We start from the raw sequence: 54651 nt of genomic DNA on the forward strand, positions 1-54651 counted from the left end.
AGCCCGGACCAAAAGCAGCGCGTGCGCCCGGTCGAAGCTTGACTTGAGCCAAGCGCAGCGCATCGTCTTTCGCCCATCCGGTGCCCGCTGCGCCAAGCCCTGAACGGGCCTGCGTCGTGCGACGGCACCCTCAACTGGCGGATCTGAGCGGCATGCGCCCGAACCTTCCCCTCGCCGTCCTGGCGCTCGGCCTCGTCACGGCCTCGTCCGTGCTGCCGGCGCACGCTCGCTCCGGCCGCGAGGAAATCTCGCCGGCCGAGGAGCAGACCTTCCCCTACGACGCCGACATTCCCGGCTGCCAGGACGCCGACGTTCTGGAGAAGGTCTCGACCCAGTTCGCCGAGAAGGAGGCGAAGTTCTGGAACTCGTCGCTGACGATCGTCTCCTACGAGCGGATCGAGCGCACGGCGTGGCGCCCCTACGGCGTCGACTTCATCCCGCGCCGCTTCTGCTCGGCCCTCGCCACCACGTCGGACGGGGTGCGGCGCAAGGTCGATTACTCGGTGCGCGAGAGCCTCGGCATCATCGGCTCGACCTGGGGCGTTGATTTCTGCGTCCACGGCCTCGACCGCAACAACGCCTACGCCTACGCCACCGCCTGCCGGATGGCGCGGCCCTGATCGGGGCGGGAAACTGGCAGCAGGGCGCGGATGCAAGCTTGACTTGCAGGCCGCGCCCGGCATCGTCCTGAGGCGTCCTGCCGCCCCCGAGTCCCGTCCATGCCCCGCCTCCGCCCCCTCGTCGCCCTGGCCCTCGGGCTGACCCTGGCCTCCGGTGCGGGCGCGCAGGATTTCGGCGGGTTCCGCCGCGGCGGAGAGCCCGGCAGTTTCGACTTCTACGTGCTGTCGCTGTCGTGGTCGCCGACCTACTGCGATGGCGAGGGTGCGCGCCGCGACCGGAACGGGCAATGCGCCCCGGGCCGCGGACTCGGCTTCGTGGTGCACGGGCTGTGGCCGCAATACGAGCGCGGCTTTCCCTCGAACTGCTCGGCGGTGGAGCGCCCGTTAACCCGCAACGCGGTCGAGGCTGCGGGCGAGATCATGCCGAGCGAGGGGCTGGCCCGCCACGAGTGGCGCACCCACGGCACCTGCTCCGGCCTCGATCCCCTCGCCTACTTCAAGGCGGTGAAGACGGCGCGCGAGGCGGTGACGATCCCCGAAGCCTTCGCGAAGCCGGATGCGAGCCTGCGCGCCGCCCCGATCGAGATCGCCCGCCAGTTCGTGATGGCCAACAAGGGCCTGCGCCCGGACATGATGTCGGTGACCTGCCGCCGCGGACAGTTGCAGGAGGTGCGGATCTGCTTCTCGAAGGATCTGCGCGGCTTCACCCCCTGCCCCGAGGTGGCGCGCCAGAACTGCCGGGCCGGCGAGGTGTCGGTCGACGCGGCGCGGTGACGCGAGCACGGCTTTCCTGATAAGCGCAGGCCTCACTCAGTGGGGACCATACCCTGAACTACCGTCACGCCTTCCACGCCGGCAATTTCGCGGATGTGCTCAAGCACCTCGTGCTGACCCGCGTGCTCGTCCATCTCCGGGCCAAGGACAAACCGTTCCGCGCCATCGACACCCATGCGGGCCTCGGCGTCTACGACCTTGAGGCGGACGAGGCCGGGCGCACGGGCGAGTGGCACGATGGCTTCGGCCGGCTCGACGTGCCGTTCGCGCCCGAGGTCGAGGCCCTGCTCGCGCCCTACCGCGAGGCGGTTGCGGCGGTGCGGGCGCGGTTTGGTGCCACCACCTATCCCGGTTCGCCCGCGATCATCCGCGAAGCCCTGCGGGCCGGCGACAAGGGCGTCTTCGTGGAGTTGCATCCGGCCGACGCGCAGACGCTGGCCCAGCGCTACGCCAGCGATTCCCGCACGAAGGTGATGCATCTCGACGGCTGGACCGCGCTCAACGCCCTGATCCCGCCGCCGGAGCGCCGCGGCCTCGTGCTGATCGATCCGCCCTACGAGGAGCGCGGCGAGATCGACCGTTTGGGCGCTCACTTGCTGAAGGCCGTGCGGAAATGGCCGACCGGGATCTATCTCGGCTGGTATCCGATCAAGGACGTGTCCGGGGTCGATCGCATGGCGGCGGCACTCGATGCGGGTCTGGAGCGGCCCGCATTGCGCCTCGATCTGATGATCGAACGGCCCGACGATCCGACACGCCTGACCGGCACCGGCCTCGTGGTCATCAACCCGCCCTGGACCCTGGCGGCGGAAGCGGAATTGTTCATGCCAGCTCTGGCCGAGCGGCTGGCCCGCAGCGGCTACGGTGCCTTCCGCAGCGAGCGGCTCGGGCCGGCGGAGTAGAACACCCGCCCCGCCCTCAATGCAGTGTCCCCTCCCCCGGCTCGGGCTCGGCACCCGGTTCGGGGATCGCCTCGGCAAAGGGGAATTCCAGGACGACCTCCCCGGCCTCGTCGGTGACGACGAGGATTGCTGTGACCAGACGCGGATCGCTGCCCTCTTCCTCCAGGCTGGCGCGGATCGTCGCCCGCGCCACACGCCAGGCCTGATCGGGATCGCGCAGCTCCACGCCCTCGTCGTCGGTGAGGGCGTCGGCGCCGATGCGGGTGTGGAAGAAGTAGCGTGGCACCGGGGAGGACAGCCTTACTTTGCGGAGCCCTGCTGTGGGCTCTGACCGCCGGACTTGTCCTTTTTGTTAGCCTCGTGGTGGCCGATGGCGCAACCGGCAGCGGCACCGGCCTTGCCGTGGCCGGCCATGCTGCCCGCCGCGCCGCCGACGACGGCGCCCTTGAGGCAGCCCTTGGCCTCGACCGGGCCGGCCAGAGCGGCCGCGCCGAGAGCGAGGGCGGCAGCGGTCAGAATCGGATGTTTCATCACGTGAGCCTCTGGTTGGCGCATCGTCCCGGCGCGATCATCGCAGGCCGATGCGAAGCGGGTGAGACGCCAACCGGCCGCGACCGCATCCGTTCCGCGGGCCGGTCAGGCCGCGATCCGGCCCTCGAGCGGGAACACCTTAGCCGGGTTCATCAGCCAGGCCGGATCGAACACGTTGCGCACGCGCATCTGCTGTTCGAGGTCGTCCTGCGTGTACTGGAAGCGCATCAGCTCGCGCTTCTCGATCCCGACGCCGTGCTCGCCGGTGAGGCAGCCGCCAACCTCGACGCAGAGCTTGAGGATCGCGTCGCCCGCGGCCTCGGCCTTCTGCAACTCGCCGGGCTTGTTGATGTCGAACAGGATCAGCGGGTGCAGGTTGCCGTCGCCGGCATGGAACACGTTGGCGACGCGAAGCCCCTGCTCGGCGCAGATCGCCTCGATCCGCTCCAGCACATGGCCGAGCTGGCCGGTTGGGATCGTGCCATCCATGCAGATGTAGTCGGAGATGCGCCCGGTGGCGCCGAAGGCGGATTTCCGGCCCTTCCAGATCGCGGCGGATTCGGCTTCCGATTTCGAGACGCGGATGCTGGTCGGGTTGAACCCGGCGGCGATCGCCTCGATGCGCGCCAGCATGTCCGTGCATTCCTCGTCCGAGCCTTCGACCTCGATGATCAGCATCGCGGCGGCGTCGCGCGGGTAGCCGGCCTTAGCGAAGTCGTCGGTGATCAGGATCGCCTCGCGGTCCATGTACTCGATGGCGACGGGGATGATGCCCGCCGCGATGATCGCCGCGGTGCAGGCGCCGGCATCCTCGACCGAGGAGAAGCCGACCAGGGCCGGGCGCGCGCCTTCCGCGGCGCGCAGGATGCGAACGGTGGCCTCGGTGACGATGCCGAGCTGGCCTTCCGAGCCGCAGATCAGGCCGAGCAGGTCGTAGCCGCCGGAATCGAGATGCTCGCCGCCGAGCTCGACCACGGTGCCGTCGTTGGTCACGAGCGTCACGCCCATGAGGTTGTTGGTGGTCACGCCGTATTTCAGGCAATGCGCGCCGCCGGAATTCATGGCGATGTTGCCGGCGATGGTGCAGGCGAGCTGGCTCGACGGGTCGGGGGCGTAGAAGAAGCCCTCATGCGCCACCGCCCCGGAGATCGCGAGGTTGGTGATGCCGGCCTCGACCCAGGCGATACGATTGGCGAAATCGAGATCGAGGATGCGCGTCATCTTGCCCACCCCGAGGATGATCGCATCCTCCTGGGCGATGGCACCGCCGGCCAGCGACGTGCCGGCGCCGCGCGGCACCACCCGTACGCCGTTGGCGTGGCAGAAGGCCATCACCGCCGAGACCTCGCGGGTCGTGGAGGGCAGCACCACGGCGAGCGGCATTTTGCGGTAGGCGGTGAGCCCGTCGGTCTCGAAGGCGCGGCGCTCGTCCTCCGTCGTCACCAGAGACTCCGGCGCCACCAGCGCGGACAGCCCCTCGATGATCGCCTCGCGGCGGGCGACGACATCTGCATCCGGCGCGGGGAAGGCGATCGACATGGCCGGCATCTCCTCCAGAGATTTGTTTTTTACGTCTTCGTTCCGGCGATCCACAGCGCCGTGCAGGGCCTTCAGCCCCGCTTCAGCCGCCGCAGTTCAGGTTCAGCCCGGACGACGTCGGACGCGCATTCTAACGGAAAGTCTCCCGAGACGCACGGCGGTTCCCACCGACCCATGCAGCCACCGAAAGGACCGGAAGCGTCTTCGTGAAGTCACCTCGGCTGGACGCGTGCCCGGCATAGTCTATATCTGTTCTAAGGCTAAAAGCTCTGCCATAAGCAGGCCGGCTTCGGCCGTTCAAGGAGGAAAACAACGATGCGTCATCTCATCCTCGGCGCCGCCCTCGCGCTGCTTCTGCCTGTCGCCGCCCATGCCGAGGGCGATGCCGCCGCCGGCGAGAAGGCGTTCGCGCCCTGCAAGGCCTGCCACAATTTCGAGAAGAACGGCGTCGGCCCGACCCTGAAGGGTGTCGTCGGCGCGAAGGCCGGTGAGGGTGCCGACGGCTACGCCTTCTCCGACGCGCTGAAGAAGTCCGGCCTCACCTGGGACGAAGCCAACCTCAAGGAGTGGCTTGCCGATCCGAAGAAGAAGGTGCCCGGCACCAAGATGGTCTTCCCCGGCATCAAGGACCCGAAGAAGGTCGACGACATCATCGCCTACCTCAAGACGAAGTCCTGAGGCTCCGCGCCTCCGAAATTCGATCGGACCAAACAGGAAAGCCGCCCCTCGGGGCGGCTTTCTTCGTTTCAAATCCCTGAGTGACCGGCGGGTGCGTCAGCGAGACGCGTTCGCCGCCGGCAATTCGGTGCTGCCGGCACGAGCATGCAGCTCGTCGCGCATGGAAGCGAGGTTGTCGAGGAGCGCGCGCCGCTCATCGAGGGTCATCCCGGTCATGCCGCCCACCGTGTGCGGCAGGCAGTCCATCTTGCCCTTGAGCCCACGCCCCTTGTCCGTGAGGAAGATGCTGACCTGGCGCTCGTCCGGCCGGTCGCGGGCGCGGCGGACATGGCCCGAGGCCTCCAGGCGCTTGAGCAGCGGCGTGAGCGTGCCGGAATCGAGGAAAAGGCGGCTGCCGATCTCCTTGACCGAGAGCCCCTCCTCCTCCCACAGCACCAGCAGCACGAGATATTGCGGGTAAGTCAGCTCGTGATGGGCCAAGAGGCTGCGATAGGCGCGACCGAAGGCATGCGCCGCCGCGTAGACGGCAAAGCAGAGTTGGCTGTCCAGGGATTGCGGGTCATCGCGGCCCGTTTGACTCATGACACTCTTCCTCGGTGCGCCCACGGCGCACTGGCGTTTCAAACCCGCAGACAGGTTCGGCACCGACGGATATGGGGACGGCGAGCCGCCTCCGCGAATCATTGGGCCGCCCCGCGATCCGCCGCCGCCATCGGATGAGAGGCCTGCGTGAAAAGGCAGCAGCCCCTTGGGCCCCTGCGCTCTCGCGCGATCCGCGTCCCGGCCAATGGCAGCCGCGCGGTGGAATCCCTGCGACAGACCTAAGACTCAGACCCTAAAGAAAAATCGTCGTGGGTACAATCGAACCACGCGCATGGCTTTCACGGTCACCCGCATGGACGCGGCGCTCGCGAAAGCCGCTGCGGCGGAAATAATCCGCCCGTTCCTCGAAGAACGACCCACGCGTCCGTGGGCCGAAGCGGGATCGGGTGAACCGGCGGCCAGGGGCGGCGATCCTTCGGGCGGTCGGCCCCACGCGCCTGCAATCGCTGTGGACGGCCAAGACGGCACCGGCGCTCGGGGCAGCGGAGCGGAGGCGTTCAGCCCCTGCCTCTTCAGTTCTGCCCTTAGCTCTTGCCCTTCCCCGGCTCCTCTCCCGTCGGCTCGGCCGGGCTGTCGATGGTGCAGGACACTGCCTGCACCGCCGCATCGGCTACCGCGCGCTCGCTCGGCAGCGCGGCGATCACGCGGACCACCGCGAAGCCGCGCCGGGCGGGGGCAACGATGCGCACGTCGCGCGTCACCTCGCCGGCCACGTCGTTGGCCAGTGCCTCGTCGAACTGGGCGCGGGTCATCACCACGAGATCGAGCCCGCCGCGCACCGCCGCCTGATCGGTCACCGCGTAGAAGGCGCCCCGGCGGCTGTGCATCGAGACCGACAGCATCAGCGAGCCGGCCTGGGCCGAGACCCGCATCGGCCCGTCGTCGAGGTCGTAGGAGCACACGCCGACCGAGACCGCCGGATCGGGATTGGGCAGCCATTCGCCGTTCGCCGCGGGCGCGCCCGCAAGGCCGTGGATGCGCAAGGGGTGGTCGAGCGTCTCGCTCGCCCGGGCGCGCGTGAAGGCATCGCCCTCCGAGAAACGCGGAATCGCCAGAACCGTGGCGATGTGGACGATGCCGGCGATGACGAGGCCGCAGGCAGTGGCGAGCCAGAAGGCGCTGCGGCTCATGACCCGCACCCCGTGCGCTCGATCACCGGCAGGGTATCCCGGTCGAGCGAGCCGACGCTCGCGGCCACCGGCGTGTCGTAGAGGCGCAGCGCCAGCCGCACCGGCCCCCTCGGCCGCGGCATCGGCAGCCAGTTTCCGGGCTGGACCTCGGGGCTCAGCAGGATCGCGAAGCGGCCGTCGGTCTCGCGCAGGATCTCGGTCGAGGTAAAGCCCGTCCGCACCGGCTCCTGACCCGGCGCCAGCGCGCCACGGCCGGTCACGGTGAGGGTCCAGGCGCGGGCCGGAGGCGTCACGCCCGCAAGGCGATAGCTGCAGGCGGCGTCCAGCGTCCGCCCGTCATCGTCGCTGGCAGCGGTCAGCAGCATGCCCTCCCCGACCGCGAGGGGAATGTCGCTGCGCCGGGCGTTGACGGCGCGCGCATAGGGGTCGGAATCGAGCGAGCCCGCCCGCGGCCACGCCGTCCAGCTTCCGATCGCCGTCCCGCCGAAGGGATAGCCGCCGCTGGTGGCGTAATCGGCACTGGCGAGGCCCAGGAGACCGCCGAGGGTGAGCGCGTAGACGAACAGCCCGACGCGCGAGCTGCGCGAGGCGGCGCCCCGCGCGAGGCGACCCAGGTGCTTGGGTAGCCGCTTGGGCCGCCGCGTGGATAGTTGTTTGGGCAAGCGCCCGGACGGCTCGGCGCCCGCATCCTCACGCAGAGATGTTCCGGCCGCCGGGCCGACTCCACTCGACAGGGCCATGGGGTCGGCCTCAGGGCGTCCCGAAGCCGCCGGAGGCGCGCGCGCCCTCGGCGACATCGACGGGCACGAGGCCGGGCGCCCGCATCCGATCGGGGGCGACGGCGCCGGAGCGCGCCGGATCGCTCTTGCCGGGCTCGCTTTTGGCGGCGGAGCGGTTGGTCTCGACGTTGCGGAACAGGCCGTTGAGGCCTGACAATACCTCGAAGGAACGGCGCGAGAGCCGGCCGCCGGTGCTGGCGGCGGCCGCCGCGCCGTCGGCCTGCGCCTGGGCGGCCTGCGGCGCGCTCCGGCGATCGTTCAGGCCGGGCATCGGCTTCAATTCGATGCCCTGATGGGCAGGGGCCATGATCTCGTGCCACGTCATCGCGGGGAGCGAACCGCCGGTCATCTTGTTGGTCGGGCTGTGGTCGTCGTTACCGTACCAGACGGCGCCGACATAGTTGCCGGTGTAGCCGACGAACCACGCGTCGCGGTAGCCATTGGTCGTGCCGGTCTTGCCCGCGACCTTCACGCCCTCGATCTGGGCCTTTCGCGCGGTGCCCTCCTCGACGACCTTGTTGAGCATGTAGTTCATGTCGGCCGTCACCTGGGACGACAGCACCTGCACCGGCTTCTCGTCGGCGTGGCGGTAGATCACCTCGCCGCTGGAATTGCGCACCTCGCTGGCGACGTAGGGCTTGGCGACCTTGCCCCCGTTGGCGAACACGGCAAAGCCGGCCGCTTGATCCATTACCGTCACCTCGGTAGCGCCGATCGGCAGCGAGGGCGTATCGGTCAGCGGCGTCGTCACGCCCATCGCTTTCGCGAGCTGAATGATCTTCTCGCGGCCGGCCTTCGCCGCCTTCCAGTCGTGGGTGATGCCGAGCCCCTTGCCGATGGCCGTGGTGACCTTGATCGGGATCGTGTTGACCGATTTGGCCACCGCGAGCCACATCGGCTGGCGCCCGGAATAGGAGCGGCCGTAATTCTGCGGGCACCAATTGCCGACGCAGACCGGCGAATCCACCACCTGCGTGTCCGGCTTGAACAGGCCCGAAGCGAGTGCTGCAGCGTAGACATAGGGCTTGAACGAGGAGCCCGGCTGGCGCAGCGCATCGGTGGCGCGGTTGAACTGGCTCTCGCCGTAATCGGCACCGCCAACCATGGCACGCAGCGCCCCGTCGGGATCGAGGATCACCACGCCGGCCTCGTCCACGTCGTACTGGTCGCCCAGCCGCCGCAGCATGTTCTCGACCGCTTGGTCGGCGGAGCGCTGGATCGAGAGGTCGAGCGGCGTCTTCACCGTGAGCACGCGGTCGTTGCGGAGCTTGCCCGCATCGGCCATCCGCTTCACCTCGTTGAAGGCCCAATCGAGGTAGTAGTCGGCGGTGATGTCCTTGGTGCGGGTCACCGGGGTCGCGGGGTTGCGCAACGCCGTCTGGATCTGGCCTTCCGTGACGAAGCCTGCCTCGACCATGTTGTGCAGCACGTCCACCGCCCGGCCGCGGGCGGCGGGCAGGTTGACGTTGGGCGAGTATTTGGTCGGCGCCTTGAACAGGCCGGCGAGCATCGCGGCTTCCGCCAGCGTGATGTCCTGCAGCCGCTTGCCGAAATAGTAATCCGCCGCCGCTACCGCGCCGAAGGTGCCGCCGCCCATATAGGCACGGTCGAGATAGAGCTTGAGAATCTGGTTCTTGGTCAGGTGCGCTTCGAGCCAGAAGGCGAGGAACGCCTCGTTGACCTTGCGCTCAAGCGAGCGCTCGTTGGTCAAGAACAGGTTCTTGGCGAGCTGCTGCGTCAGGGTGGAGCCACCCTGCACGTTGCCCTTGCCGGAGGAATTCGAGACGAGCGCGCGGGAGGTGCCGATCGGATCGATGCCCCAATGCTCGTAGAAGCGCCGGTCCTCGGTCGAGAGCAGCGCCTTGATCATCAGTTCGGGAAAGTCGTCGAACTTCAGCGAGTCGTCGTGCTTGATGCCGCGGCGTCCGACCTCGGTGCCGTAGCGGTCGAGGAAGGTGACGGCGAGATCCTGGGCCTTCAGCCAGTTGTCGCTGGTGAGGTTGAAGGCGGGCTGAGCCAGGAACAGCAGCAGCAGGGCGCCCGCCGTGCCGATGGTCACACCCTCGCTGGTGAGGTCGAGGGCGTAGCGCTTCCAGCCGCGGACCGAGAAGACCTGCATCCGCGCCTGGAAGCGCTCGTAGGCTTCTGTCGTGGAATGGCCGCCCTCGTACAGGCTCGCATTGACCCAGGCATCGAAGGCCAGGGCCGCGCGGCTGATCCGCGTCGTCAGCGTCTTGAGGCGGGGCAGGCGCAAGGCGGCTTCCGGTTTCTTTCGACGTTGTCCGGGTCGGCGTAGAGAAAGCCCGGGCAACGATTATCCGATACGTTCTGTATCAGGACACGCGCCGGCCCGCGAGCTTTCGCTTCCGTTAAGGAACGCGAACGGCGGGCCACCGTCCCCCGGCGGACCACTTACCGCGCATTAACCTTAAGAAGCCTGTGGCAGCCGAATCCGGCGGGCGGATGGCGGATCGTCCGGTCCCGCTTGCTCCTGGCGGCGGCATGCGGCAGGAGGGGCACCTTGTCCCGAAACGATACGATGGAAAGCGAGCGAGGCGCCAGATATGGCCGAGCGCAGCGAAGGGCCGTTCTGGCGCGTGAAGACGCTCGAAGCGATGAGCCCGGCGGAGTGGGAGAGCCTGTGCGACGGCTGTGGCCGCTGCTGCCTGCTCAAGCTCGAGGACGACGACACCGGCGAGATCCACCACACCGATGTCGGCTGCACGCTGCTCGACACCCATACCTGCCGCTGCCGCGACTACCGCAACCGTGCCAAGCGCGTGCCGGATTGCGTGCAGCTGACGCCGGAGGCGGTGCGCACGATCCCCTGGCTGCCGCCGACCTGCGCCTACCGCCTCGTGCGGGAGGGCCGCGACCTGCCGGCGTGGCACCCGCTGAAGACCGGCCGCCGGGCCAGCGTCCACGATGCCGGCATCTCCGTGCGCGGGCGCGTCGCCGGCAACGAGGAGGAGTTTGCCGAGGACGAATTGGTCGAGCGCATCGTCGCATGGCCGGACGAAGCCGCCTGAGCGGGCATTTCAGGCTGCACGCGCGAGAAACGGCGGCAGGCACGGCAAGGGTAGCGACCGAGATCGCGGCAGGGTCACCACGGCGAGGTTGAAATCGAGGGCCGCCTCGATCCCCTCCCGCCACAAGGAAAGCGGCGTCGGCTGCGGGAGACGGATCGCTCCCTCGCTCTCGCCCTCACTCAGGCGCAGCTCGGCGCCGAGTCCCGCGACCAGCCGCCGCATCGCGACGTTGTGGGGCAGGCAGCGCAGGCGAAGCTCGACGAGGCCGCGATTGCGGGCGGCCTCGGCCAGACGCCGCAGCAGTTTCAACCCGAGGCCGGCCCGCCGAAACCCCCGCTCCACCGTCAGTGCGGCCTCTGCCCGCCGGGCGTCCGCCTGCCCAGGGCCGAACGGGCGCAATTCGCCGATCGCCCGCAGGGTGCCATCCACGAAGACGCCGACGATCAGGCCGGGCGCGACCATCGCCTGCGCCGCATAGGCCGCGGCCGTCCGGTCACCGACCGCGGCCATGAAGCGACTCGCACGGGTTTCCGGATCGAGGCGCAGGAAGAAGGCGTGCACCGCTGGCCCATCGCTCGGCCAGAGGCGGCGCAGACTCGGTCGGCCCCGTATCGCGCCGAGGGGGCGGCCTGAGGGACGATCGTCGGAAAAGGTTGAGAGGGACATCGGGGAGGTGAAGAACTCTTGCGGCGCACCGGGTCGGCGATTTGCCCGCGCGGCCTCCCTCTCCGGCACGGACAGAGCCAATTTGGCGCGGCTTTCGGCTTACCGCAATGCAGCAAAGTGCTGAATCTCCGCGTGAGCCCGCATGGCTGGTCTGTCCGCTTCTTCCAGGCCTGCAACCGGAGGTGACAGAAGGATCGCATCGATCTTCGCCGGCAAAGGCCCGGATTTCTGATATCCTGTTACCTTTTATTTAAATGCTGACGGATACCCTGAATCCATGCGGCGAGAATCGAATTACATCAGCAACGAGGAAGGATCGGTGGCCGTCGAGTTCGCCCTCGTCGGAGCAGCGTTTATCCTTACACTGCTTTTCGTGATGGCGTCCGCACTGGTCGGGTATATCAATCAGACCCTCGACAACGCGACGATACGGGCCTCACGCCAGATCCTGACGGGGGGCCTTCAGTCTCAATCGAGTGCGGCAACGCTGGAGGGTTTCAAGCAAACCCTCTGCGGATACCTGCCCGCGACGCTTTCTTGCGACAACCTTATCGTCAATCTCTACGTCGTGCCCAAGGCAGGCCAACCCAGCGGGTACTACGCCTACGTCTCCTCCGACTTGAGCGGCGTGACCGTCGCCAATCTGGCCACCGGGTCAGGGCAATTCAATCTCGGAAGCCGGGGAGACTACCAGTATCTGCAGGTCATCTACCCGATCACGTTCCTACCTCCGCAGATTTCATACTGGTTGAGCGGCGGCGCGACCTACAAGGGCAAGCCGGCTTATCTCGCGGTCTCGGCTGCGGCTTTTCGCAACGAGCAGTACTGATGGCGGACGGCTCCCCCCGCACGCCCCTTCCCGCCGCGCGGCGCGGCGCGGCACCGGAGAGCACCCCCGCCCTCCGGGCGCTGGCGGCGCTCCGACACGTCCGCGCCGGCCTCGGGGCGCAGGCGGAACGCTTCCGTGCCGCGGAGGGCGCGGTGGCCGCGATCGAGTTCGCCCTGATCCTGCCCACGCTGCTGCTGATCCTGTTCGCGGGCACCCAAGTGGTCGCCTACGTCAACGCGACTCGCAAGGTTGAACTCGTCGCGCACTCGATCAGCCAGATGATCTCGCAATCGGTGCCGCCGGACACCTCGACCGTCGCCCGGGTCAACGCCACCGACCTGCATTTCAGCTACGACGCCACCCTCGTGCTGTTTCCCTACGTGATGAAGGATGCCAAGCGGCAGGGCCGGTCGTGGTGGGAGAACATCTCGATCAATTATGCCAGCATCCAGTTCAAGGCGAAGAACACCGCCTGCCAGAACAATTCCGACACCAGCACCGACCTGAGCCCCTGCTACAATGCCAACGTGGTCTGGACGACCACCGGCACAGCTCAGCCCGGCGGCGCCAATTACCGTCCTTGCGATACGCCGCAACTGCCGGCCGATGACGACGCAACGCCGAGCCGGGTCACCCTGCCGCGATCCACCTACGGGCCCGGATCGCTGGTGGTGATCGATGTGGCATTCGACTTCACGCCGACTTTCGGGTCGGGCTTCGTCCCCGCCGTGCGGATCGCGCGATCGGCCTATGTGCAGCCGCGCTACGCGTCGCTGGTGAACTTCGACACAACCAACAACGACGGGATCGCGACCAAATGCACCGGCTATTGACCCGCGCAGGCCGGCTCAAGGGCCGGGCGACGGCACTGGCCTCGAACGCCGAGGGCAGCATCAACGTCCTCTTCGCGCTCGCCGTGCTTCCGACCATCGGCCTCGTCGGCCTCGGCGTCGATTACGGCATGGCGATCAGCAGCAAGACGCGGCTCGACAACGCAGCGGACGCCGCCGCGCTCGCGGGCGTCGTGACAGCCAAGGAGTTCATCGCCGCCAACGCGCAGCAGAGCGACGTGACGGCGTCCGGCATCAAGGCGGGCGAGTCCCAGGCCCTCAAGGCCTTCAACGCCAATGCCAGCAAAGTCCCGTTCGCAACGGTCTCTCTTTCTCAACTCGAGATCGTACGAACCGGACAAACCCTCGATGCGACGGTCAGCTATACGGCCACCGTTCAAAGCACGTTCGGCAGGATCTTCGGGCTTTCGGCGACGACCCTGACCAACCGGGTCAATGCCTCAGTCGACCTCGCAAGCTACCTCGATTTCTACCTGATGGTGGACGTATCGGGCTCGATGGGTCTGCCGACGAAAGATTCCGACGCTGAAGTGCTCGCCATGCAAAGCAAGGAGAAGCAGGGAAACTGCCAATTCGCGTGCCACTTCCCAGACAGTGTCGGCTGGACCAAGGCGGCGGGAAAAATCCAGTTGCGGTCCGACGCGGTGAACAACGCGGTCTGCGAACTTCTGAAACGGGCCTCGACGCCGGTCGTGCCGAACCAGTATCGAATCGGCATCTATCCGTTCATCAATCAATTGGCGACACTCGCGCCCCTCACCGATACCACCACGTCTCTTGCCGCGCTGAGAACGGCGGCTCAGTGCGACAAGGTTTGGCCGCTCGCTTTCACCAATCTGCTCGATACGGGCAGCACGCAACTCTTCACGAACAACGATCCGAAGACCGGCACCGGCAGCGGTGGGACTCATTTCGAGGCGGCCCTGCCGAAGATGAAGTCGACCATCAAGCCCTACGGCAACGGCTCCGCCTCAACGAACTCGAGGCCGTTCGTGTTTCTGATCACTGACGGCATGCAGAACAGCCAGTCGTACTCAGCGTGGAAGGATACGAAGACATTTTCTGGAAATCCTTCGAAATTTGCAGGCTATCCCAACGCCGACTGGAACGGCTCGCAACCCGCTCAGATCGATCCGTCGAAGTGCACGGATCTCAAAAACGCCGGTGCGACCATCTCAGTTCTGTACATACCCTACAACATTGTAAAAAATTACAACAATGACAGCTATATTGTTTGGGAGAATGGCCGCGTCAATCAATTCAGTCCGACCCTCGCAGATCCTCTTCGGAAATGCGCATCGCCGGGATTTTTCTACACGGCCAATACCCAGGATGATATCACCGCTTCACTCGGCGCAATGTTCAAACAGGCACTGAGAGTCGCTCGCATCACTCAATAAAACACAGCTGCGCCGAACCGCATGGTGGTGCGGAACGAGAGAATGGAAGAATGAGCGGCCTGGAGCCGCTTCCCGCGGTAAAGTCATGGGGAGCGGCTCCGGCGTGTTGAGGTCCGAGCATGGTCGCGCTCGATCGACCCTGTCAGGAAGCCTCCGCTTCGGATCGCGGCGGATGTTTGCAGGGTTGCCCAGCACCGGCTTGATCGCGCCGCCGCCGCGCGGCAGAGCGGGACGAGCCACACCGCCCGCCTCCTCCGCAGGTTCACTTGCCGGAGGAGCCGCTCCCTCACGTGAACGATCGGCCGGGATGCCCGAGACCCATACGCCCTCCGACCATGCCCGCGCCGGCGCGGCGCCGCACGGCCGGGTCCGCGAACGCTACGACGCCCTCGTGGCCTCGGGTGCGATCGAGCGGGATTCGTCCCAGATCCGCCTCGTCCAGGCCCTCGACCGGCTGGTGCAGAACTTGGAGCGCCGCCGCCGGGCGAAGAAGGGCAGCGCGCTGGGCTGGCTGTTCGGCCGCAAGGACGACGATGTCGGGCCGCCCAGGGGGCTCTACATCTGGGGCTCGGTCGGACGCGGCAAGACCATGCTGATGGACCTCTTCCACGAAGTCGCGCCGGGCCCGAAGCGTCGAGTCCATTTCCACGGCTTCCTCGCCGACGCGCACGAGCGAATCCACGCCCACCGCCAGGCCCTGAAACGGGGCGAGGTGAAGGGCGACGACCCGATCCCGCCGGTGGCCGAAGCGCTGGCAGCGGAAGCGACGCTGCTCTGCTTCGATGAGTTCACGGTCACCGACATCGCCGACGCGATGATCCTGGGGCGCCTGTTCGGAGCCCTGTTCAAGCGCGGCGTGACGGTGGTGGCGACCTCGAACGTCGAGCCCGACCGGCTCTACGAGGGCGGCCTCAACCGCGCGCTGTTCCTCCCCTTCGTGGCGGAGCTGCAGCAGCGGGTCGAGGTGCTGCGCCTCGATTCCCGCACCGATTTCCGCCTGGAGAAGCTCGGCGGCAGCTCGGTCTACCATGTGCCGGCCGACGCGGCGGCCGAGGCCGCGCTCGACGCCGCCTTCAAGGCGCTCTCAGGGCGCGCGAAGGGCCAGCCGAGTACGGTGAAGGTGAAGGGCCGCGCGGTTCCGGTGCCGGAAGAAGCCGGCGGCGTCGCCCGCTTCGGCTTCGACGACCTGTGCCGCAAGCCGCTCGGCGCCTCCGACTACATGGCGCTCGCCGACAGCTTCCACACGCTGATCGTCTCGGGGATTCCGGTGATGGGCGAGGCGGAGCGCAACGAGGCCAAGCGCTTCATCACGCTTATCGACACGCTCTACGACGCGCACGTCAAGCTCGTCGCCTCGGCCGCGGCGGAGCCGACCGAACTCTATACCGCGGCGCAGGGCCGCGAGGCGTTCGAGTTCGAGCGCACCGCCTCCCGCCTGATCGAGATGCGCTCGGAGGAATATCTCGGCACGCCGCATGGGCGGGCGCCCTCCGAGTCGAGCGCCGGCTTGGCCGAGACCTAAGCCCCCTCCCCCGCGGCACCGGGTTTCGTGCGCGGCAACGGCCGGCTGAGATAGGGTGAGCCAGGCACCAGGAAGCGCCAGGGCGCCTCGACCCCGCGGCTGATGCCGATGCGGGTCGTCGCCGCGACCGGCATCGGCCGCTCCGGCGCCGCCCAGGCGAAGGGCGCCAGGTCGAGCGGCAGGCCATCATGCAAGAGGTCGATGCCGAGCGCCTGGGCGAGCCGGCCCGGCCCGGCACAGAGGAGGCGCGGCGCGTCGAGCCCGCGGCGGGTGCGCATCGTCTCCAGACCCGCATTCGGTTCGAGCGCCCGCAGCAGCACGGCGCTGCCGGTCTCGCAGACGAGGTTGAGGCACCAGTGCAGGCCGTAGGAGCGGTAGACGTAGGCGCGGCCCGGCGGCCCGAACATGCTGGCGTTGCGCCGCGTCGGCCCTGCGAAGCTGTGCGAGGCCGGATCGCTCCGGTCGTAGGCCTCGGTCTCGACGATGAGGCCGCCGACGCCGTCGACGAACAGCCCGTGGCCGATCAGTTCGGCGGCAACGGTCGCGGCGGGGCGGTCGAAGAAGGCGAGAGCATCGTCCTGGATACCGGATCCAGGGCGCCGCTCTCGTCTTTTGTTTTGCATCGTCTTTCTCCGAAAGCCGGCGTCCACCTTTCGGGACGATGCCCCAGGTTCATCGCGCCCGCCTCCGCCCGATCAGGACGCCTTCTGCAATTCGGCCCGAACACGGGCGACGCCCGGCGGCTTGAGTTCGAGCGCCAGCCGCACCGCGTCCTCGAGATACGCCTGGGGGGTGATCCCGGCACGACCCGCCGCCCGCGACAGAGCGTTGGCGAGATCCGCGCTCAACGCCACCTGCACCGTCTTGGATTGCACCGGCTGCGCCGGCGCCAGGGCGGGCGAGGCATCGGCCGGCGGGGGCACCGCTTCACCGGACGTCTTGCCGCTCAGGGCCTCGCGGCGGCCGAGGGTGGCGAGACGGTCGGCGCGCTCGTTGCCGGCCTCGCCGGCATGGCCGCGCACCCAGGTCCAGCGCACGTCGCGGGCTGCGGCCAGTGCGTCGAGGCGCTGCATCAGGTCGATGTTCTTCACCGGCCCCGTGGCGGTGCGCCAGCCCCGCGCCTTCCAGCCGCGCATCCACTCGGTGACGGACTTGACCACGTACTGGCTGTCGCAGCGCATCTCGATCGCGGCGCCCTCGGGAAAATGCTCCAGGGCGCGGATCGCGGCGGTCAGCTCCATGCGGTTGTTGGTGGTGGCGAGCTCGCCGCCGTACAGCTCGATCGTCCCGGTGGGGGCCTGGATCACCGCCGCCCAGCCGCCGGGGCCGGGATTGGGGTCACAACCGCCATCCGCGTAGACGATGGTTCGCATCGGTCCCATTCGCTTTCAGCCCTGTCCCTGCCGTGTCCGGACCGGGGCTAATACACGCCCGCTAATATTTGGCCACGACCGGCGCGGCCAAGACCGCCTGAACCGGCAGCTCGACGAGGCCGCAGCGGGCGGCCGCGTCCGGTGGCAGCAGCGGGTCGAGGAGCCCGCGGCGCCCTTCGAGGAAGGCGAGCGCCTGCTCGGCCGACGCCGCCTCGCGGCCGGGCATCTCGATCAGGAAATGCTCGAGCGCGTAGCGATAGCGGGCGATGCGCAGGGATGTTTCCAGGCGCACCCACGCCACGAGGCAGCGGTTCTCGGCGACCCGCATCGCGGCCTGCCGCACATCCCGATCGTCGAGGCTCTTCGAGAACGGCAGCGCGCGCAGGCGCACACCGTCCGCCTCGAAGACACGCCCGGCGACGGCCGCGAAGATCGGGATCAGCCGACCGTCGGCCACGGCGTCGTCCGACAACCTGCGGTAGCGGGAATAGGGAGAGTGAAACGACTCGGCGATCAAATCGTTGTGATAGACGGGAATATCGTCACGCCGCCAACGCGACGGCAGCACGCGGGCTCGGGTCAGGTTGGCGAGCGCGTCCGAGAAGGCGGCGTGGTCGTCGGCGGGCATCAGGAACCGCCAGGCCCGATCGCGCAGGACCGTCTCGTCATCGGTCAGTGGAAAGGCTGAAGCCGGCGCACCGCGTTCGTAGGCGGCCACCGTCCCCGTGGTCTCGATCAGGCTGTTCCAGGCGCTCGGGGCCGGGCGGCCGAAATCACCCTCCTGTGCGCAAGCGCCCAGCAGCAGGGCCAAAAGCAGGCCGGCGGATCGAGAACCGGCGCGCGTCACGAGCGGCGGCGGCGCGGAACCGGCAGAGCCTCCGCCTCCGGCATCCTCTCGTAGCGCACGCCCATGAACAGCAGGATCTGACCGCGCGGCGCATCGTCCGCCTCGCGGCGGAAGCGGCGGGTCGTCGCGGGGGCGAAGGGCACGACGGAGCCGGTCGCGCCGCCCTCGCCGTGGCCCGGCTTCGCCGTGGGGGCGGGAGGGGACGCTGAGGAAGGCGTCTTGGAGGGGGCGGTCGTTGAAGGCGTCATGGGCCTGTCCCGTCGATGTGTGTGGCGGCCGGCTCCCGCCCTGCGGCCTCCCGGAGCGGGCGAGCAGCATGGGGCGAGTGCTCGTCGTGAGCGGGACGGGCCCGCCCCGGCCGGGCGATCTCAGGCCAAGCTCAGCACGACGTGGTTAACGGAGTGTTTCAACGCACGCCGCGTTCCGCCTGCCTCCGGCGAGATACGTGACGTCGGCACGACCTGTTTCGCGGACGGCACGGTCCTTGCGAAGTTGAGTTTGCCCATGGCGGGCGTTTCCTCCCTTGACTTCGGCCCCGCGCGATTGCGCTGCGGGGCCGTTTCTTTGTCGGGCGGGTTTTCTCAGGTCACGCCGGAGGCCCGGACGGGCGCGAGAGAGCGGGTGCAACGGAGGCGTGCTGCGCTTGCTAACGAGGGGGGATGCCCGATATGCGGACCCAACCCAACTTTGATCGAGCGAAGGACAAGGCAGGATGCGTCCGGACTTCACACGATTCGGCAGCCTAGCGCGCGGAGTGTCCGCGGCCCTGAGACTGGCGCCTCTCGCTCTGCTGGCTCTGGTGGCGGCAAGCCCGGCCCAGGCCCAGCGCGAGGACCAGGGGCTGCAACTCGGCTGCGCCAACGACTATTTCCGGCTCTGTGCCGGCGTCGATCCGAACAGCCAGGATGCCGATGCCTGCATGACCCGCAACCGCTCCCGCCTCTCGCCGGAGTGCAAGTCCGCCATCAGCGATTACGACCGGCGCAGCGGGGGCGGCTCGCAGTCCCGCGGCCAGCGCTAGCGCGCGTTCCGACGGAGCGGCCACCGGTTCGTCGGAAGAATGCGCCTTACACGATGACTGAGAGACGCCGACCTGATGCCATCAGGTCGGTTACGGTCCTGAAGGGGGGCTCCCGGAGTGCCTCACACAACGCCCGGGCGCTGAGCATCGCCCCACCGGCCGTGGCGGCGCAGCGGGCACGATGTGAGAGACCCTCGGGCTCCGGTCCCCTCAGAGGATCGATCGGAACGGAGCAGGCTCGCCAAGAGCCCGCAGTTTCGCCCGCTGTTTCGGCGGAACGCGCAGCAATTCGGGGACGAGCATGGCGTTGACCGTCGCGGTCCAGATGGACCCGATCCAGTCGATCCGCATCGCGGGCGACACCACCTTCGGCCTGATGCTGGAAGCGCAGGCGCGCGGTCACAGCCTCTACACCTACACGCCGGACCGGCTCTCGATGCAGGGCCGGCTGGTCACGGCCTACGCCCAGCCCGTGACGGTGCAGGATGTCGAGGGCGCGCACGCGACCCTCGGGGCCCCGGAGCGCATCGACCTCGCCGAAGTCGACGTGGTGCTGATGCGCCAGGATCCGCCCTTCGACATGGCCTATGTCACGGCCACCCACATGCTGGAGAAGGTTGCCGGGCGCACTCTGGTGGTCAACGATCCGGCCGAGGTCCGGAACGCGCCGGAGAAGCTGTTCGTCCTCGACTTCCCCGAATTGATGCCGCCGACCCTGATCTCTCGCGACAGCGCCGAGATCGAGGCGTTCCGCAAGGAGCACGGCACGGTGGCGATGAAGCCGCTGCACGGGCATGGCGGCGCGGCGGTGTTCCGGGTCACGGAGGAGGATCCGAACTTCGGCTCGATGTTCGACCTGTTCTCCGCCACCTTCCGCGAGCAATGGGTGGTGCAGCGCTTCCTGGAAAAGATCACCGAGGGCGACAAGCGCATCATCCTCGTGGACGGCGAGCCGATGGGCGCGATCAACCGCGTGCCGGCTAAGGGCGACATCCGCTCCAACATGGTCCGCGGCGGCGCGGCCGGCGCCTCCGATCTGACCGAGCGTGAGCGCGAGATCTGCGCCACCATCGGGCCGGAGTTGAGACGCCGCGGCTTGATCCTGGTCGGCATCGACGTGATCGACGGTCATCTCACCGAGATCAATGTCACCTCCCCCACGGGCATCCGCACCATCAAGCGGCTCGGCGGCCCCGATCTCGCCGTCTCGGTCTGGGACGCGATCGAGGTGCGGCTCGCCGCCCGCCGCAGCCTCGGCGCCTGACCGCCGCCTTAGACGGGGTCGTCTCGGACGATCAGCCCTTTCCCATCGCGATCGGGGCCTACCGAAACACCGGGAGCCCGAGCCCGATCAGGCCGAGGCCGAGGATCAGCAGGAGGCCGGACAGGGTTTCGGCCAGCGCCGCGCGCGCGCCGAAGCGGTGCGCCTGAGCCGCCAGCCCGACACCCGCGACAAGACAAGCGACGCTCGCGACCATCAGCACGGGCGATCCAGCAGGCGGACGACACCCCGGCCCGCGAGACAGGCGCGGCCTGGCCCCATCCCGAGACCATGGACGGGAATGCAGTTAGACTCCGCTGGGGGCGACGCAGGCGGCCGTGCAGTCGGGCTTAAGGCTGACGGTTCGAACATCGATCTCGGCATCGGACCTGTTTCCGCCGCGTCCGCGGAAGCGGATGGCAGCGCGAAGACATGAGGGATCGGCGGGCACGCCGCGTGGCGCAGGCCATTACGTGTCACGGGGGCAAAAGGTTTTCCCGGCGCGCTTCCGACGGCCGTCCCCGTCACCGCCGCCTCGGGCCCGCGAGCTTTACCGCATGGGACCTTTATTCGCCCAGGATTTCTGGATGAGTCCAGGGGCGATACACAATTCCTTGCAACAGATTGCGGAGCATGACCTGGACGGCAATACCGGAAACAAATCTCATGAAATGACCCATCGATCGGAAGCGTGCATCAAGATTGTATCCACTCGAACGCGCAGCATCTGAGATGGCGATAAAACGAGGCTTTTCGGCAAATCGAAGGCCCATCTAGATGATTTCTCTAAACTCTAATCCAAAAATCAGAATATGAATTCATTTTCTGCAATTTAAAAGTGAATTCGCTCGAAAAATTAGCCTTCTGGAAGCACATCAGGCCTCCCCGCGCGGCGTCGCATTGAGTTCGGCCCAATCGAGTTCTTCTTCCAGCACGAGATAAGCGTCGTCGCCGATCCGGCCGTTCCGGCGCAGGGTCAGGAGACGGTCGCGGGCGGCGTGGATCGCGCGGCGGCGGGGCTCGTCGGTCGGCAGCCCTTCCGGGGCGAGGCCCTCCTCATGCGCCTCGGCTTGGGCCAGCGCGGCATGGAACTCCCGGCGCAGAGCATCCGCCGCCTCCGAGCGGTCGTTCTTCAGAGCCTCGACCGCGGCGCCATAGGCCTCGGCCCGCGCCCGGCCGACCTCGCGGCCGACAGGATCGCTATCCTCCAGCCCGAGCCATCCCAGGATCGGGCGCAGGCTCAAGCCCTGGAGCACCAACGTACCGATCACCACGCAGAAGGCGGTGAGCACGATCAGGTCGCGATAGGGAAACGCGCCGCCCTCAGGCCCGCCCTCGGGCAGGGCCAAAGCCGTGGCGATGGTGACGAGGCCGCGCATCCCCGACCACGAGACGGCAAAGCCGGCGCCGAGACCGAGATCGCGGGCCGGGCCAAGGTCATCCGGCTGATCGGAGGCGATGCCGAAGCCGACACGGCGGATGGCGCTCGCCGGCAAAACCCACGCGATGCGAACGAGGATCACGGTGACGACCACGGCGCCGCCGACGGAGGCATACGCGAATTCCTGCTCGGGCGTCATCCGCGCCAGGATCGGCCCGATCTGCTCGCCGATCAGCACGAAGGCGAGGACGTTGAGCACGAAGATCGCCGTTTCCCAGACCGCGTTCGAGATCACCCTCGGGCGCGGCGACGTCTGGCCGGGGGCGTAGCGGGCGACGGTGATCGCGAAGCTGACTACGGTGAGCACCCCGGACAGCTCCATCGCCTCGGCGGCGATCCAGAGGCCGAAGGCGGCCGCGAATTGCAGCACGATGACGCTGGCCGGCTCATCGACGCGGCGCAGGATCCGCAGGTAGACGAGTGCGGCGAGCGGCCCCGCCACGAGGCTGCCGACGACACCGATCAGGAAGGCCGGCGCCACCTCGGCAAAGGCGAAATGGCCGGTCATCGCTGCCGCCACGCCGAGCCGGTAGATCAGCAGCGAGGCGGCGTCGTTCAGAAGGCTCTCGCCGCGCAGGATCGTGGCGAGGCGGTGCGGCAGGGAGACGTGGTTGAGCACCGACAGCGCCGCCACGGCGTCCGGCGGAGCGACAATCGCCCCGAGCACGATGGCGGCCGCGAGCGGCATGTCCGGCACGAGCCACAAAGCGACCGCCGCGACCGCCGCGGTCGTCGCCGCCACCGCGCCGACGGCGAGCCCGGCGATGGGGCGGGCATTGCGCACGAGGTCGCGCAGCGATGTGCTGTAGCCGGCATCCATCAGAACGGGTGCGAGGAACAGCGCGAGCGCCAGCTCCGGATCGAGCGTGAGGCTCGGCACGCCGGGCACGAAGGCGAGCCCGACACCACCCAGGGCCAGGAAGGCGGGATAGGGCGCGCGCAGGCGCCGCGCCAGGGCAGCGAGCAGAACCGCGCCGACCAAGACGCCGACGATCCAGTGGAACACGAACATGAAGGAAAACGGGTCCGAGGCGCCCCCGTGCCGATGACGGTGGCAACGGAACGCCGGGCGAACGGGTTTCTTTCCGAATTCTTCGGCCCGGCTGCAGTTAGGCCGGCCGAGAGGCGATCAGATCGCGCAGGGTCGTGATCGTGGAGGAATCCGCGACGCCGTCAATGCGGGCCGGCCGGAAATGGCGTTGGAAGGCGGTGACGACCGCGCGCATCGCCGCGTCGAAGTGGCCGGTGACCGGCTGCTCGTAGCCGTAGAGCGCCAACATCGCCTGCAGGGCCTCGACCGGCTGGCCGGTGTCGCCCATGGCGAAGAAGCGGCCATCCCGCACCGGCGCCGGCGGCACCCAGTGCCCGACGCCTTCGCGCGCCAGCCGCTCCCAGGGAAAGTCTTCGCCCGGATCCTCCTTGCGTGCCGGCGCCACGTCGGAATGGGCGAGCACACGGGGTCCGGGGATCGCGCGCCGGACGACGATGTCGCGGGCCAGCGCGATGACCGCGGCAATCTGCGCTTCCGGATAGGGCGGCAGCCCGCCGGCATGGCCGGGATGAGCGATCTCGATGCCGATGGAGCGGGAGTTGATGTCGCGCACGCCCGCCCAGGCTCCGGCGCCCGCGTGCCAGGCCCGGTCGGCCTCCGGCACCATCTGCATGACGCGTCCGTCCTCGAACACGAAGTAATGGGCCGAGACCTCGGCGGACGGGTCGCACAGGCGCTCCAGCGCACCCTGCGCCGTCGGCATGCCCGTGTAGTGCAGGATCAGCATGTCGAGGCTGTCCCCGACCCGCGCGCCGCGGTTCGGCGAGGCGACGACAGCCTCAGCCAGGGGGCTGTCCGGGGAAAAACTCACGTCAGCCCCCGCTCGGCCGCGATCCGGTCCCAGGCGGCGTTGATGGCGGCGAGCCGGTGCGTCGCGATCGCCACCGCCTCCGGCGGCAATCCGCGGGCCAGCGACCGGTCGGGATGGTTCTCGGCCACGAGCCGCCGGTACTGCGCCTTGAGGTCGGCGGGGTCGGCGGAGCGTTCGAGGCCGAGCACGAGGTAGGGGTCGTCGGCGAGCCGCACATGCCGGGCGGCGATCCGGCGAAAAGCCGCCTCGTCGAGGCCGAAGATCCCGGCAACGGAGCGCAGGTAGCGCTCCTCGCCCTCGTGGATCGCCCCATCGGCGGTGGCGATATGGAACAAGCCGTCGAGCACGTCCTCAAGCAGAGCCGGCTCCTCGCCGAAGGTCGCGGCGAGCTGCCCGGCATAGGCCTCGAAGCCGTCGGTCGTCGCCTTGGCGAGGTCGAACAGGCGCTGGACACCCGCGCGCGCCTCGGGCTCGACCTGCACCACCCGCCCGAAGGCCTGGACCTCGGACTCGGTCACCACGCCGTCGGACTTCGCCATCTTGGCCGCGAGCGCCACGAGCCCCGTCGTGAACAGGACGTCCCGGGGCGTCGGGCCGAAGGGCGCGCCCTCGCGATCGACCAGGAAGTGGCCGGCGACCGATCCGACCAGCGCCCCGATCGGCCCGCCGACCAGCACGCCGATCCCGGCCCCGCCGATCTTGCCCCACAGGCCGGTGCTCATCGGGCGCCGCCCGCAACGGGGGAGCGGAAGCGTGAGGGATCCAGGGGGACAAGGGCGGTTCCGAAGACATTCAGCAGGAGCGGTCGTCACGGCTTAACGCCGCAAAGCGTACCGCAGCGCAAGCCCGGTGCTTTAATCGACCGCAAAAGAAAAGGGCCGGAGCTTGCCGCTCCGGCCCTCCCCATGAACCGCTTCGCGATCAGCGGCAGTAGACGTTGCCGTACTCGTCGCGGAACGTGCCGTAGGGGCAGCGCGGCGCCGTCGCGGCACCGGCAATGGCACCACCCGCGCCGCCGATCGCGGCACCGGCCAGCGCACCGCCCGCACGACCGGTGGCGAGGCCGCCGACCGCCGCGCCGAGGCCCGCACCGAGGGCAGCACCGCCCAGCGCCCGATCCTGGGGCGTGTTGCAGGCACCGAGCGAGAGCGCGAGGCTGCCCGCGAGGGCGGCGGCAATGAGTCTCTTCATGGTGGTCCGAACTCCCTTGTGCATCGGCGATCGGGCCATTTGCCGGCGCGGGGCACCGTTTTGGCCTTGGTTTGTCACCGGCCGCCATCGACGGCACATGAAACGGCCAAGATTGGGGCAGGTTGCATCGGCGCATGACTTTTCGCCCTGCGCCTGCCATCTGAAGGCGCGCCTGTTGCAAAATCGCCCGGTTTCGGCCCGCTGCCGACGGGCCCCTATCCGAGGATCACCATGCCCAAAGCCAGCCTGATCGTCCGCAAGGCCGCCGTTCGGCCCGATCTCGTCGTCGACACGGTGACCCTCGATCATGCCGCCCGGGGCCAGGCGCATGCGCACCTGACCACAGCGGGAGGCTTGTCCGTCGATCTCCACCTGGATCGTGCCGCGGGCCTTGAGGACGGCGATGCGCTGAAGCTCGAGGACGGGCGCCTCGTGGCCGTGCGTGCCGCCGAAGAAGCGCTTCTGGAAGTCCGCGCCGGCAATCCGGCCCGCCTGCTGCGGCTCGCCTGGCAGCTCGGCGGTGAGCATGTCCCCGCGGAGGTCGGCGCGGAGGTTCTCTATGTGCCGGCCAGCGCCGCCGAGCTGATCCGCGGCGCCGGCTGCTCGGCCGAGCCCGTGAACCGCCCGTTCAAGCCGGAAAAGGCTGCGCACGATCACAGCCAGTGCGGCCACGACCATCATCATCACGGCCACGAAGCCCATACGCATGACGCTCATGGCCATGACGCTCATGCTCATCATGACCATGGTCACGGGCACAGCCACGCCCACGGAGGCTGCGGGCACGACCACAGCCATGAGCACAGCCATGAGCACGGCCATAGCCACCGCCACGAACACTGAGCGGCGTTAGAGGATCGCGTGCGCGGCGTGGGCATGCCCCGCCGCGCGCCCCCGGAACGCGTTGCGGCGCGCGAGGGTTAACCGGAAAGTTGAATTCCGGGAGAGAGCCGTGGCGGAAATCAGCGTCCTCCAGAACGGCGACGGACTCTGGGCGGTCACCGCACAAGGCCTCGTGGTCACCGGCTTGACCAAGGAGGGCGCGGAAGCCTTCGCAGCAAGCTTTCTCAGGCTCGGCGATCAGCAGCCCACGCAGAAATCGTAGCCGCTTGCGGGATAGGCATTCTGTCATCACGCCCCGGATCGAACGTGCACGGATTGTGTGCACGGCCCGCGTAAGGGCGCCGCAGACACACGCAATCAGCCCGCAACTTGTGCAGATCTCCGGCGATCACGACGACAGAAAAAGCCAGTTCCGGTATCGAAGAAGCGGACAGTGCGCGATGCGCCTTAGCTTGGTGTCTCTCCTGAAACGCCCCTTCGTCGCGGCAAGGGGAAAACGCTCGGTGACCGAGAGTTTTGTGAGGCACTCTCGTCGGCGTTGCACAGGCGGAATCCCGTTCGGATCGATGCCGCACCAGGAGAGATGACGTGCAACAGGCGCAAGCAAGCCGCGAAGATCGAATCAGGGCCGTGGCCGCCGTCATCGCGCAGTATGACGTCACCAGCAGACAATTGCCCAGCAGCGGCCGACTGCCCCATGATCTCGCCCGCGCGCTCGCCGAACGTGCGGTGGATGCCGTGATGGCCGCCGACAGCACCATGCGTCAGCCATTCTCGAAAGGTGCGTGACAGCCGAGAGCCATATCCGACCCGATGGCAGCAGGTCGGCGTCTCGCGGTATTTGGTTTGACGCGCATGTTGCGGACGCCGGTTCGAGCGGTGCGCCCGCCTCCCGCCGAACGCTCCGATCTCGCGACGGCGGTGCTCTTCGCTTTTGAGGCTGGCCGATGCGTGGTATCCGGGCGCGCATTGCGTACATCGTCCTGAACGATGGCTTGCGGCCTGCAGGATCAAGCCAATCGGACGCCTGCGGCATCGGCTTTTCGGCGGCCGATCGCCCGCAGCTCAGGCCGAGGCTCGTACGCCTTCGATCGAGCCGCCCATGCGACGATCCTCGCGGATGGCTCGAAGCGGACCAGCATCGAAACGGAACAGGGCGCACGTGTCGACCCCGGCTGAAAAACTGAACGAACTCAGCGGGTGGCGCTTCAGCGTCGCACCGATGATGGATTGGACCGACCGGCAGTGCCGCGCGTTTCACCGAACCTTGTCGCGCCGGGCGCGGCTCTATACCGAGATGGTGACGACCGGGGCCGTGCTGCACGGGGACCGGGAGCGGCTGCTCGGTTTCGACGCCTACGAGCAGCCGTTGGCGGTGCAGCTCGGCGGCTCCAACCCGGACGACCTCGCGGCGGCGGCCCGGATCGCCGCCGATTTCAGTTACGCCGAGATCAACCTCAATGTCGGCTGCCCTTCAGACCGGGTGCAGGATGGACGCTTCGGTGCCTGCTTGATGCGCGAGCCGGGCCTCGTGGGTGCCTGCGTGGCGGCCATGAAGGCGGCCGTCCCGGTGCCGGTGACCGTGAAGTGCCGCCTCGGCGTCGATGATCAGGATATCGAGGAAGCCCTCGACGCCGTCGCCGACGCCGTGGTCGCGGCGGGAGTCGACGGACTCGTCGTGCATGCCCGCAAGGCTTGGCTCAAAGGTCTCTCGCCGCGCGAGAACCGGGACGTACCGCCGCTCGATTACGACCGCGTCGCCCGGCTGAAGCGGGCGCATCCGGATCTGCCGATCGCGGTCAATGGCGGGATCGCCGACATCGCTGCCGCCAAGGCGAGGCTCGGCGAGGTCGATGGCGTGATGATCGGCCGGGCCGCCTATACCGAGCCGGCGCTGCTGCTCGATGTCGATGCCGAGCTGTTCGGCGAACCCGCCCCCGTCGCCGATGCCTTCGCTGCGATCGAGGCCTTCGAGCCCATCGTCGCGGCAGGGCTCGAACGGGGCCTGCGGCTTCATGCCTATACCCGGCACATGCTCGGCCTGTTCAACGGGCGGCCTGGAGCGCGGGCCTATCGCCGGCATCTCGCCACCGCCGGGATGGGCCCGGAGGCGGGCCTCGCCACCCTGCGCGAGGCGGTGGCCAAGGTGTCTCGGGAACGTGCGCCGGCTTCCGAAGCGGCTTGATTCCCGGCGATCGACGGCAAGCGTGATCGGATCACGGCGTCACGCGGCGCGGCGTTTGTGGCCGTTCCAGATCGCGAGCAGGGCCGGGAGTTCGCTCGCCGGCACCGGTGGGCTGAACAGGTAGCCTTGCACCTCGTCGCAGCCCTCCTCGCGCAGCCAAGCGAGTTGCTCCGGGGTCTCGACACCTTCCGCGGTCGTCGTCATCCCGAGGCTGGAAGCGAGGCTGACCACCGCCCGCACGATGAAACCGGAGCCCTGCTCCACCGTCAGGTCGCGGGTGAAGGACTGATCCACCTTCATCTTGTCGAAGGGGAAGCTGCGCAGGTAGCTCAAGCTGGAATAGCCGGTGCCGAAATCGTCCATGGCGATCCGGGCGCCGAGGTCCCGCAGCCCGTGCAGGATCGCCACCGTGGCGCTGCCGTTCACCAGCAGCACGCTCTCGGTGATCTCCAGTTCGAGGCGGCGGGCGGAGAGGCCGCTCTCGGCGAGCGCCGCCTGTACCGTTCCGATCAGCGCGATCGAGGTGAACTGCGCCGCCGAGACGTTGACCGCGACCTTGAGGCCGTCCGGCCAGCCCGAGGCTTCACGGCAGGCGCGGCGGAGCACCCACTCGCCCAGGGGCACGATGAGGCCGATCTCCTCGGCGAGCGGCACGAACTCGGCCGGCGAGACCCGGCCGCGGGTCGGGTGGGTCCAGCGCAGCAGCGCCTCGAAGCCGCTGATGCGCTCCTCGGCGAGGTCGTAGATCGGCTGATAATGCAGGTCGAACGCTTCCGCCTCGAAGGCGGCGCGCAGGTCGAGTTCGAGGGCGCGCCGGGCCTGGAGGCGCGCATCCATCTGCGCCTCGAAGAACCGGAACACACCGCGCCCGTCGTCCTTGGCGCGGTAGAGGGCGACGTCGGCGCATTGCATCAGCCGCTCGGGTTCCAGCCCGTCTCCGGGCGCGAGCGCGATGCCGATACTGACGCCGACGATGACGGAGTGATGGGTCAGCGCGTAGGGAGCGCTGACCACGTTGAGGATGCGCTGGGCCAGGGTGGCGGCATCGGCCGGCGCCGCGACGCTCGCCTGGATGATCGCGAACTCGTCGCCGCCGAGACGGGCGACGGTGTCGACCTCGCGCAGGCAGGCCCTGAGGCGGTGCGCCACCGCCCGCAGCAACTCGTCGCCGACAGCGTGGCCGAGGGTGTCGTTGACCTGTTTGAAATTGTCGAGGTCGAGGCAGAGCACGGCGAAACCGGTCTCGCGCCGTGCCCGGGTGATCGCCCCCTCGATCCGCTCGCGCAGCAGCACGCGGTTGGGCAGGTCGGTGACGGCATCGTGCCGGGCCATGTGGGCGATGCGGTTCTCGGCGTTCCAGCGTTCGGTCGCCTCCTCGTAGATCGCCACGAAGCCGCCGCCGGCAATCGGCTGGATCTCGACGGCGACGACGCGTCCGTCGGCGAGATGCTGGATCTGGGTCGGCACGGCATCGGCCCCCATCATCACGCCGATCTCGGCAATGCACTCGTCCTCGCTCCGGTCAGGCTGATCGCCGACTCCGACATTGCTGCGCAGCACCTCCAGCGCCGACATGCCGGGGGTCACGGCCCCCGGCGGCAGCCGGTAGATCTCGTGGTAGCGGCGGTTGACCACCAGCAGCCGGTGATCGCGATCGTAGAGAAGGAATCCGAGGGAGAGGGTATCGAGCGCCGCGTTCAACCGGGCGATGCGATCGCTCAACGCGTCCTCGCGGAGCTTCAGGGCCGCAATGTCGGTGAGGATGGCCGGGTCGGCCCCGTCACCCAGCCGAGGGCGGTCGGCGATCAGGCGGAGTCCGTTCGAAGGTGGGGCTTCGCCGGAGGCGCATGCCGGAAGAGTCCGGAGCGCGACGGCGGGAGCAGTCGCCGGGGCGATGCTTTCGGCGGCCTGCATCGCGCGGGTGAGGCTGCGGGTGAGCCGGCGCAGGATCAGGCAGACGAGAACGAGGGCGAGGATGGCCGCGCCCCCGACGACCGCGAGCCTCAGGGTCGGCTCGGCGGAGAGCGAGGCTATCAGCGCGGTGGCAGCAAAGCCGGCGACGGTCAGGCAGAGTCCCGAGCCTGTCCGCAGCAGGTGCCCGCCAACCGTCTCGCGGCCGTCCTGCCCGTTCCCTAGACCCATCCGCCGACCGGCGACTTCCTGACCTTCGGCCTGCGCCTGCATCGGTCGTCCACCCCCTTCTTCGTTCCCGGCAACATGCCCGGATCCGGTTAAGAGTGCCTCACGAAGCGCCAACCACAGGTCGGTTTTCTTCGGAAACGGCGATCAGACCGAGTGCTCCGCGAAGGATCCTGGCGTGCCACTCGGCGTATCGCGCCCGCGAGAAGCGACGGGCGTGGAGGGGCCATGGGTGTCTTGCCGCCGACGGCTTCCGCTTGAAGGCACGGCCACAGCGAAGACGTCGTTGGAAATGCGTAACGCCGGACAGCGCGGCGCGGCGTCCGCGATGGACTACCGAACAGGCGAAAACGCCGCCGGTCAGAACTCGACGATCAGAATTTGCCGAGCAGCGGGAATTCCTGGCTCAGCGTCGATTCAGCGGGCAGCGGCGCCTCGCGACGGCGCGGCTTGCGGTTGAGCACCTGCTTCAGCTTCGTCTTCAGGAGGTTGATGTCGAACGGCTTGAGGATGAAGGCGTCGGCGCCCGCGACGTGGGCGTGGTTGATGTCCTCGAAGTCGAACGAGGTCTCGGTGAGGATGAAGGGCGTGTTCATCAGGCTGTCGTCGGCCCGGATCTCGCGCAGGAGCTGAAGCCCGTCCATTGGCTCCATGGCGAGATCGGAGATGACGAGGGCGTAGCGGCGCTCCCGCATCCGGATGAGCGCCTCGGCTCCGTCCGACACGCCCTCGACGTCCGGGAAACCGAGGCGGGTCATCAGCTCGATGATCAGCCGCAGAAGCTTGGGCTGGTCATCGACGATGAGGATGGGAAGCGTGTCGCTCATGGCGTCCGGGGTCGCGTCTCAACGGGATCTCTGAAAGGCGGGCTGGAGGCAGCCCACCCACTCAAACGAACAGATGGTCGATGCCCTGCTTGGCCATCGATTCGGCTTGGAGCGTGACGGCCAGGCCGTGGATCGCGCTGCTCTTGGGCGTGCCCCGTTGCAGCATCGGCAGAAGGCCGGATTTGGCGAAATGCGGCTCGTTGGCCGCCGTGCGGCTCACGGTGGTGAAGGAGCTGACGAACTCCCGCTTGGCGATTTCGCGCCACTCGACGATCTGCACGTCGCGGTGGCGCGAATCGGCGGCAATCCGCTGGAAGGTCTCGTTGACCGACTGGCGTTCGCCCTCGACGACCTGGATCGCGAAATTCTGGTCGATGATCAGAAAGCTCGTGATCACGGCGAACTCGTTCTTCTTCTGAGCCTGACGGGTGATGTCGCCGATCTGCTTCGCGCGCAGAGCCGGCTCGTTCGAGATGGTCAGGCGTGAGAAGTAGATCAGGTGGACGAGGCTCGTCCTCTTGTTCTTCATGAATCCCGTCCGACGCGACAACTCGCAGCTACATTAGCGGGCATGGCGATAACGGGCCGTAAACACGGCCGGACCCGGCAGAATCTGCCGAACGGTCCGTACCCGCCCGTCCGAAACTGCCGACCCCCGGCAAGTCCATTCTAATGATATCAATGACTTAGCTTTGGCATGCGCGTTGCGCTCTCGATCTTCAGATCCGCCGCTTCTTGCGGTCTTTTGGAGCGAGCGAACGCCATGGACGTCTTTTCCGCGCTTCAGACCGCGGTTTCGGGCCTGAAGGCGCAGTCCTTCTCGTTGAGCAACATTTCGGGCAACATCGCGAACTCGCAGACGACCGGCTACAAGCGCATCGACACGAGCTTCGTCGACATGCTCGTCGACGGCGACGCGAAGAGCCAGACCGCGGGTTCGGTCGGCGCCTTCTCGGAGCTCACCAACTCGATCCAGGGCAACAAGGTCTCGACCGGCGTCTCCACCAATATGGCGATCGACGGCCAGGGCTTCTTCGCCGTGCGCAAGAAGACCACCGATGCGGGCGGCGGCGAGGGCTTCACCGCCGGAAACCTCTATACCCGCCGCGGCGATTTCGCCCCGGACAAGGACGGTTACCTCGTCAACACCGCGGGCGCCTACCTCGTCGGCGCGAGCCTCGACCCGGTCACCGGTCAGACCAACGGAACGGGGCCGATCAAGATCTCGAACGCGGTCATCCCGGCCAAGCCGACGACGACGATCACCTACTCGGCCAACCTGCCCAAATCCCCCGCCACGACCAACGCCGCCTCGACGCAGGGCCTGCTCTCCGCCTTCAGCGACGGGACCGACGCGCGGGTGACGCCGGCCAACGGCGCCACCACCGGCAGCGTCTCCCAGACCAATGCGCAGAGCTTCATCGACAACAGCATCGCCGGCCCGGCCCTGACCGTCTACACCGCCTCCGGCGCCCCCGTGAGCGTTCAGAGCCGGTGGGCGAAGGTGGCCGCCGCCGACACCGCGACCGGCACGAGCGACACCTGGAACCTCTTCACCGCCGACAAGACCAGCGTCAACGGCAACCAGGCGAGCTGGACCAATATCGGCCAGGCCTTCACCTTCAGCCCCAGCGGGCAGATGACCGCCCCGACCGGGAAAACGGTTCCGATCAGCAATCTGACCGTCGACGGTGTCAATGTCGGCGAGGTCACCCTCGATCTCAGCGGGGGCCTCACGCAGTACGCCGCCGCCTCCGGCACCGTGACGACCAACGACCTCAAGCAGAACGGCTACGCCTCCGGCACGCTGAACTCCGTCGAAGTCGGCGAGAACGGCATCATCAGCGGCAAGTATTCCAACGGCTCGGTGATCGGGCTGGCCCGGGTCGAGGTGGCGCAGTTCGTCAATCCCGACGGGCTGAAGCCGGATTCGCTGGGCAATTACCAGCAGACCGTCGCCTCGGGCGAGCCGATCGTCGGGCTCAAGGATTCGACCGTCGTCGGGGCGAATGTCGAGCAGTCGAATACGGACATTGCCGCGGAATTTTCGAAGATGATCGTTACCCAACAGGCCTACTCTGCCAACACCCGGGTGATGTCGACGGCGCAGACGATGATCTCCGATCTGCTGAACGTCATCCGCTGACGAACCCCTGAGGGAGGAGAAGCGCCTTGGCCCTCGACGCGTTCAGCACGGCCACCGCCGGCCTGCGGGTCACGCAGGCTCAGATCGGGGTCGTCTCGCAGAACATCGCCAATGTCGGCACGGCCGGCTATGTCCGACGCACGCTCGCGCCCATCACCTCGGGCTCGGGGAATGCCGGCGTGGCGACCGGCACGGTCGCACGGGCGCTCGACGCGGCCGCGCTCAAGCAGCTGCGCGCCGAGAGCTCGGGGGCGGCCTACACCTCGCTGATGTCCAAGACCCGCACGCAGCTCGACACGCTGTACGGGCGGCCCGGAGACGCCTCGGCGCTCGACGGGGTGTTCAACAACTTCACGCTCTCTCTTCAGACCCTGGCCGCCAACCCGACATCGACGGCCGCACGGGCCACGGTGCTCAGCGCGGCCAACGACCTCGCCACGCGCATCGGCAGCGCCGCCAACGGGGTTCAGGCCCTGCGCTCGGGGCTGGAATCGCAACTCGCCACCGATACCGAGAAGGCCAGTGGCCTGCTCGCGCAACTGGCCAAGCTCAACACCCGCATCGTCGCGACCGCGTCCGGCGATGCGAGCCGGCCCGAACTCGAGGATCAGCGCGACCAGGCACTCACCAGCCTGTCGGGCCTCATCGACATCAACGCCGTTCCTCAGAGCGACGGCAGCGTGAGCGTGCTGACCAGCTCCGGCGTCACCCTGCTCGACCGCTCCAACGCCGCCTCGCTCCGCTTCGATGCCCGCGGCACGCTCTCGGCCAACGCGCTCTACGCCACCGACCCATCGCAGAGCGGCGTCGGCACCATCGTCGCGTCGACGCCCGGCGGCGGCAAGATCGACCTGCTCGGCTCCGGGGCGATCCGCTCCGGCTCGATCGCCGCCGCGATCGAACTGCGCGATACGATGCTGCCTCAGGCCCAGCGCCAGCTCGACGACCTCGCGGCGGGGCTGTCGCGCGCGATGTCCGACCGACTGGCCACCGGCACGGTCCCCACCGACGGCACCACGGGGGGCTTCGACATCGACCTGACCGGTCTCTCGGCCGGCAACGCCATCACCCTGACGGTTCAGGACGGGAGCGGCACGCAGCGCAACCTCATCCTGATGCCGTCCTACCAGAATCCGCCCCCCGCCATTCCCGCCGGCGCGACCGACGACGCGAACGCCACGGTGATCCCGTTCACGATCCGGCGGCCGGATGCGGTCCCCGCCCGCACCGCGGACGAGGTCCGCAACGCGATCACCGCGGCTCTGGGCGGCGGGTACACGGTGTCGAGCGTGCCCGGCGGCGAGGCCGGCGCGATGCGCATCCTCTCGAGCGGCGGGGCCACCCTGGTCGCGGCGAGCGCCAGCGTGACCCAGGTCACCGCGGCGGGCGACATCAAGGGCTCCGCCACGCAGATCCCGCTCTTCGTCGACGGCGCGTCGGCCGCGCTCTACACCGGCTCCTTCGACGGCGGCTCGCAGCTCACCGGCTTTGCCCAGCGCATCGCCGTGAACCCAGCGGTGGTCGGCAGCGCCGCGAGCCTCGTCGGCGTCACCGGGACAGGCGCGGCGAGCGGCATCGGCGACGGAACCCGGCCGCAGGCACTCTTCACCGCGCTGACGAGCACCCAGCGCCTCTTCTCGTCGTCGAGCGGCATCAGCGGCATCGACGCCCCGACCCGGTCGAGCGTCGCCGACTTCGTCCAGGGCGTCATCTCGGTGCAGGGCGCGGCGGCGGCGGCGGCGCAGGATCTCGACGAGGGACAGAGCATCGCCCTCTCGACGGCGCAGGGGCGCTTCGCCTCCGCCTCGGGTGTGAACATCGACGAGGAGATGTCGAACCTGATCGCGCTCCAGCAGGCCTACGCGGCCAACGCCCGCGTGCTCACCGCCGCCCGCGACATGATCGACACCCTGCTCAGGATTTAGGTGCGGAGCCGCCGATGACCATCACCGCTTTCGCCGCCGGCACCTACCGCTTCGACCGCCAGTCGGCGAGCCTCGTCAGCATGAAGAACCAGCTCGACGGGCTGGCTCAGCAGCTCTCGACCGGGCGCACCGCCGAAACCTATGGCGGCCTGGGCGTGGCGCGCACGACCAGTCTCAGCGCGCACGCGGCGATCAGCGCCCAGGACGGCTACCTCGCGGCGATCGGCTCGGCCGAGACCCGGGTGAAGCTCACGAGCGCCAGCCTCACCCAGCTCAAGGCGCTCTCCGACAGCACCCGCTCGAACCTCACCGGCATCGTCGCCACCCGTAACGAGAAGCTGCCATCGGCCACCGTGCAGCTTGCCGCCAACAACCTCTCGGCGGCCGTCGATGCCCTGAACCAGCAGGCGGCCGGGGTCTACGTCTTCTCGGGGCGGGCGACCGAGACGGCGCCGGTCGTCTCCGACCAAGCCATCCTGGATGGTATCCCGGCCGAGGGCCTCGACGGTCTCAGAGCCCTAATCGCCGAGCAGAAGAAGGCCGATCTCGGCCCCTCGGGCAATGGCCGCCTGACCCAGAGCGTCGGCACGCGGACGATCGGCCTGTCGGAGGATTCCAGCGCCGAGGCACGAGCGAATTTCGGCTTCACCCTCATGGCCGCGTCGAGTTCGAACAGCGCCACGCTCGGTGCGAACGTCGTCGCCGGGTCGAAGCCGGACGTCGCCTTGCGCTTTGCCGAGCAGCCTGCCGAAGGCGCTCAGGTGCGGGTGGCGGTGCAACTCGCCGACGGCAGCCAGACGACCCTCGACCTCACGGCCCGCGCGGGCGAGGCCGGCAATGCGGCCGGAGCCTTCTCCATCGGAGCCACCAAGGAAGAGACCGCCGCGAACCTGAAGCGGGCGCTCGGCGGGGCCGACATCGCCAGCGTGCAGAGCGCGAGCCCGCCCGGCGTGGCGGCGGACTTCAGCAACGGCCAGGCGGCCACGGCGACCCTGACCGTCGGCAGCAATCCCGCACCCGGCGATACGATCACGCTCAAGCTCGGCATGCATGACGGCACAACCAAGTCGATCACCCTGACCGCCGCTGCCACGGCCGGGGCCGACTCCGCGACGGCCTTCGCCATCGGCGCGACGCCGGAGGAGACGACCGCGAACCTCTCCCGCACGCTCCAGAACGCCCTGACGACGGCGGCCAACACCGAACTCTCGGCGAGTTCGGCCGGCCGCGCCTCGCTGAACTTCTTCGAGGGCTCGCCCGCCGCCGGCCTGAGCCCGCGGCGCGTCGCGGCGGACGGCAACGGCTACGCCGAGACCGCGAGCGCCAAGACCGTGATCTGGTACAAGGGCGACACCGCTTCCGACCCGCGGGCGACGGCGACGGTGCAGGCCGGCACCAGCCGGACGGTCGAGATCGGCGCGCAGGCCAACGAGGAGGCGATCCGCCGGATGCTTGCCGGGATCGCCGCGATGGCGGCGGAAAACTTCACCACCGGGACCGGAACGGTCGACACGGCACGGTTCGAGGCGGTCTCCAGCCGGGCGGCGAACCTGCTCACCGCGGGCACCAGCCAGCAGAGCCTGGAGCAGATCGGCACCGATTTCGGCCTGGCCGCCAGCAGCATGGCCAATGCGAAGTCGGTGGCCAACACCACCAAGGCGACCCTGCAGGACTCCCTCGATGGGGTCGATACGGTCTCGACGGAAGAGGTCGCGGCCAAGCTCTTGAGCCTGCAGACGCAGTTGCAGGCGAGCTACAAGGTCACCTCGATCCTCTCCGAGATGAGCCTCGTCAACTATCTCCGTTGATCCAAGCGGGACGCGTATCGCTCAGCCCGCGCGCAGGCGCCAAACGAAAGCGGCCCGAGGAAATCCTCGGGCCGCTTTCGTTTGGTTCGCTTACTCGGCCGCGTCCGGCGTGTCGGTCTTCTCGGGAGCTGCCTCGTCCTCGGGCCCTTGTAGCGGGTCCGGCGGCGCCGCGGCTTGGGCGCGGGCGCGTCCTCGGCCGATGACGGCGCTTCGGAGGCGGGGGCTGCCTCGCGCGGCTCCGGCGCGGCGCGCGCAACCGGTGCCTCGGGGGACGGCGGGGCGTGGGGTTACGGGTCGCCGTCATCAGGAAGGCGGGCAGCGCCGACGGATCGGCGGCCTCGGCCGCGGCGGCGCGGCTGGCTTCGCTCGCACGTCCGCGTCCACGCCGCGGCGCCGGGCTGTCGGGGCGCTGGGGCGTCTCGGGCCGTGCCGCAGGCTCGGCGCGGGTGTCCTGACGCGGCTCTTGCCGGGGTTCCTGCCGAGGCTCTTGGCGCGATTCCTGGCGAGGCTCCTGACGCGGCGCCTCGGGCGACTCGTTGCGACCGTTCTCGAAGCGGCCGGCGTCGCGACGGTTCTCGCGACCCTGCGGCTCACGGCCCTGGAATTCACGACCTTGATTGTCCCGGCCCTGATTCTCACGGCCGTCTTGGGGCTGCTGCCCGAAATCCTGCCGGTAATCCTGACGCCGGTCCTGGCGGTAATCCTGCCGCGGGCCGTCCTGACGGGGATAGTCCTGACGATCCTGACGCTCGGGCCGATCCTGCCGATCTTGGCGCTCGGGCCGGTCTTGGCGGTCAGGCCGGTCCTGCCGGAAGTCCTGCCGCGGCTCGCCGCGGTTGTAATCCGGCCGGTTGCCCTCGAAGCGCTGACCCCGGTCGTTGCGATCGTTGCGGTCCCGGCCCTGTTCGCGGGGCTGGAAGCGCTGGTTCCGGTCGCTGCGATCGTTGCGATCGTTGCGCTGGGGACGGCCGTCGAAGTCGTGGCGCTCGAACGGCTGCGGCTGCTGCGTCGGGTCACCGTACTCGTCGGTGCCGTAGCCGAGCCCCTGGCGACCGCCCTCGGCGCCCTGGCCCTGCACGGTCTCGTCGTCGCCTTCCTCGTCCTCGTCGAAGCCGTTGCGGGCATAGCCCTGCGTGACCTGCGGACGACCGGGCTCCTGAGCGCCGGTGATGATCCGGAAATAGTGCTCGCCGTGCTGAAAGTAGTTCTCGGCAGCCACCGGATCACCGCTCGCAAGGGCGTCGCGCGCCAACTGTGCGTACTTGTCGGCGATATGCTGAGCGGTGCCGCGGATTTTGACGTCGGGACCGTTCGACTCGTAAGAGCGCGTCAGCGGATTCGGACCCTTGGGCCGATTGCGACCCCGCATCCGTCGATTCTGGTTTGGTCTCATCGGCCTCGATTGACCCTCGTTACCTGTCGCTCAGCGTGACTGACAGTGCTGGAGCTTGGCTCGCGGACAGGGCGAGCCGGGCGCAAGGCGCCCGACCGCGCTTCATTCCGCGATGTTTGCCGCTCGTCTGGTGGCTGCGCTCGGTTTTGGCGCGCCGCGAGACATCCCTCGACTGTCAGGTTCGATATCACCGAGCCTAGCCGCGACTGCCGGAGCGCGTCCGCTCGATGATGGGAAGACCGTCCGAAGCCGGAGGACACGGTCAAAACCGATCCTGCCGATACCGTTTAAAAGAGTGCCTCACAAAACTCCCGGTTCTCGGGAGCTCCCTTTGGCCTGTGGGGCGCAGCGGGAGTTTTGTGAGAGACGCTCAACGGACCATTGGCGGCCTGCATCTCTAAGCTAGTGACTGACGCCCTCGACAACAAGCATTTTTTCGTGGCCAAGGCGGCTTATGCCGGAATTGTGCAGGTTTATCGGCCATTCGCGTCGCGGCCCGGCGCGAAATCCGCTTCCTCGATCCGTCACCTGCCCGCCAAGGATGGCCGAAGCGTGACGACCCGGTCGTTGCCCGCGAGATCCCGGCCGAAACCGATATCCTCGAATCCCGCCTCCTGCGCGAGACGGGTCAGGGCATTTGCCTGATCGTAGCCGATCTCGAGTACGAGCGCGCCCTGCGCCGAGAGCAGGCCCGGCCGCCGGGCGACATCCGCGAGAATCGCCCGGTAAGCGTCGAGTCCGTCGGCTCCGCCGTCGAGGGCCGCCTGCGGATCGTGCAGGCGAACCTCCGGTTCGAGCGTCGCGATGACGGGGGCGGCAATGTAGGGCGGGTTCGAAACGATGAGGTCGAACGGCCCCTCCAGCGCATCGAGCCAGGAGCCGCATAGGAAGGCGGCCCGATCGGCGACACCGTTCGCCGCCGCGTTCCGCCGGGCGATCGCCAGCGCTGCCGCCGACCGGTCGAGGCCGATGCCGACCGCGCCCGGCCGCTCGTGCAGCAGAGCCACGAGGATGCAGCCGGTGCCGGTGCCGAGATCGATCAGGCGCAGCGGCCGCTCGCGCTCGGGCAACAGGCGGAGCGCCGTCTCGACGACGCTCTCCGTGTCGGGCCGCGGCACCAGCGTCTCCGGGCCGAGGGCGAAGGGCAGCCCCCAGAACTCCCAGGCGCCGAGGATCCGCGCCACCGGCTCGCCCGCGAGCCGCCGCTCGGCCGCCTGCCGGAGCGCCTCCGCCCCGGCCGCACCGAGCGGTTCGCGCCCGCGCAAGCTCAGGTCGAGGGGGGTGAGCGAGAGGGTGTGTTGCAGGAGGAAGCGCGCATCCGAGCGCGCGTTCGGGAGGCCGGCCCCTTCGAAGGTCCGGACGAGATGCCGCAGGGCGGCTTCGCGGGGAAGCGTCGGTGCAAAGCTGGGGCTCATGCCGGCCCCAACCGTCACGCCATTCCCTCGGCGGCCAGCAGCTCGGCCTGATGCTCGGTCACCAGGGCGTCGATCACCTCGTCGAGCGCCTGGCCGGCCATGACCTCCTCCAGCTTGTAGAGGGTCAGGTTGATGCGGTGGTCGGTGACGCGGCCTTGCGGGAAATTATAGGTGCGGATGCGCTCCGAACGGTCGCCGGAGCCGACCTGCGCCTTGCGGTCGGCGGCCCGTGCCGAATCCTTGGCAGTGCGCTCGGCGTCGAACAGCTTCGAGCGCAGGAGGGACATCGCCCGGGCGCGGTTCTTGTGCTGTGAGCGCTCCTCCTGGACGAACACCACCACGCCGGTCGGAATATGCGTGATGCGGATCGCCGATTCCGTCTTGTTGACGTGCTGGCCGCCCGCGCCCTGCGCCCGCATGGTGTCGATCTTCAGGTCGGCCTCGTTGACGACGATGTCGACCTCTTCCGCCTCGGGCAGCACCGCGACCGTGGCGGCGGAGGTGTGGATGCGCCCCTGCGTCTCGGTGTCGGGCACGCGCTGGACGCGGTGGGCCCCGCTCTCGAACTTGAGGCGCGAGAACACGCTGCGGCCCTTCACCTCGGCCACGACTTCGCGATAGCCGCCGGCCGTGCCCTCGCTCTCCGAGATCACCTCGACGCGCCAGCCCTTCGACTCGGCGTAGCGCGCGTACATGCGGAACAGGTCGCCCGCGAACAGGGCCGCCTCGTCACCGCCGGTGCCGGCGCGGATTTCGAGGATCGCACTCTTCTCGTCGGCGGCATCCTTGGGCAGCAGGATCAATTGCAGCGCGCGGTGGGCCTGTTCGAGCGCCTCCTCGGCCTCCGGCTTCTCCTCGGCGGCGAGCGCGCGCATCTCCGGATCGCCGCCCGGCTCGTCGATCATCGCCCGGATGCCAGCGAGGTTGGCCTCTGCCAGCCGGTAGTGATGGATCGCGGCCACGACGCCGTCGAGTTCGGACAATTCGCGGGAGAGTTGCACGATGCTCCCGGCATCGGCCGAACCGTCGGCGAGCTGCGCCGTGACGATGTCGTGCCGCGCCAGGATGGCGTCGAGGCGATCGGAAGGAATGGGGGTCATCGCCTGTAAGGATACTCGTCGATGGTGCGCGTCAAATCGGAAGGGGACGGGGCGGATCGCACGGCCGCTTCGGCGGGCTCGCCGGAACGACAACGTTCATGGCGGTCCGACCGGCACCCGTTACCCGTGCGGCGACCGGGAGGGAAGATGCGCCGGGTCTGGCTGGCTGCGCATCCGGGTCGTTCGAAGGCCGCTCACGCCGCGGCGGACCACGGAGAAGCCGCCAGCACGGCCTCCGCCGGTACGTTGACCCAGGTGTCGCCATCGGGCTCGGGGTTGGCGGCGAGCCAGTCACCGACGATCCGGTAGCCGAGGGTGTATCCGAGCCAGCGGGGATGACGGCCGCCGGCTCCGAAGAACCAGCCGGCGTGATCGTGATTGGGCGCCCGGAGCTCCGCCGCACTCGGGAGATGGGTCCGCAGGGCCGTGTCGTCCAGGGCGCATTCCCAGGGCTCGGTGGGCGCCTTGAAGAGCGTCCCGGCGAACTGTCCGGCCAATCCTTCGCTGACGATCGCCTCACCCAGCGTTCGGCCGTATCCGGGCCCGGCAAAGCGACGGCAGTGATGCACCTCATGCGCGATCGTCCGCCGGATGTCGCCGGTGTCGAGGCTCGCCGCGAAGTTCGGGTTGAGCGGATCGACGGTGAGCCCGCACAGGCTCGGCCTGTAGGCGCGGCCCGTCGTGCCGACCTCCGGGATGACCGCGCCGGTCACACGCTCCACGAGGATGTCCAGCCGGAACGGCGGCAGGACGCCCGCCACGGCGGTCCGGGCGACCTCGATCTCCGCTGCGATCCGCTCGCGCCAGGGCGCGAGGTCGCCCTCGGCCTCCAGCCAGTGCACCTGCCAATCCACCCGTTTTCCTCTCGCAGGCTGGGGCCGATGTCGGTCGCCGCGAACCTAAATCGGCACGCCGTTCGCCTTGGCATAGGCGGCCAGGGCGGGCCGGACCGAGGCGCCGTCGGTCACTCGGGTCAGCTCGGACTGGATCAACGCCGCGACCTCGGCGGCATCGGCGGAGAGCACCATCGCCTTGACCGGGCCGATCGAGGCCGGCGACATCGAGAAATCGCGAAACCCTAAGCCGATCAGCGCCAGCGCCTCCAAAGGCCGGCCGCCGATCTCGCCGCAGACGGTCGCCGGGCAGCCCTGCGCCGCGGAGCGCTCGGCGATGAGGCGGAAGGCGCGCATCGCCGCCCCGCACAGGGGATCGAAGCGGTTGGCCACGCGCCGGTTCTCGCGATCGACGGCGAACAGGAACTGCATCAGGTCGTTCGACCCGACCGACAAAAAATCCGCCTCGCGGGCGATCTCGTCGATCTGGAACAGCAGCGAGGGCACCTCGACCATCGCGCCGAGGCGGCAATCGCTCGGCAAGGCGTAGCCGTGGCGGCGCAGATGCGCCTTCTCGCGATCGACGATGTCGCGGGCGCGGATGAACTCCTCGACGGTGGCGACCATCGGGAACATGATCTTGATCGGTCGCCCCGCCGCCGCCTTGAGCAGCGCCCGCAACTGCACCCGCAGCAAGGCCGGCCGGTCGAGGCCGATGCGGATCGCCCGCCAGCCGAGCGCCGGGTTCTCCTCCTCCAGCGCCGGCATGTAGGGGAGGATCTTGTCGCCGCCGATGTCGAGGGTGCGGATCGTGACCGGCAGGTCGCCGGTGGCCGAATAGACCGCTTCGTAGAGCGTCTGCTGTTCGGCGGCCGAGGGCATCCGCTCGGCGATCATGAATTGCAGCTCGGTGCGGAACAGGCCGACGCCCTCCGCTCCGGTCTCGTGCAGATGCGTCAGATCGACGAGCAGGCCGGCATTGAGGTGCAGGCCGATCTTCACGCCGTCGCGGGTGACGGCGGGCACGTCGCGCAGGGCCCGGTACTGCTCCTGCCGCCGGGCGCGCAGGCGCACCATCTCGGCATAGGACGCCTCGACCTCGGGGGTCGGCCGGATCTGCACCTCGCCCGACAGGCCATCGACGATGATCGCGTCGCCCGAATCGCACAGGCTCGTGGCGTTGGCGATCTCGCCGACCGCCGGGATGCCGAGCGCGCGGGCGACGATGGCGATGTGGCTGGTCGGCCCGCCCTCCTCCAGCACCACGCCGCGTAAGCGAGCCCGATCGTAGTCGAGGAGTGCCGCCGGGCCCATGGAGCGGGCGACCAGGATCGCGTTCTCCGGCAGGCCGTCGCCGTTCTGGCTTTCCTGGCCGACGAGGCGGCGCAGCAGGCGGTTGGCGAGATCGTCGAGATCGTGCAGGCGGTCGCGCAGGTAGGGGTCGCTCTGGCGCAGCATCCGGGCGCGGTTGTCCGACTGCACCCGCTCGACCGCGGCCTCCGCGGTGAGACCGGACTGCACCGCCTCGCGCATCCGCCGCAGCCAGCCCTTGTCATGGGCGAACATCCGCACGGTCTCGAGGATCTCGCGGGATTCGCCCGAGCCGATGCCGTCGCCGCGCTCGACCAGTTCGTCGATGGCCGAGCGCACGTCCTCGATCGCCGCCTCCAGCCGCTCCATCTCGCGCTCGACGTTCTCGGCGATCAGCGTCTTCACGACGATGCGCGGCTCGTGCAGCACGACGTGTCCGAGGCCGATCCCGTCGGCGAGCGCGACGCCGCGCTGGCTCACCGGACGGCGGGCGGCGGTGCCGGCGCCGGGCGACAGCGCCTGGAGTTCCCCCGAAGCGATCAGCTCGGCCAGCACCATGGCGGTGGTCTGGAGCGCCTCGATCTCCTCCTCGGAATAAACGCGGTAGGTCTTGTTCTGGACCACCAGCACGCCGAGCGTATTCCCGGCCCGCAGCAGCGGCACACCGAGGAAGGCGTGGTAGATCTCCTCGCCCGTTTCCGGCCGATACGAGAACGAGGGGTGCGACTGCGCGTCGGACAGCGCCAGCGGCTCGGCGGTCTTGGCGATCAGGCCGACGAGGCCCTCGTCGGCGCGCATGCGGGTGATGTGAACCGCGTCGCGGTTCAGACCCTCGGTTGCAAACAGTTCGAGGGTGTTGTCATCGCGCACCACATAGACCGAGCACACCTCGGCGATCACGTTCGCCGCAATGAGGACGACGATCCGGTCGAGACGCTGCTGCGGACTGACCGGCTCCGCCATGGCTTCGCGGAGCCGGCGCAGCAGCAGGCGCGGGCCTCCGGGCGCAGCGGGCATCGTGTCGTCAATCCGGGTCGGCCGGCGCAACCCTGGCTTGAGAGCCGTGGGGCCGACGCCGACGGGAACGGTCAGGCCTGGTCGAGGCCGTATAGCGAGTGGAGCGTACGGACGGCAAGCTCCGTGTAGGCGGCGTCGATCAGGACCGAGAACTTGATCTCGGAGGTGGTGATCGCGCGAATGTTGATACCCTTCTGCGCCAGCGCCCGGAAGGCCTTGGCTGCAACGCCCGCATGCGAGCGCATGCCGACGCCGATCGCCGAGACCTTGACCACGTCGGTGGCGCCCTCGATCTGGCCGAACTGGATCGTGTCGCGCTGGGCGTCGAGGATGGCGCGGGAGCGCTCGTAATCGGCCGCCGGCACGGTGAAGGTCATGTCGGTGGTCGATTGATCGCCGGACACGGTCTGGATGATCATGTCGACATTGATGTTGGCATCCGCCAGCGGTCCGAAGATCGCTGCGGCGATGCCGGGGCTGTCCTTCACGGCGCGCAGGGTGATCTGCGCCTCGTCCTTCGAGAAGGCGATGCCGGTGATGATCTGCTGTTCCACGATTTGGTCCTCGTCGCAGATGAGGGTGCCCGGCCGCGCGGCATCGGGGGGATCGAAGGAGGAGCGCACCGTGGTCGGCACCCGGTGCACCATGGCGAGCTCGACGGAGCGCACCTGGAGCACCTTGGCGCCCAAGGACGCCATCTCCAGCATCTCCTCGAAGGTCACGCGCTCCATGCGCTGGGCCTTGGGCACCACGCGGGGATCGGTGGTGTAGACCCCGTCCACGTCGGTGTAGATGTCGCAGCGCTCCGCGCCGATGGCGGCAGCGATGGCCACCGCGGACGTGTCCGAGCCGCCGCGTCCCAGCGTCGCGATCCGGCCGGTCTGCGGATTCACGCCCTGGAAGCCGGAGATGACGGCGACCTCGCCGCGCTTGAAGCTCTCGTCGAGATTCGTCGGGTCGATGCCCTCGATCCGGGCCGAGCCATGCGCGTCGGAGGTGTGGATCGGGATCTGCCAGCCCTGCCAGGAGCGGGCCTTGATCCCGTCCTTGTTGAGCGCGATGGCGAGAAGCCCCGAGGTGACCTGCTCGCCCGAGGCCACGACCGTGTCGTACTCCGCCGCGCCGTAGAGCGGGTCGGCGTCCTTGACCCAGCCGACCAGCTCGTTGGTCTTGCCCGACATCGCCGAGACCACGACCGCGACCTCGTAGCCGGCCGCGACCTCGCGGGCGACGTGGCGCGCCACGTTGCGGATGCGGTCGACATTGGCGACAGAGGTGCCGCCGAATTTCATCACCAAACGGGGCATGTCGCGTCCGGTCTGCTCATCTTGTCCCTACGGTGCCGGCCGTGAGGCCGGCGCGCCGCGTCACACGGAAAACAACACGGCGCGGCTGTACCGGGGATGCGACCGGCGGGTACAAGGGCCCCCGGCCGTGTCAATCGGACGGCAGGACCAGGGCCATCGCTCGAAGCGTGATGGCGCTTCATTCCGGGCGCGAAGAGCGCCCCGCGGAGCGGGTTCGAGGACCGGAACGGTCGCTCGAACACAAAAGCGGAGCGAGAGCCGAGGCCGCGGAGGCGGCCGCCGGCGCTTGAGGCCAGTTGGAAAACAGCGCAATCGCGTTCAAGCGATTGCGCTGCCATAGGTTCAAACGATGCGAAAGTGAGCCGGATGACGGGTGCCTCGATCGATCGGGACGAAGTGGCGCGCTTCGACGCCCTGGCCGCGCGCTGGTGGGACGAGCGCGGGCCGATGGCGGTTCTGCACAAGTTCAATCCCGTCCGGGTCGGCTACATCCGCGACGAGGCCTGCCGCATCTTCGACCGCGACCCGGCCGCTCCGTTTCCCCTCGAAGGGCTCAGCGTCATCGATATCGGCTGCGGCGGCGGCGTTCTGTCGGAGCCCCTGGCCCGGCTCGGCGCGACGGTGACGGGCCTCGACCCGGCGACCGGCAACATCGCGGCCGCGCGCGCCCATGCGGAAGCGGAAGGCCTCACCATCGATTACCGCGACGAGACCATCGAGGCGGTGGCCGCCCGCGGCGAACGCTTCGACATCGTGCTCGCCATGGAGGTGGTCGAGCACGTCTCCGACCGCGCAGGTTTTCTGCGCGCGTGCTGCACGACCGTGAAGCCCGGCGGCCTGCTGTTTGCCGCCACCATCAACCGGACGATGCGCTCCTTCGCGCTCGCCATCGTCGGCGCCGAATACGTCCTGCGCTGGCTGCCGCGGGGCACTCACGATTGGGAGAAGTTCGTGACGCCGCGGGAGCTGTCCGCCGACATCACGGCGGGCGGCCTCACCGTCACCGACACGACCGGCGTGGTCTACAATCCGCTCAACGATTCCTGGCGCGCGAGCCGCGACACGGGGGTGAACTACATGGTGGCGGCGCACCGCCCCGCCTGAATGAAGCGCCCGCCTGAACGAAGCGAGCGGGTGTTCGTTGAGGGTTTTTCGCAGGACAAGCGGAGACCCTCCCCGATGCTCGAAAAGCTGCCGCACGCCGTCGGTCAGGCGCTCTCCGGCCTCAGGGCCGGCGCGGAGAAGGCCGCGTTCCACACGGTCGCGGCGGAGGCCCCCGCCACGCTCCGCGTGACGAGCGACGCCTTCGCCGACACCGCGCCGATCCCCGCCCGCTACACCGCGGACGCCGATGGGCTCTCGCCGCCGATTGCCATCGCCGGCGTGCCGGACGGGGCCGCGGCGCTCGTCCTGTTCGTGGAAGATCCGGACGCACCCTCCTCGCACCCCTTCGTCCACCTCATCGCCTGGAACCTGCGCCCGGAAGCGCAAAACATCCCCGAGGGGGCGTTCGCGAGCCCGGCGAGCGAGGGTAGCCCGCACGATCTGGGCCGCAACTCGTTCCAGAAGGACGGCTGGCTGCCGCCGGACCCGCCGACCGGCCACGGCCCGCACCACTACCTGTTCCAGGTCTTCGCGCTGGCCCGTCCCGCCGAACTGCCCGCCTCGCCGGGCCGCGGCGCCCTGCTCGACGCGCTCCGGGGCAACGTGATCGCCAAGGGCATGCTGACGGGGACCTACGAGCGGGCCTGAACGTCTTGCGCTCGATATCTTGCGCTTACGGCGTGCGAGCGGGCATGACCGTGGCTGAACGCGGCACCGATCCTGCGCCCGCCTGCCGGGCGCGGGGATTTGGCACGACCGGCGATGTGAGGGAGACGGCGCTGATATGAAGGCCCTGGTGTGCAGCCGGCTCGGTGGGCCGGAGGATCTCGGCATCGAGGACCTGCCCGATCCGGTGGCGGGCCCCGGCGAGGCGCTGGTGCGGGTGCGGGTCGCAGCGCTGAACTTCTTCGACACGCTCATCATCGCCGGGCGCTATCAGGTGAAGCCCGAACTGCCGTTCTCCCCCGGCGGCGAGGCCTGCGGCGTGATCGAGGCTTTGGGCCCCGGTGCCGAGGGTTTCACCATCGGCGACCGGGTGATGGTCCATCTCAGCCACGGCACCGCCCGCGAGCGGATCGCGGTTCCGGTGAAGCGCCTCGCACGGGTGCCGGAGGCCGTCTCCGACGAGGTCGCCGCCGGGCTCTCGATCACCTATGGCACCACGCTTCACGCGCTCCGGGATCGCGCCGGCATCCGGCCGGGCGAAACCCTCGTCGTGCTCGGCGCGTCGGGCGGCGTCGGGCTCGCGGCGGTCGAGCTCGGCAAGCTGCTCGGGGCCCGCGTCATCGCCTGCGCCTCCTCGCCCGAAAAGCTCGAGACCGCCCGCGCCCACGGCGCCGACGACCTGATCGACTACAAGGCGGACAACCTGCGCGAGGCCTTGCGGCGCCTCACCGGCGAGCGCGGCGTCGATGTGGTCTACGACGCGGTCGGCGGGGATCTGGCCGAGCCGGCCATGCGCGCGCTCGGCTGGAAGGGGCGCTTCCTCGTGATCGGCTTTGCCGCGGGCGAGATCCCGAAATTTCCCCTCAACGTCATCATGCTCAAGGGCATCGACGTCCAGGGCGTTCATTGGGGCGCCTTCGTCGAGCGCGAGCCGGAGGCGCATGCGGCCAACCAAGCCCAACTGCTCGCCTGGGCGGCGGAGGGCAAACTCACTGTGAAGGTGCACGGCGTCTATGCGCTCGACGCCTACGCGGAGGCGCTCGGCGTGCTCGTCCGCCGCGAGGCGGTCGGCAAGGTGTTGCTCGACCTCAGAGGCTAGAGACGGGCCAGGCCGGAGAGATTCGGTTCAGGACGGCTTCGCGGCGTCGGTCGGCCGCATCGTCGGCACGGTCGGCACCTCCGCCGCCGAGCTTCGGGAGACCACCCGGACGATGAGCGTCACCGCGGGGCAGACCGCCGAGCGGTCCGTCAAGCCGAGCCGTTGGCCAGGAGGTCGCCCGATCCTCGTCAACGTCCGCCCCGCGTAGGCGGTCCGACGGTATCGCGGCCGATCGACTTTACCGGTCGAGCCGCGCCAGCGCCGCGGCGATTCGGGCCGCGCCCGGTCCCCCGCCTGCGGCCACGGCGTGGCGGCGGTCGAGGGCGATGGCCCCGCGGTGGCTGGCATGAGTGATCGCGATGGCGAGCGCGTCGGCTGCGTCGGCGAGCTTGAACTCCGCCTTCGGCAGCAGGAACTTCACCATCGCCTGGATCTGAACCTTCTCCGCGTGGCCGTTCCCGGCCACGGTCTTCTTCACGAGGTTGGCGGCATATTCCGCCACCGGCAGACCGGCGAGCGCCGGCACCAGCAGCGCCACGGCGCGGGCATGGCCGAGCTTGAGCGTGGCCTGCGCGTCCTTGTTGACGAAGGTCTCCTCCACCGAGACCTCGTCGGGCGTGTAGGTCGTGACGATGCGGGTCAGGCCCTCGTGCAGCTCGCGCAGGCGCAACGCCAGCGGCAGGTCGCCGTCCGAGGTGACGACGCCGCAGGCGAGGTAGGACAGCTTGCTGCCCCGCGCCGTGATCAGACCCCAGCCGGTGCGGCGCAGGCCGGGATCGATGCCGAGGATGCGGACGTCCGTGGTCATGGCCTCGGCCTCCTTCAGAGCATCGATCCGGTACGGCACATATCGTGAACGAAGCGTTGCCGCAAACTCGGCTGGCCCGCTTCGCCGCTTCCTACTGAAGCTTGAACTCGCCCTCCAACCGGAGGGACACCTCGTCGCCCAGCAGGGGCAGGAAGGCGTTCACGCCGAACTCGGAGCGCTTGATCACCGTCCAGCCGTCGAAGCCGACCGAATAGATCTTATCGACCGGATTGACGCCCGCTTGGTTGAAGGTGGCGTCGAACGAGACCGACTTCGCGACGCCGCGCAGGGTCAGGGTGCCGTTGACGCGCGCCGTCGTCGGGCTCGTCGGCTCGACCGACGTGCTGACGAAGGTCGCCTCGGGAAACTTCCCGACGTCGAGGAAATCCGGCTGCTTGAGATGCGCGTTGAGCTTGTCGTTGAGCCCGTTGGCGCTGCCGGTGCCAATCTTGACGGAGAGGCTGCTCTTGGCCGGCGCGGCGGGATCGAGAACGAGGTCGCCCGACACCTCGGTGAACTGGCCGTAATAGGTCGAGAAGCCGAGATGGCTGATCGACCACGTGATCTTGCCATGCGCCGGATCGAGCCGGTAGCGCCCGGCCTTCACCTGCCCCGGATCCTTGGTCAGAGCGGGTGGCGTTCCCTGGGCGGCCTCCTGTGCGTGTAGACCGCCGGGCGCGGCGAATGCGAAACCCGCCAGCAGGAGGGCGGCGAGGGCGTGCGTGCGCTTCATGCGGTCACCTTGTCGGTTGTGCCGCCACGACGGATATGGCCTTAGGCCAAGCGCGGCAACGGACCCTTCGAGGATCGACGGTTCACATGATCGGCAAGCTCAAGGGAATCGTCGATTCCTACGGAGAGGATTTCGTCATCCTCGACGTGAACGGCGTCGGCTACGTCGTCCACTGCTCCGCCCGCACCCTCCAGCGGCTGCCGAAACCCGGCGAGGCGACGGATCTGGCCATCGAGACGCATGTGCGCGAGGACATGATCCGCCTCTACGGCTTCCGCGTCGATGCCGAGCGGGAGTGGTTCCGCCTGCTCCAGACGGTGCAGGGGGTCGGCACCCGCGTGGCGCTCGGCGTGCTCTCGGTGCTGGAGCCGGCACAGCTCGCCACCGCCATCGCCACCGGCGACAAGGGCGCCGTCGCCCGCGCCCCCGGCGTCGGCCCGCGCCTCGCGGCCCGCCTCGTCGCCGAGTTGAAGGACAAGGCGCCCGCCTTCGCCCCCATCGACCCGGCGCTCATCGCCCTGACCGGCGCCGTCGAGGACAGGACCGCACCGCAGCCGGTCGCGGACGCGATCTCGGCCCTGGTCAATCTCGGCTACGCCCAGATTCAGGCCTCGGCCGCCATCGCCGCCGCCTTGAAGGGCCTCGGCGAGGAGGCCGGGACGGTGGAGGCCAAGACCCTGATCCGGCTCGGGCTACGGGAGCTGGCGCGATAGCGCGGACCAGAACGCCTCAACCGCCCTCGTCGAAAGGCGGCGGCTGCAGGCGCTGCCAGGCGGAGGCGATCCGCTCCGGTTTCACCTCCAGCGCCTCGGCACAGGCGAGGAGCGACGGTTCGTCGCTCATGACGTGGTCGAGCACGGCACCAAGAAAGCCGGGATCGTGCATGCTCTCACGCAGCGTTCCGGGCTCCAGGCCGCTCGCAGCGATGAACCGGAACAGCCGGTCCTCATCGGCGGCGAGCCATCCGAGCACCTCGACCGCGAGACGCTCGCTCGGGCCATCACTATGATCAAGTTTGCGTTTCATCAACGAGTAGCAGTTTAAGAGAGTAAGAGGGCCGGGCCACGGGTTGGAACGCCATCGCGACCGCGCCGGAGCAGGTCATGAAGAAAACCGTTCTTATCGTTGAAGACAACGAGCTGAACATGAAGCTCTTCAACGATCTGCTGGAGGCGCACGGCTACGCGACCCTCAAGACCGCCAACGGTATCGAGGCGATTGAACTCGCGCGCGCGCACCACCCAGACTTGATTCTCATGGACATCCAGCTTCCCGAAGTCTCGGGCCTGGAGGTGACAAAGTGGCTCAAGGACGACGACGACCTTCGTAACATTCCTGTGATCGCTATCACCGCTTTTGCAATGAAAGGCGATGAGGAACGCATTCGTGAAGGCGGATGCGAGGCATATTTGTCCAAACCGATCTCGGTTGCGAAGTTTTTGGCAACGGTCCGTCGTTACATTGGTGATGACGGCGCTCCTTGAGACCTCTTCGGACTGAATGCCGTCGCGGTCGTGAAGGCCGCGCCTCGGAGGAACGATGTCCGCTCGCGTCCTGATCGTGGATGATCTCTACCCCAACGTCCGGCTGCTCGAGACAAAACTGTCTCTCGAGTATTTCGACGTGGTCGTGGCGATGAATGGGCCAGACGCCCTGGCCATTTGCGAGAAGGGCGAATGCGACGTCGTTCTCCTCGACGTGATGATGCCGGGCATGGACGGCTTCGAGGTCTGCCGCCGGCTCAAGGCTAATCCCGCCACCGCCCACCTGCCGGTGGTGATCGTCACCGCCCTCGATCAGCCCGCTGACCGGCTGCGGGGCCTGGATGCGGGCGCCGACGACTTCCTGACCAAGCCCATCGACGACACCGCGCTGATGACGCGGGTGCGCAGCCTCGTGCGGCTGAAGGCGGTGACGGACGAGCTGCGCTCCCGCGCCCTGGAGACGCGTGAGATCGGCGGCCCCGACCCCCTCGTTCTCGCCGCCGCCGATACCGGCGAAGGTGCGCGCATTCTCCTCGTGGAAGACCGGGCAAGCGCCATCGACCGCATCAGCACGGCGCTCTCCCAGCACCATCAGGTCACGGTGGAGACCGACCCGCACCGCGCCCTGGTGCGGGCGCCCGAGGAAGGCTTCGACCTCGCCCTGGTGAGCCTCGATCTCGAAGGCTTCGACGGGCTGCGCCTGTGCAGCCAGCTCCGATCGCTGGAGCGGACCCGCAGCATGGCGCTGATCATGCTCGGCGAGATGCACGAGAAAACGCGCATCACCCGCGGCCTCGAATTCGGCGTCAACGACTACCTGCTGCGCCCGGTCGACCGCAACGAACTGATCGCGCGGGTGCGCACGCAGGTGCGGCGGCGGCGCTTCTCCGAGACCCTGCGCGGGGCGCTCCATGCCTCGATGGAACTCGCGATCACCGACGACCTGACCGGCCTGCACAACCGGCGCTACCTCGACCGCCATCTCGGGCCGGTCTTCGGTGAGGCGGCCCTGCAGGAGAAGGGACTCGCCTGCCTGCTCCTCGACATCGACCGCTTCAAGCTGATCAACGACACCTATGGCCACGAGGCCGGCGACGAGGTGCTGCGCGCCTTCGCCGAGCGCATCCGCCAGTATGTGCGGCCGATGGACATCCTCGCCCGCTACGGCGGCGAGGAGATCGTGATGGTAGTGCCCGGCGCCGAACTGCCCGATGCCCGCGCCATCGCCGAGCGCATCCGCCACCGGATCGAGGCGACGCCCTTCGCCATCGACGGCGGGACGCGCGACATCGGCGTGACCGTCTCGGTCGGCGTATCCGTGCGGCGCGCGACCGATACGGGTCCGTCCGACCTGCTCAAGCGCGCCGATACCGCGCTCTACCGCGCCAAGTCCTTCGGCCGGAACCGGGTCGAGGCCGCAGCCGCGTAGGGGATCTCGGCACCGCCTCACTCGGGAGCCGGCGCTTCCGCCGGGATGGCGGCGGGTGGGGACAGGCCGAGCAGCCGCGCGATCTCGTCGCCCTCCGCTCCGCCCAACAGGTCGGCGAGGGTGTAGCGGTCGAGAACCGCCAGGAAGGCCGCCAGCGCCTCACCAAGTGCCCGCCGCAGGCGACAGGGCGCGGTGATCGCGCAAGACCCTGCGGAAAAGCACTCGACCAGCGCGAGATCGTCCTCCGTCTCGCGGACGACGGCGCCGACAACGATCTCAGCCGGCGGCTTGGCGAGGCGCAACCCGCCGCCCCGTCCCCGGATCGTCTGAATCAGCCCGAGCCGGCCGAGTTGATGCACCACCTTGGTGAGGTGGCTCTCCGAGATCCCATAGGCGCGCGCGATCTCCGCGATCGAACTCTGCTTCGGCTCGCGCAGGCCGACATAGATCAGGGTCCGAAGAGCGTAGTCGGTGTAGCGGGTCAGGCGCATGGCGGATCCGAGCGACCTATAAGGTACATTTCACTTGCATCTTTTCGAGAGCTGCGACAAAAGATTCATGCCGAATGAACCTTTGGATCCGACGATGCCCGCACCGCTCTCGCCCCAAACCATCGCCACCGTCAAAGCCACCGTCCCGGCTCTCGAAACGCACGGGCTCGCCATCACCCGGCGCATGTACGAGCGCCTGTTCGAGAACGTGGAGATCCGCGACCTCTTCAACCAGTCGCATCACGGCGAAACCGGCTCGCAGCCCAAGGCCCTCGCCCTCGCCGTTCTGGCCTATGCCCGCAACATCGACAACCTCGGCGTGCTGACGAGCGCGGTGGAGCGCATCGCCCAAAAGCATGTCGCGCTCAACATTCTGCCGGAGCACTATCCTCACGTCGCCGACGCCCTGCTCGCGGCGATCCGCGATGTGCTCGGCGAGGCAGCAACCCCTGAGATCATCACGGCCTGGGGCGAGGCGTACTGGTTCCTGGCGGAGCTGCTGATCGGCCGCGAGGCGACGATCTACCGGGATCAGGCGACCAAGACCGGTGGATGGAACGGCTGGCGCGACTTCGTGGTCGAGAGCGTCACCCCGGAAAGCGAGACGATCCGCTCGTTCGTGCTGGTCCCAGCTGACGGCGGCCCAGTGCTGCGTCACGAGCCGGGGCAGTATCTCGGCTTCCTCGTCGACCTGCCGGGCCGGGGCGTGATGAAGCGGAACTACTCGATCTCCTGCGCTCCGAACGATCGCGCCTACCGCATCACCGTCAAGCGCGAGGCCGCAACGGCCCATCCGGCCGGCCTCGTCTCAAACTGGCTGCACGCGGAAGCGAAGGCCGGAACCGTGCTGAAGGTCGCCGCGCCCGCGGGCGACTTCTTCCTCGACCGGGAGAGCGCCGAGCCGGTGGTTCTGGTCAGCGGCGGCGTCGGCCTGACCCCGATGGTCAGCATGCTGGAGAGTATCGCGGCGGAGACGCCCGAGCGCTCGGCTTGGTTTGTCCACGGTGCCCTGAACGGGCGGGTTCACGCCATGCGCGAGCATGTGCGCGGCCTTGTTGCGAACCAAGCGTCCCTGTCGGCCCACATCGTCTACGCGGAGCCGGAGCCGCAGGACCGGCCGGGCGAAGATTTCGACCGCGAGGGGCTGATCACGGCCGAGTGGCTCGTTGCGAACACCCCCTCGGAGCGTGCGACCTACTACCTGTGCGGACCCAAGCCCTTCCTGGCCGCCCTGGCGAACGGGCTGGCCCGTGCCGGTGTCCCGGCGGAGCGGGTCCGGTTCGAGTTCTTCGGCCCCGCCGACGAACTGTTGGACGAGGCACCCCGGCAGGCCGCCTGAATCGGGAAGGCCGCACCGGGGACGGGGTCAACCCGCTCCCGGATCGGTCTCGTCGCCCTGTGCCGGCACACCGGGCTTGCCGTCGGTCTTCTCGTTGGGATCTTTGACCGCGTCGGGGGCGCTGTTGGCGGGCTTGTGCCCATCCTGGCGCTCCCGATCCGTCTCCCGGTCGTCGCCGTTCTGCTTGTCCATCGTCGAGCTCCCTCTAGGGATTGGGGACCGAGAGGCGCCGACCTGATTGCATCAGACCGGCGCCTCGCAGTCATTGTTTCGACGCACATTCTTTCGACGAACCGGCGACCACTTCGTCGGAATGCGCTTGAGGCCGGCGCGGCTCAGGAATGCTTGGCCCGGTCGGGCTCGCCCGCGATGGGCTCCCCCTCACGCGGGCCGGCCGAGG

At 68.6% G+C, this 54651-nt stretch carries 56 protein-coding genes and 1 pseudogene (1 of these 57 cut by a window edge); 25 read left to right on the forward strand and 32 right to left on the reverse strand.

All coding sequences use genetic code 11. The annotated features are described in order from the left end of the window. The first annotated feature begins 152 nt into the window (after nucleotides 1-152). The 3 genes from MSPGM_RS03925 to MSPGM_RS03935 all read left to right on the forward strand — a co-directional run bounded on the left by MSPGM_RS03925 (nucleotide 153) and on the right by MSPGM_RS03935 (nucleotide 2296). Entirely contained in the window at nucleotides 153-620 is a 468-nt protein-coding gene (locus MSPGM_RS03925; protein ID WP_003605391.1) for a hypothetical protein, read from the forward strand. A gap of 99 nt (nucleotides 621-719) precedes the next feature. Then, nucleotides 720-1394 carry a ribonuclease T2 family protein gene (locus MSPGM_RS03930; RefSeq protein ID WP_003605389.1) on the forward strand — a complete coding sequence of 225 codons (675 nt, stop codon included), beginning with the start codon at nucleotides 720-722 and terminating at the stop codon, nucleotides 1392-1394. 95 nt (nucleotides 1395-1489) lie between these two features. After that, entirely contained in the window at nucleotides 1490-2296 is an 807-nt protein-coding gene (locus MSPGM_RS03935; protein WP_003605387.1) for a 23S rRNA (adenine(2030)-N(6))-methyltransferase RlmJ, read from the forward strand. Between the two features lie 16 nt (nucleotides 2297-2312). Here the strand turns inward: MSPGM_RS03935 and MSPGM_RS03940 are convergent, their stop codons facing one another. From MSPGM_RS03940 to MSPGM_RS03950, 3 genes are all read right to left on the reverse strand, one after another. Continuing rightward, a complete protein-coding gene (locus MSPGM_RS03940) occupies nucleotides 2313-2582 on the reverse strand; it encodes a DUF6894 family protein (RefSeq protein ID WP_003605386.1) in 270 nt (89 codons plus the stop codon). Nucleotides 2583-2596: 14 nt separating this feature from the next. After that, a complete protein-coding gene (locus MSPGM_RS03945; protein WP_003605384.1) occupies nucleotides 2597-2827 on the reverse strand; it encodes a hypothetical protein in 231 nt (76 codons plus the stop codon). A 105-nt stretch (nucleotides 2828-2932) separates the two neighbouring features. Beyond that, nucleotides 2933-4366: an FAD-linked oxidase C-terminal domain-containing protein gene (locus MSPGM_RS03950; protein WP_003605382.1), complete on the reverse strand. Its 1434-nt coding sequence runs from the start codon at nucleotides 4364-4366 to the stop codon at nucleotides 2933-2935. Between the two features lie 315 nt (nucleotides 4367-4681). Here MSPGM_RS03950 and MSPGM_RS03955 point away from each other — a divergent pair, with 315 nt between their 5' ends. Further along, nucleotides 4682-5044: a c-type cytochrome gene (locus MSPGM_RS03955; protein WP_003605380.1), complete on the forward strand. Its 363-nt coding sequence runs from the start codon at nucleotides 4682-4684 to the stop codon at nucleotides 5042-5044. 96 nt (nucleotides 5045-5140) lie between these two features. Here MSPGM_RS03955 and MSPGM_RS03960 read toward each other — a convergent pair whose 3' ends face one another. From MSPGM_RS03960 to MSPGM_RS03975, 4 genes are all read right to left on the reverse strand, one after another. Beyond that, nucleotides 5141-5626 (reverse strand): MarR family winged helix-turn-helix transcriptional regulator, encoded by a 486-nt coding sequence (locus tag MSPGM_RS03960; RefSeq protein ID WP_003605378.1) that lies wholly within the window; start codon nucleotides 5624-5626, stop codon nucleotides 5141-5143. Between the two features lie 545 nt (nucleotides 5627-6171). Next, complete coding sequence (locus tag MSPGM_RS03965) at nucleotides 6172-6777, reverse strand: hypothetical protein (RefSeq protein WP_003605377.1); 606 nt, start codon at nucleotides 6775-6777, stop codon at nucleotides 6172-6174. After that, nucleotides 6774-7517 carry a DUF1214 domain-containing protein gene (locus MSPGM_RS03970; RefSeq protein ID WP_003605375.1) on the reverse strand — a complete coding sequence of 248 codons (744 nt, stop codon included), beginning with the start codon at nucleotides 7515-7517 and terminating at the stop codon, nucleotides 6774-6776. Before MSPGM_RS03970 ends, MSPGM_RS03965 begins: the two co-directional genes overlap by 4 nt. A 10-nt stretch (nucleotides 7518-7527) precedes the next feature. Further along, nucleotides 7528-9810 carry a transglycosylase domain-containing protein gene (locus tag MSPGM_RS03975; RefSeq protein ID WP_012752178.1) on the reverse strand — a complete coding sequence of 761 codons (2283 nt, stop codon included), beginning with the start codon at nucleotides 9808-9810 and terminating at the stop codon, nucleotides 7528-7530. Between the two features lie 310 nt (nucleotides 9811-10120). On the opposite strand from MSPGM_RS03975, the gene MSPGM_RS03980 reads away from it, so the two are divergent. Beyond that, entirely contained in the window at nucleotides 10121-10585 is a 465-nt protein-coding gene (locus MSPGM_RS03980) for a YcgN family cysteine cluster protein (RefSeq protein WP_003604853.1), read from the forward strand. A gap of 9 nt (nucleotides 10586-10594) precedes the next feature. Here the strand turns inward: MSPGM_RS03980 and MSPGM_RS03985 are convergent, their stop codons facing one another. After that, nucleotides 10595-11251, reverse strand: coding sequence for a GNAT family N-acetyltransferase (locus MSPGM_RS03985; RefSeq protein WP_043765862.1), 657 nt, complete (start codon nucleotides 11249-11251; stop codon nucleotides 10595-10597). Between the two features lie 277 nt (nucleotides 11252-11528). Between MSPGM_RS03985 and MSPGM_RS03990 the strand changes: the two genes are divergently transcribed. The 4 genes from MSPGM_RS03990 to zapE all read left to right on the forward strand — a co-directional run bounded on the left by MSPGM_RS03990 (nucleotide 11529) and on the right by zapE (nucleotide 15853). Beyond that, a complete protein-coding gene (locus tag MSPGM_RS03990; protein ID WP_041357431.1) occupies nucleotides 11529-12080 on the forward strand; it encodes a TadE/TadG family type IV pilus assembly protein in 552 nt (183 codons plus the stop codon). Further along, the gene (locus MSPGM_RS03995) at nucleotides 12080-12913 is read left to right on the forward strand and encodes a TadE/TadG family type IV pilus assembly protein (protein ID WP_003604856.1); all 834 of its coding nucleotides are present in this window, start codon (nucleotides 12080-12082) and stop codon (nucleotides 12911-12913) included. The genes MSPGM_RS03990 and MSPGM_RS03995 overlap by 1 nt, the downstream gene beginning before the upstream one ends. Then, nucleotides 12898-14331: a pilus assembly protein TadG-related protein gene (locus tag MSPGM_RS04000; RefSeq protein ID WP_043765866.1), complete on the forward strand. Its 1434-nt coding sequence runs from the start codon at nucleotides 12898-12900 to the stop codon at nucleotides 14329-14331. The genes MSPGM_RS03995 and MSPGM_RS04000 overlap by 16 nt, the downstream gene beginning before the upstream one ends. Nucleotides 14332-14638: 307 nt before the next feature. Then, entirely contained in the window at nucleotides 14639-15853 is a 1215-nt protein-coding gene (gene zapE, locus MSPGM_RS04005; RefSeq protein ID WP_003604858.1) for a cell division protein ZapE, read from the forward strand. Here zapE and MSPGM_RS04010 read toward each other — a convergent pair. The 4 genes from MSPGM_RS04010 to MSPGM_RS04025 form a co-directional block, all read right to left on the reverse strand. Beyond that, the gene (locus MSPGM_RS04010; protein ID WP_003604859.1) at nucleotides 15850-16476 is read right to left on the reverse strand and encodes a DNA-3-methyladenine glycosylase; all 627 of its coding nucleotides are present in this window, start codon (nucleotides 16474-16476) and stop codon (nucleotides 15850-15852) included. The genes zapE and MSPGM_RS04010 overlap by 4 nt on opposite strands. 72 nt (nucleotides 16477-16548) lie before the next feature. Next, nucleotides 16549-17226, reverse strand: coding sequence for a ribonuclease HI (gene rnhA, locus MSPGM_RS04015; RefSeq protein ID WP_012752183.1), 678 nt, complete (start codon nucleotides 17224-17226; stop codon nucleotides 16549-16551). Nucleotides 17227-17287: 61 nt separating this feature from the next. Next, nucleotides 17288-18073: a hypothetical protein gene (locus MSPGM_RS04020; RefSeq protein WP_261926173.1), complete on the reverse strand. Its 786-nt coding sequence runs from the start codon at nucleotides 18071-18073 to the stop codon at nucleotides 17288-17290. Further along, a complete protein-coding gene (locus tag MSPGM_RS04025) occupies nucleotides 18070-18321 on the reverse strand; it encodes a hypothetical protein (protein WP_003606299.1) in 252 nt (83 codons plus the stop codon). The genes MSPGM_RS04020 and MSPGM_RS04025 overlap by 4 nt, the downstream gene beginning before the upstream one ends. Nucleotides 18322-18785: 464 nt before the next feature. Here MSPGM_RS04025 and MSPGM_RS04030 point away from each other — a divergent pair, with 464 nt between their 5' ends. Together MSPGM_RS04030 and gshB are read left to right on the forward strand one after the other, a co-directional pair. Further along, the gene (locus MSPGM_RS04030; protein WP_003606302.1) at nucleotides 18786-19094 is read left to right on the forward strand and encodes a hypothetical protein; all 309 of its coding nucleotides are present in this window, start codon (nucleotides 18786-18788) and stop codon (nucleotides 19092-19094) included. Nucleotides 19095-19395: 301 nt separating this feature from the next. Then, complete coding sequence (gene gshB, locus MSPGM_RS04035; protein ID WP_003606304.1) at nucleotides 19396-20358, forward strand: glutathione synthase; 963 nt, start codon at nucleotides 19396-19398, stop codon at nucleotides 20356-20358. Between the two features lie 58 nt (nucleotides 20359-20416). Here gshB and MSPGM_RS04040 read toward each other — a convergent pair whose 3' ends face one another. The 5 genes from MSPGM_RS04040 to MSPGM_RS04060 form a co-directional block, all read right to left on the reverse strand. After that, nucleotides 20417-20572, reverse strand: coding sequence for a hypothetical protein (locus MSPGM_RS04040; RefSeq protein ID WP_003606306.1), 156 nt, complete (start codon nucleotides 20570-20572; stop codon nucleotides 20417-20419). 658 nt (nucleotides 20573-21230) lie between these two features. Further along, entirely contained in the window at nucleotides 21231-22808 is a 1578-nt protein-coding gene (locus MSPGM_RS04045; RefSeq protein ID WP_015821387.1) for a Na+/H+ antiporter, read from the reverse strand. A 97-nt stretch (nucleotides 22809-22905) separates the two neighbouring features. Next, entirely contained in the window at nucleotides 22906-23658 is a 753-nt protein-coding gene (locus tag MSPGM_RS04050; RefSeq protein ID WP_003607341.1) for an N-acetylmuramoyl-L-alanine amidase, read from the reverse strand. Continuing rightward, entirely contained in the window at nucleotides 23655-24380 is a 726-nt protein-coding gene (locus MSPGM_RS04055; RefSeq protein WP_003607339.1) for a TerB family tellurite resistance protein, read from the reverse strand. Before MSPGM_RS04055 ends, MSPGM_RS04050 begins: the two co-directional genes overlap by 4 nt. Nucleotides 24381-24579: 199 nt before the next feature. Continuing rightward, nucleotides 24580-24849 carry a hypothetical protein gene (locus tag MSPGM_RS04060; RefSeq protein ID WP_012252649.1) on the reverse strand — a complete coding sequence of 90 codons (270 nt, stop codon included), beginning with the start codon at nucleotides 24847-24849 and terminating at the stop codon, nucleotides 24580-24582. A 231-nt stretch (nucleotides 24850-25080) separates the two neighbouring features. On the opposite strand from MSPGM_RS04060, the gene MSPGM_RS04065 reads away from it, so the two are divergent. The 4 genes from MSPGM_RS04065 (at nucleotide 25081) to dusA (ending at nucleotide 27877) form a co-directional block, all read left to right on the forward strand. Beyond that, a complete protein-coding gene (locus tag MSPGM_RS04065) occupies nucleotides 25081-25692 on the forward strand; it encodes an urease accessory protein UreE (protein ID WP_261926174.1) in 612 nt (203 codons plus the stop codon). A gap of 109 nt (nucleotides 25693-25801) precedes the next feature. Continuing rightward, complete coding sequence (locus MSPGM_RS04070) at nucleotides 25802-25954, forward strand: hypothetical protein (RefSeq protein ID WP_003603722.1); 153 nt, start codon at nucleotides 25802-25804, stop codon at nucleotides 25952-25954. A 326-nt stretch (nucleotides 25955-26280) separates the two neighbouring features. Continuing rightward, the gene (locus MSPGM_RS04075) at nucleotides 26281-26481 is read left to right on the forward strand and encodes a hypothetical protein (RefSeq protein ID WP_012752186.1); all 201 of its coding nucleotides are present in this window, start codon (nucleotides 26281-26283) and stop codon (nucleotides 26479-26481) included. A gap of 373 nt (nucleotides 26482-26854) precedes the next feature. Next, entirely contained in the window at nucleotides 26855-27877 is a 1023-nt protein-coding gene (gene dusA, locus MSPGM_RS04080) for a tRNA dihydrouridine(20/20a) synthase DusA (protein ID WP_003603719.1), read from the forward strand. A 39-nt stretch (nucleotides 27878-27916) separates the two neighbouring features. On the opposite strand, the gene MSPGM_RS04085 is transcribed toward dusA, so the two are convergent. From MSPGM_RS04085 to MSPGM_RS04095, 3 genes are all read right to left on the reverse strand, one after another. Then, nucleotides 27917-30019: a putative bifunctional diguanylate cyclase/phosphodiesterase gene (locus MSPGM_RS04085; protein ID WP_375541381.1), complete on the reverse strand. Its 2103-nt coding sequence runs from the start codon at nucleotides 30017-30019 to the stop codon at nucleotides 27917-27919. Nucleotides 30020-30390: 371 nt separating this feature from the next. Beyond that, nucleotides 30391-30843: a response regulator gene (locus MSPGM_RS04090; RefSeq protein WP_003603716.1), complete on the reverse strand. Its 453-nt coding sequence runs from the start codon at nucleotides 30841-30843 to the stop codon at nucleotides 30391-30393. Nucleotides 30844-30904: 61 nt separating this feature from the next. Further along, on the reverse strand, nucleotides 30905-31372 hold the full coding sequence (locus MSPGM_RS04095; RefSeq protein ID WP_003603713.1) for a BLUF domain-containing protein: 468 nt from the start codon (nucleotides 31370-31372) through the stop codon (nucleotides 30905-30907). Between the two features lie 234 nt (nucleotides 31373-31606). Here MSPGM_RS04095 and MSPGM_RS04100 point away from each other — a divergent pair, with 234 nt between their 5' ends. From MSPGM_RS04100 to MSPGM_RS04110, 3 genes are read left to right on the forward strand one after another with little or no spacing between them, the layout of a single operon-like run. Continuing rightward, a complete protein-coding gene (locus MSPGM_RS04100) occupies nucleotides 31607-32989 on the forward strand; it encodes a flagellar hook protein FlgE (protein ID WP_003603712.1) in 1383 nt (460 codons plus the stop codon). A 26-nt stretch (nucleotides 32990-33015) separates the two neighbouring features. Continuing rightward, complete coding sequence (gene flgK / locus MSPGM_RS04105; RefSeq protein WP_003603710.1) at nucleotides 33016-34914, forward strand: flagellar hook-associated protein FlgK; 1899 nt, start codon at nucleotides 33016-33018, stop codon at nucleotides 34912-34914. 14 nt (nucleotides 34915-34928) lie between these two features. Further along, complete coding sequence (locus MSPGM_RS04110; RefSeq protein WP_003603707.1) at nucleotides 34929-36722, forward strand: hypothetical protein; 1794 nt, start codon at nucleotides 34929-34931, stop codon at nucleotides 36720-36722. A gap of 90 nt (nucleotides 36723-36812) precedes the next feature. Here MSPGM_RS04110 and MSPGM_RS04115 read toward each other — a convergent pair. The 6 genes and pseudogenes from MSPGM_RS04115 to MSPGM_RS04140 all read right to left on the reverse strand — a co-directional run bounded on the left by MSPGM_RS04115 (nucleotide 36813) and on the right by MSPGM_RS04140 (nucleotide 45098). Further along, a pseudogene (locus MSPGM_RS04115) lies at nucleotides 36813-38091 on the reverse strand (DUF4167 domain-containing protein). 548 nt (nucleotides 38092-38639) lie between these two features. Further along, on the reverse strand, nucleotides 38640-39530 hold the full coding sequence (gene prmC / locus MSPGM_RS04120; protein WP_043765869.1) for a peptide chain release factor N(5)-glutamine methyltransferase: 891 nt from the start codon (nucleotides 39528-39530) through the stop codon (nucleotides 38640-38642). A 14-nt stretch (nucleotides 39531-39544) separates the two neighbouring features. Further along, a complete protein-coding gene (prfA, locus tag MSPGM_RS04125; RefSeq protein WP_003599953.1) occupies nucleotides 39545-40630 on the reverse strand; it encodes a peptide chain release factor 1 in 1086 nt (361 codons plus the stop codon). Nucleotides 40631-40824: 194 nt separating this feature from the next. Continuing rightward, complete coding sequence (locus MSPGM_RS04130; RefSeq protein WP_261926175.1) at nucleotides 40825-41484, reverse strand: DUF2268 domain-containing protein; 660 nt, start codon at nucleotides 41482-41484, stop codon at nucleotides 40825-40827. 45 nt (nucleotides 41485-41529) lie between these two features. Beyond that, nucleotides 41530-43791 (reverse strand): phosphoenolpyruvate--protein phosphotransferase, encoded by a 2262-nt coding sequence (gene ptsP, locus MSPGM_RS04135; RefSeq protein ID WP_003599951.1) that lies wholly within the window; start codon nucleotides 43789-43791, stop codon nucleotides 41530-41532. A 71-nt stretch (nucleotides 43792-43862) separates the two neighbouring features. Next, a complete protein-coding gene (locus MSPGM_RS04140) occupies nucleotides 43863-45098 on the reverse strand; it encodes an aspartate kinase (RefSeq protein WP_003599950.1) in 1236 nt (411 codons plus the stop codon). 357 nt (nucleotides 45099-45455) lie between these two features. On the opposite strand from MSPGM_RS04140, the gene ubiG reads away from it, so the two are divergent. From ubiG to MSPGM_RS04155, 3 genes are all read left to right on the forward strand, one after another. Next, on the forward strand, nucleotides 45456-46202 hold the full coding sequence (gene ubiG / locus MSPGM_RS04145) for a bifunctional 2-polyprenyl-6-hydroxyphenol methylase/3-demethylubiquinol 3-O-methyltransferase UbiG (RefSeq protein WP_190273115.1): 747 nt from the start codon (nucleotides 45456-45458) through the stop codon (nucleotides 46200-46202). Between the two features lie 75 nt (nucleotides 46203-46277). Continuing rightward, a complete protein-coding gene (locus MSPGM_RS04150; protein ID WP_003599948.1) occupies nucleotides 46278-46850 on the forward strand; it encodes a YbhB/YbcL family Raf kinase inhibitor-like protein in 573 nt (190 codons plus the stop codon). Between the two features lie 136 nt (nucleotides 46851-46986). Beyond that, nucleotides 46987-47967, forward strand: a complete 981-nt coding sequence (locus MSPGM_RS04155; protein ID WP_003599947.1) for an NADPH:quinone oxidoreductase family protein — start codon at nucleotides 46987-46989, stop codon at nucleotides 47965-47967. A gap of 238 nt (nucleotides 47968-48205) precedes the next feature. On the opposite strand, the gene ruvC is transcribed toward MSPGM_RS04155, so the two are convergent. Together ruvC and MSPGM_RS04165 are read right to left on the reverse strand one after the other, a co-directional pair. After that, nucleotides 48206-48775 (reverse strand): crossover junction endodeoxyribonuclease RuvC, encoded by a 570-nt coding sequence (ruvC, locus tag MSPGM_RS04160; protein ID WP_003599946.1) that lies wholly within the window; start codon nucleotides 48773-48775, stop codon nucleotides 48206-48208. A 91-nt stretch (nucleotides 48776-48866) separates the two neighbouring features. After that, nucleotides 48867-49508 (reverse strand): YceI family protein, encoded by a 642-nt coding sequence (locus MSPGM_RS04165; protein WP_003599945.1) that lies wholly within the window; start codon nucleotides 49506-49508, stop codon nucleotides 48867-48869. 86 nt (nucleotides 49509-49594) lie between these two features. Here MSPGM_RS04165 and ruvA point away from each other — a divergent pair, with 86 nt between their 5' ends. Beyond that, nucleotides 49595-50221, forward strand: coding sequence for a Holliday junction branch migration protein RuvA (gene ruvA, locus MSPGM_RS04170; RefSeq protein ID WP_012252665.1), 627 nt, complete (start codon nucleotides 49595-49597; stop codon nucleotides 50219-50221). Between the two features lie 16 nt (nucleotides 50222-50237). Here the strand turns inward: ruvA and MSPGM_RS04175 are convergent, their stop codons facing one another. After that, the gene (locus MSPGM_RS04175) at nucleotides 50238-50534 is read right to left on the reverse strand and encodes a DUF3572 domain-containing protein (RefSeq protein WP_003599943.1); all 297 of its coding nucleotides are present in this window, start codon (nucleotides 50532-50534) and stop codon (nucleotides 50238-50240) included. A 77-nt stretch (nucleotides 50535-50611) separates the two neighbouring features. Between MSPGM_RS04175 and MSPGM_RS04180 the strand changes: the two genes are divergently transcribed. Beyond that, nucleotides 50612-50992, forward strand: a complete 381-nt coding sequence (locus MSPGM_RS04180; RefSeq protein ID WP_003599942.1) for a response regulator — start codon at nucleotides 50612-50614, stop codon at nucleotides 50990-50992. Between the two features lie 55 nt (nucleotides 50993-51047). Then, entirely contained in the window at nucleotides 51048-52421 is a 1374-nt protein-coding gene (locus tag MSPGM_RS04185) for a PleD family two-component system response regulator (protein ID WP_003599941.1), read from the forward strand. Between the two features lie 17 nt (nucleotides 52422-52438). On the opposite strand, the gene MSPGM_RS04190 is transcribed toward MSPGM_RS04185, so the two are convergent. Next, nucleotides 52439-52912 carry an Rrf2 family transcriptional regulator gene (locus MSPGM_RS04190; protein ID WP_003599940.1) on the reverse strand — a complete coding sequence of 158 codons (474 nt, stop codon included), beginning with the start codon at nucleotides 52910-52912 and terminating at the stop codon, nucleotides 52439-52441. 94 nt (nucleotides 52913-53006) lie between these two features. Here MSPGM_RS04190 and hmpA point away from each other — a divergent pair, with 94 nt between their 5' ends. Further along, nucleotides 53007-54251 (forward strand): NO-inducible flavohemoprotein, encoded by a 1245-nt coding sequence (hmpA, locus tag MSPGM_RS04195; protein ID WP_003599939.1) that lies wholly within the window; start codon nucleotides 53007-53009, stop codon nucleotides 54249-54251. A 27-nt stretch (nucleotides 54252-54278) separates the two neighbouring features. Here hmpA and MSPGM_RS04200 read toward each other — a convergent pair whose 3' ends face one another. Further along, on the reverse strand, nucleotides 54279-54443 hold the full coding sequence (locus MSPGM_RS04200) for a hypothetical protein (RefSeq protein ID WP_003599938.1): 165 nt from the start codon (nucleotides 54441-54443) through the stop codon (nucleotides 54279-54281). A gap of 143 nt (nucleotides 54444-54586) precedes the next feature. Continuing rightward, on the reverse strand, nucleotides 54587-54651 hold the end of the coding sequence (locus tag MSPGM_RS04205; RefSeq protein ID WP_003599937.1) for a hypothetical protein. The gene runs 262 nt beyond the window's last position; 65 of the gene's 327 nt are visible here — the last part of the coding sequence; the start codon falls outside the window, past its right edge; the stop codon is at nucleotides 54587-54589.

Source organism: Methylorubrum sp. GM97, assembly GCF_024347855.1.
GTDB lineage: Bacteria > Pseudomonadota > Alphaproteobacteria > Rhizobiales > Beijerinckiaceae > Methylobacterium > Methylobacterium extorquens.

Coding starts and splice junctions, on each gene's coding strand:
- MSPGM_RS03925 (WP_003605391.1), top strand. CDS start 153: ATGCGCCCGAACCTTCCCCTCGCCGTCCTGGCGCTCGGCCTCGTCACG.
- MSPGM_RS03930 (WP_003605389.1), top strand. CDS start 720: ATGCCCCGCCTCCGCCCCCTCGTCGCCCTGGCCCTCGGGCTGACCCTG.
- MSPGM_RS03945 (WP_003605384.1), bottom strand. CDS start 2,827: ATGAAACATCCGATTCTGACCGCTGCCGCCCTCGCTCTCGGCGCGGCC.
- MSPGM_RS03950 (WP_003605382.1), bottom strand. CDS start 4,366: ATGTCGATCGCCTTCCCCGCGCCGGATGCAGATGTCGTCGCCCGCCGC.
- MSPGM_RS03955 (WP_003605380.1), top strand. CDS start 4,682: ATGCGTCATCTCATCCTCGGCGCCGCCCTCGCGCTGCTTCTGCCTGTC.
- MSPGM_RS03960 (WP_003605378.1), bottom strand. CDS start 5,626: ATGAGTCAAACGGGCCGCGATGACCCGCAATCCCTGGACAGCCAACTC.
- MSPGM_RS03965 (WP_003605377.1), bottom strand. CDS start 6,777: ATGAGCCGCAGCGCCTTCTGGCTCGCCACTGCCTGCGGCCTCGTCATC.
- MSPGM_RS03970 (WP_003605375.1), bottom strand. CDS start 7,517: ATGGCCCTGTCGAGTGGAGTCGGCCCGGCGGCCGGAACATCTCTGCGT.
- MSPGM_RS03980 (WP_003604853.1), top strand. CDS start 10,121: ATGGCCGAGCGCAGCGAAGGGCCGTTCTGGCGCGTGAAGACGCTCGAA.
- MSPGM_RS03985 (WP_043765862.1), bottom strand. CDS start 11,251: ATGTCCCTCTCAACCTTTTCCGACGATCGTCCCTCAGGCCGCCCCCTC.
- MSPGM_RS03990 (WP_041357431.1), top strand. CDS start 11,529: ATGCGGCGAGAATCGAATTACATCAGCAACGAGGAAGGATCGGTGGCC.
- MSPGM_RS03995 (WP_003604856.1), top strand. CDS start 12,080: ATGGCGGACGGCTCCCCCCGCACGCCCCTTCCCGCCGCGCGGCGCGGC.
- MSPGM_RS04000 (WP_043765866.1), top strand. CDS start 12,898: ATGCACCGGCTATTGACCCGCGCAGGCCGGCTCAAGGGCCGGGCGACG.
- zapE (WP_003604858.1), top strand. CDS start 14,639: ATGCCCGAGACCCATACGCCCTCCGACCATGCCCGCGCCGGCGCGGCG.
- MSPGM_RS04010 (WP_003604859.1), bottom strand. CDS start 16,476: ATGCAAAACAAAAGACGAGAGCGGCGCCCTGGATCCGGTATCCAGGAC.
- rnhA (WP_012752183.1), bottom strand. CDS start 17,226: ATGCGAACCATCGTCTACGCGGATGGCGGTTGTGACCCCAATCCCGGC.
- MSPGM_RS04025 (WP_003606299.1), bottom strand. CDS start 18,321: ATGACGCCTTCAACGACCGCCCCCTCCAAGACGCCTTCCTCAGCGTCC.
- MSPGM_RS04030 (WP_003606302.1), top strand. CDS start 18,786: ATGCGTCCGGACTTCACACGATTCGGCAGCCTAGCGCGCGGAGTGTCC.
- gshB (WP_003606304.1), top strand. CDS start 19,396: ATGGCGTTGACCGTCGCGGTCCAGATGGACCCGATCCAGTCGATCCGC.
- MSPGM_RS04040 (WP_003606306.1), bottom strand. CDS start 20,572: ATGGTCGCGAGCGTCGCTTGTCTTGTCGCGGGTGTCGGGCTGGCGGCT.
- MSPGM_RS04045 (WP_015821387.1), bottom strand. CDS start 22,808: ATGTTCGTGTTCCACTGGATCGTCGGCGTCTTGGTCGGCGCGGTTCTG.
- MSPGM_RS04055 (WP_003607339.1), bottom strand. CDS start 24,380: ATGAGCACCGGCCTGTGGGGCAAGATCGGCGGGGCCGGGATCGGCGTG.
- MSPGM_RS04060 (WP_012252649.1), bottom strand. CDS start 24,849: ATGAAGAGACTCATTGCCGCCGCCCTCGCGGGCAGCCTCGCGCTCTCG.
- MSPGM_RS04065 (WP_261926174.1), top strand. CDS start 25,081: ATGCCCAAAGCCAGCCTGATCGTCCGCAAGGCCGCCGTTCGGCCCGAT.
- MSPGM_RS04085 (WP_375541381.1), bottom strand. CDS start 30,019: ATGGGTCTAGGGAACGGGCAGGACGGCCGCGAGACGGTTGGCGGGCAC.
- MSPGM_RS04090 (WP_003603716.1), bottom strand. CDS start 30,843: ATGAGCGACACGCTTCCCATCCTCATCGTCGATGACCAGCCCAAGCTT.
- MSPGM_RS04095 (WP_003603713.1), bottom strand. CDS start 31,372: ATGAAGAACAAGAGGACGAGCCTCGTCCACCTGATCTACTTCTCACGC.
- MSPGM_RS04100 (WP_003603712.1), top strand. CDS start 31,607: ATGGACGTCTTTTCCGCGCTTCAGACCGCGGTTTCGGGCCTGAAGGCG.
- MSPGM_RS04110 (WP_003603707.1), top strand. CDS start 34,929: ATGACCATCACCGCTTTCGCCGCCGGCACCTACCGCTTCGACCGCCAG.
- prmC (WP_043765869.1), bottom strand. CDS start 39,530: ATGAGCCCCAGCTTTGCACCGACGCTTCCCCGCGAAGCCGCCCTGCGG.
- prfA (WP_003599953.1), bottom strand. CDS start 40,630: ATGACCCCCATTCCTTCCGATCGCCTCGACGCCATCCTGGCGCGGCAC.
- ptsP (WP_003599951.1), bottom strand. CDS start 43,791: ATGCCCGCTGCGCCCGGAGGCCCGCGCCTGCTGCTGCGCCGGCTCCGC.
- MSPGM_RS04140 (WP_003599950.1), bottom strand. CDS start 45,098: ATGCCCCGTTTGGTGATGAAATTCGGCGGCACCTCTGTCGCCAATGTC.
- MSPGM_RS04150 (WP_003599948.1), top strand. CDS start 46,278: ATGCTCGAAAAGCTGCCGCACGCCGTCGGTCAGGCGCTCTCCGGCCTC.
- MSPGM_RS04155 (WP_003599947.1), top strand. CDS start 46,987: ATGAAGGCCCTGGTGTGCAGCCGGCTCGGTGGGCCGGAGGATCTCGGC.
- ruvC (WP_003599946.1), bottom strand. CDS start 48,775: ATGACCACGGACGTCCGCATCCTCGGCATCGATCCCGGCCTGCGCCGC.
- MSPGM_RS04165 (WP_003599945.1), bottom strand. CDS start 49,508: ATGAAGCGCACGCACGCCCTCGCCGCCCTCCTGCTGGCGGGTTTCGCA.
- ruvA (WP_012252665.1), top strand. CDS start 49,595: ATGATCGGCAAGCTCAAGGGAATCGTCGATTCCTACGGAGAGGATTTC.
- MSPGM_RS04175 (WP_003599943.1), bottom strand. CDS start 50,534: ATGAAACGCAAACTTGATCATAGTGATGGCCCGAGCGAGCGTCTCGCG.
- MSPGM_RS04180 (WP_003599942.1), top strand. CDS start 50,612: ATGAAGAAAACCGTTCTTATCGTTGAAGACAACGAGCTGAACATGAAG.
- MSPGM_RS04185 (WP_003599941.1), top strand. CDS start 51,048: ATGTCCGCTCGCGTCCTGATCGTGGATGATCTCTACCCCAACGTCCGG.
- MSPGM_RS04190 (WP_003599940.1), bottom strand. CDS start 52,912: ATGCGCCTGACCCGCTACACCGACTACGCTCTTCGGACCCTGATCTAT.
- hmpA (WP_003599939.1), top strand. CDS start 53,007: ATGCCCGCACCGCTCTCGCCCCAAACCATCGCCACCGTCAAAGCCACC.
- MSPGM_RS04200 (WP_003599938.1), bottom strand. CDS start 54,443: ATGGACAAGCAGAACGGCGACGACCGGGAGACGGATCGGGAGCGCCAG.